Origin of the sequence: uncultured Aggregatibacter sp. (assembly GCF_938046485.1) — a bacterium.
Classification (GTDB): domain Bacteria; phylum Pseudomonadota; class Gammaproteobacteria; order Enterobacterales; family Pasteurellaceae; genus Aggregatibacter.
In genome coordinates this window covers 1-57,671 of record NZ_CALIWN010000047.1, presented here as the reverse complement: position 1 = coordinate 57,671, position 57,671 = coordinate 1, and the positions used below count along the sequence as shown (strand labels likewise).

Below are 57,671 nucleotides of genomic sequence, written 5' to 3'. Positions count from 1 at the left end.
CGCCGTAAGTTAGGCATTCGCCAAACGGCAAAAATTCCACGCAGTTTACGCTACGCCATCTTAGTGATGATTTTAGCCGGTAGTGCCGTCAGTGGCTTATTATTATGGGAATGGGTCAACCCCGTTGCCGCCTTAGGAAGAGCCTTAATTTATGGCTTTGGCGCAACAGTGTGGTTAATCCTCGTTGTCTTCTTCTTTGATTTGTTCATTGTTGAACACGGATGGTGTGGACACCTCTGCCCAATCGGGGCAACTTATGGCGTTATCGGTGCAAAAAGCTTGCTTCGGGTCAAAGTCATTGACCGCGCAAGATGTGATAATTGCATGGACTGCTACAACGTTTGCCCGGAACCGCAAGTGTTACGCTCACCATTACACGGAAAAAATAGCGAAAGCCTCCTTGTGCTTTCACAAGATTGTATCAGTTGCGGACGTTGTATTGACGTTTGTCCTGAAAAAGTATTTACCTTTAGCCATAGGTTTAATAACGACATTCCTGTCGTCACATTAAACCAATAAAAATAAAAAAATTTCCATCATTCGGGGGAGTGATTAAAAATGACTAGAAAAAACCTCTTTACTTTTGGTAGTGCTGTATTGACGGCATTGTTTGCAACATCCGTCATGGCAGACCAAGCCAACACAGGTGCCGGCGACTTTTTCAATAATTCACCGGAGAGTGTCAAACCGGCATTCCACGATGCACCAAAACAAAGCGAATTGCCGGCATTAAACTATGTCAACCAACCACCAATGGTACCGCATAGTGTAAAAAACTACCAAATCACAAAAAATGTTAACCAATGCTTAAACTGCCACAGCGTTGAAGCGTCTCGCGTTACCGGTGCAACACGCATCAGCCCGACACACTTTGCTGATCGCGATGGTAATATCGGCTCTAGCGCATCTCCACGCCGTTATTTCTGTTTGCAATGTCACGTATCTCAATCGGATGTTGAGCCAATCGTGCCAAACGAATTCAAACCAATGAAAGGTTACGGACAATAAGAGGTGACTATGTCAGACAAAAAAAGCAACATCCTCAAGAGATTCTGGCATTGGTTTAGATCGCCTAGCCGTATCGCAGTAGGAACTATCATTGTATTGTCATTTATCGGCGGTATTCTATCTTGGGTAGGATTCAACTATGGTTTAGCACAAACAAACACGGAAGAATTCTGCGCAAGTTGCCACACCAATGATGCCTATCCGGAATATTTGCACAGTGTACACTATCAAACCCGTACCGGTGTGGGCGCAAGCTGTCCGGACTGCCACGTTCCGCATGAATTTGGCCCGAAAATGTGGCGAAAAGTGGTGGCAGCAAAAGAAGTGTATGCCCATTACATGGGCTTAACCGATACCCTTGAGAAATTTAATGCCCGTCGTCCGCACATGGCAGAAAATGAATGGGCACGGATGAAAGGCAACGATTCACAAGAATGTCGCAACTGCCACAAAATGGATCGTATGGACTTCTCCCAACAAAAAACCGTGGCACAAAAAATGCATAAATTTGCTCAAGAAAATGGCAAAACCTGTATTGATTGCCATAAAGGTATCGCGCATAACTTACCGGATATGAGCAAAGTGGCACCGGGCTGGTTACAAGGCGCAGAGGCCAAACCGGAAGCGTCAAAAGACAAAAAATAAATCGGTTAACTGAAAACATTACGTTTTCTTACCGCACTTTAAAAACAAATAGGCACCTTGAAGGTGCCTATTTTGATCCCACGTAAATTAATTTACCTCATCGCATGCAACCTGTTACACGAAATCGTAAATACCCGAAAGAATTAAATAACGTTCCATGCGTGATTCGGTCGTGCATTAAGATGTACGTTACAAGGCAATCAATAAATTACACATCGGGGTTAATTATTCGTGCAACAAGTTGCACGCTACGCACGAAATTGTGAATACCTGAAAGGGTTAAATAACGTTTCGTGTATGATTTGGTCGTGCATCAAGATGAACGCGACAATATGGAATCACGCTCCTGTAGCGTGCAACTTGTTGCACGAAATGAATAACGCTCTTGACTGTTAATAATACGTTGTCTTAAAAAATACGTCCAAAAATCACCGCGCTTTCTTTGTCTATCGTATGTTTCTTTGGGGAGAGTGGTGGGTTGAGATTGCCTTAATAGCACAAGCCGCTATTCCACAGACAAAAAAAGCAAGGTCATTAACCTTGCTTTAGTAATTTGGTGGAGATAATCGGGATCGAACCGACGACCTCTTGAATGCCATTCAAGCGCTCTCCCAACTGAGCTATATCCCCATAAGTGGCGGCTATGATAAATTCCGCCACTTAGTCTGTCAATATTAAATTTTTAATTCATTGCCATCAGATTAAATCTTAAGCATTTTGCCCGTGAATAAAATCAATAGCACGTTGAATTCGGCTTAATACGCGCTCACGTCCGATTCCGACTAAGGTCACATCCATAGACGGCGATTGTCCTGCACCGGTCACAGCGACGCGCAGAGGCATTCCCACTTTACCCATACCAACCTCTAATTCGGCAGCGGTTTGTTCAATGGCTTCGTGCGTAGAATGCAAATCCCAAGTGGAAAGTGCGGTCAGTTTTTCTTTTACTTTTTCAAGGGCTTCTACCGCGCCTGCTTTGAAGTGTTTTTTCACCGCGGCTTCATCGAAAGCGTCAAACTCTTCAAAGAAATAACGGCTGGCAATCGCCATTTCACGTAAGGTTTTACAACGATCCGCAAGCATAGTGATGATTTCCGTTAATGCCGGTCCGTTGGAAGTCTCAATACCTAAATCCTGATATTGCCATGCTAAATGTTTCGCGACGTAGTCTGTCGGCAATTCACGAATATAGTGATGATTCAACCACAATAATTTTTCGGTATTAAAGGCACTAGCAGATTTACTTACAGAATGTAAATCAAATAAATCAATCATTTCTTGGCGGGTGAAAATTTCCTGATCGCCGTGTCCCCAGCCCAAACGCACCAAATAGTTAATCAGCGCTTCCGGCAAATAACCTTCATCTCGATATTGCATCACGCTGACGGCGCCGTGACGTTTGGAAAGTTTTTGACCATCGTCCCCGTTAATCATGGAAACGTGCGCATACACCGGAATCGGCGCACTAAGAGCTTTTAAAATGTTAATTTGACGCGGGGTGTTATTAATATGGTCTTCACCGCGCACAACGTGGGTGATGCCCATATCCCAGTCATCTACCACCACGCAGAAGTTATAGGTCGGTGAACCGTCGGTACGACGAATAATCAAGTCATCCAATTCGCTGTTGCTGATTTCAATGCGTCCACGTACCGCATCATCAAATACCACAGCCCCCTCTGTTGGGTTCTTAAAACGCACCACGTGCGGTTCATCGGCAGAATGTTCGGCGTGTTCATGCAAACAATGGCGGTCATAACGCGGTTTTTCTTTATTTTGTTCTTGTGTATGACGTAATGTTTCCAAACGTTCTTTGGTACAGTAACAACGGTATGCCAAGCCCTGTTCAATCATTTGATCGATAACTTGGTTATAACGATCAAAGCGCTTAGTTTGATAGTATGGACCGTGCTCCCAAGCTAAATCTAACCATTCCATTGCTTCTAAAATCGCCTGTGTAGCTTCCGGTGTGGAACGCTCTAAATCGGTATCTTCAATACGTAACACAAATTCACCGTGATTGTGTTTGGCGTATAACCAGGAATAAAGTGCGGTACGCGCGCCGCCAACGTGTAAATAACCGGTTGGGCTTGGCGCAAAACGGGTGCGCACTTTCACGTTGGGATCCAAATCAAATAATGCTTCTAATTTCATGTTATAACCTTTTTTATGTGCAAATAATTGTGCGGTATTGTACTACGAGTTGTTTGGATTCTTAAGGAAAAATCACGAATTATGCCTATTTTTGAAACAACTGACGGATTTTTGGTAAAAATCTGTTGACTGAAATCATTGAGCAATTATAATGCACGCTCACAACATTGAGGGCGATTAGCTCAGTTGGGAGAGCACCTCCCTTACAAGGAGGGGGTCACTGGTTCGAGACCGGTATCGCCCACCACTTCATTTCCTCACTTCATGCTTTTTTAGTCTTACCGAGTGTTTTATTCTTTCAAGATAAAGTGATAAAGTAGCACATATTTTTAACGGGATAATGGATCCATTTATAGTGCAAAAAACAATAAAAAATCAGACCGCACTTTTTATTTCAAACGGCTTATTACGTTTCATCGGGAACCTCATCAAAACGGTCAGTTACCCTTTCCATCTATTTTTCCCCAAAAAACGCTTTACGATTCCTGAATTCAGCCAAGCCAAACGTCAATCTAGCAAATCAAGCCATATTAATCGCGTGATTTGGCAAACCAACTACAGCAATAAAGTGACTTTACCAATTTACTGTAACTATTTGATTAATCGATTATTTTCGCTAAGTTACAATTATCGCTATGTCAGCACTGAAGCCCGTAGCGACTATATTGAGAAATATGCCGATCCGCGTACTTTTGCGGCGTATAACCGACTGACAGATGGCGCTGCACAAGCAGATTTTTGGCGTATCTTTGTTCTGTATCAAGAGGGCGGTATCTATATCGATATTGACGGACATCTTGTTGGTTGTTTGGACACAATGATTGATTCGAAAGACGGGGAAGTTCTTATCACCCGTCACGGGCGTTACACCAACTTTTTCTTAGCCAGCCGCAAAGGCAACCCATTTTTAAAGGAAACGTTGGATATTATTGTGGACAACATCGAACATCGTCGCGTTGACGGTGGCGTATTTGTGCTGACCGGCCCGGAAACCTTAAACAAAGCCTTAGAAAACAAAGAGGTAAATACGCGCCGCGATAAATTTACTTGTGTCCAAGGGACGTTTTCTAACGAGTATTTTCAATATATAGATAAAAAACGCGGCAAGTGGACCCACGCTAAAAACGAAGATTTATTAAAATAACAATCAATCACACCAAAAGTGCGGTCAAAAAAAGCCAATTTTTTGTTGATCGCCTTTTTTGTTTCTGTGCTATATTTTTTAACCAATTTCACCAATTACAAATCAGAGGATTCTATGGCACTTTGGGGTGGACGCTTTACGCAGGCGGCGGACAAGCGTTTTAAACATTTTAACGATTCATTACGCTTTGACTATCGTCTTGCCGAGCAAGATATTGAGGGCTCCATCGGCTGGTCGAAAGCCTTGGTTTCCGTCAATATTTTAACCGTACAAGAACAACAACAATTAGAACAGGCACTGAACGAATTATTGATCGAAGTGCGGTCAAATCCGCAAGCGATTTTGCAAGATGATGCGGAAGACATTCACAGTTGGGTGGAAAGTAAACTGATCGACAAAGTGGGCAATTTGGGTAAAAAACTGCACACTGGTCGCAGCCGTAACGACCAAGTGGCACTCGACATCAAAATGTGGTGTAAAGAACGGGTGGCGGAATTGCAACATTCCCTTCGCGAATTACAACGCAAATTGGTGTTCACCGCAGAAAATAACCAAGATGCCGTGATGCCGGGCTACACGCACCTGCAACGCGCTCAACCGATCACTTTTGCTCATTGGTGTATGGCCTATGTGGAAATGTTGGATCGCGATTATTCTCGTTTAGCTGATGCTTACCGCCGCATGAACAGCTGCCCGCTAGGCAGTGGTGCCCTTGCCGGCACAGCGTATCCTATCGATCGCGAACAGCTTGCCAAAGATTTAGATTTCGCATTTGCAACCCGTAACAGCTTAGACAGCGTATCCGATCGCGATCATATCGTCGAACTACTTTCTGCCGCCTCGCTGAGCATGGTGCATTTATCTCGTTTCGCCGAAGATATGATTATTTTCAACAGCGGCGAATCTAACTTTGTGGAACTCTCCGATCGCGTGACGTCCGGCTCCTCCCTCATGCCACAGAAGAAAAACCCCGATGCTTGCGAATTGATTCGCGGCAAAGCAGGACGTGTTATCGGTGCGTTAAATGGGATGTTAATGACCTTAAAAGGTTTACCGTTGGCGTATAACAAAGATATGCAGGAAGACAAAGAAGGCATTTTCGATGCATTGGACACTTGGCAAGATTGCTTAGACATGGCGTCATTAGTGTTAGACGACATCAAAGTGAACGTGGAACGCACCCGTGAATCTGCCCTGAAAGGCTACTCCAACGCCACTGAATTAGCCGATTATTTGGTTGCCAAAGGCGTACCGTTCCGCGATTCTCACCATATTGTGGGCGAAACCGTGGTCTATGCCATCAAACAACACAAAGCCTTAGAAGACCTGACGATTCCTGAATTTCGTCAATTCTGTGAAAAAGTGTCAGACGATGTGTACGACATTCTTTCTTTACAATCTTGCTTAGACAAACGCGCCGCCAAAGGTGGAGTATCACCGTTGCGTATCGCAGAAGCCATTGCAGAAGCAAAAGCAAGATTGGCATAAAACTATTCACTTTTAAAAGTGCGGTGTTTTTTCGCAATATTTACGGCTCATGAGATCGCCTAGGTCAATAGCCTAAGATTAGCGTATAATGACCGCACTTTTTTATTCTAACAAGGATTCCGTATGTTGCCGCTATCCCAAGCACTTGAACAAATGTTAAATCAACTTCCTTCTCCGACTGACACGGAGACGTTGCCGATACATCAAGCCAGTCAACGAATTTGTGCTGAAAATGTCATTTCTCCGATTAATGTGCCTTCTTTCGATAACTCTGCGATGGACGGTTATGCCGTGCGTTTGGCAGATTTACAACAATCCATGACACTCTCTGTTGCCGGAAAAGCCTTTGCCGGTGCGCCTTTTGAGGGAGAATGGACGGCACAAAGTGCGGTCAGAATCATGACCGGCGCGATGATTCCACAAGGCGCTGATGCGGTAGTGATGCAAGAAGAGGTTCAAGTGAACGATGATGGCACGGTGACGTTTACCAGCCTGCCTAAATCGGGTCAAAACATTCGCCGTATTGGCGAAGATGTGAAACGGGGTGATGTGGTATTACAACAAGGCGCATTACTCAATGCCGTTTCTTTGCCTTTGCTCGCCTCTCTCGGCATCGAAAAAATTAAGGTTTTTCCACGCTTAAAAGTGGCGGTGCTTTCGACCGGTGATGAATTGGTTCCGGTCGGACAACCGTTACAAGCCGGTCAAATTTATGATACGAACCGTTTCACTGTAAAACTGTTGTTAGAGAAACTCAATTGCGACGTATTGGATTTCGGTATTTTACCGGACAACGAGGCACAATTTGAAAAAGCCTTTTTGGAAGCCCAACAACAAGCGGATTTGGTGATCACCAGTGGCGGTGTGTCTGTGGGGGAAGCGGATTTCACCAAACATATTTTAGAAAAAGTCGGCAAAATCAATTTCTGGAAAATCGCCATTAAACCGGGTAAACCGTTTGCTTTTGGAAAATTAGAAAAAGCCTGGTTCTGCGGCTTACCGGGCAATCCGGTGTCAGCTTTGGTCACTTTCTATCAATTAGTACAACCGGCAATCGCCAAACTGAGCGGTTATAGCCAATGGAAAGCACCAATGCGTTTACCGGCGATTGCAGCAACCAATCTGAAAAAAGCACCAGGACGCTTGGATTTCCAACGAGGTTTCTACCAACTCAATACACAAGGCCAAATTGAAGTGCAGCCGGTAGGCTTCCAGGGCTCGCATTTGTTTAGTTCCTTTGTGAAAAGCAACTGTTTTATCGTGTTGGAACAAGAGCGTGGCAACGTTGTAGCAGGCGAAACTGTCACCATCGAACCATTTAACGATTTATTACGCTAATACATTGAGTTTGTTATGGAATTAACTCATCAAGAAGAATTGCGCTACAACCGTCAAATCGTGTTGAAAGACATTGATTTTGACGGACAAGAAACGTTAAAAAGTAGCAAAATGCTGATTGTTGGTCTCGGCGGATTAGGTTGTGCTGCCGGCCAATATTTGGCCGTTGCCGGTGTGGGTCATTTGACCTTACTGGATTTCGACACCGTGGATTTATCTAATTTACAGCGCCAAGTCTTACATGATGACAGTCGCCTTGGGATGCCCAAAGTGGAATCGGCGAAACTCTCCCTGCAACGTTTAAATCCACATATTGAGGTTAATGCAATCCATCAATTATTGGATGAACAGCAACTTCACGACTTGGTTGGTAAATTTGATGTGGTGTTGGATTGTACCGATAACGTCACCACTCGCAATCAATTAGACACGGCTTGCGCCGCCCACAAAATTCCGCTGGTTTCCGGCGCAGCTATTCGTATGGAAGGACAGGTTTCTGTTTTCACTTATGAAGACAATACGCCGACCTATCATACACTCAGCCGTTTATTCGGCGACAATGCTTTAAGTTGCGTAGAAGCCGGTGTGTTGGCACCGATTGTCGGTTTGGTTGGTTCTATTCAAGCCTTAGAAGCCATCAAAGTGCGGTTAAAAATCGGCACGAATTTGTGTGGCAGGTTATTGTTGATTGATGGAATGACCATGTCGGTAAGAGAAATGAAATTGCCGAATAGCAGTATGTAAAACAATGACGGCACGCATTTTCCGTTGCGTGTCGCCATGAAATTGTTTAAATGTTCAATTACGCTTCATCTAAAAAACACCTTTAAAATCCACCGCACTTTTCCCTCTCCATCTCAATCATAAACAATCGCTCCATAAAAATACGTTATGTTATTTTAAAAGACGGCTTCCAAACGTAAAAATGCACCGATATGATGGCGGCGATCCTGGTTTTTATCATTGTAGTAATTCAGTTCAGGCTGAATAAAAAACCACTGACGCAAAATCGGCTGACGCCAAGTAATAAAGGGACCGTATTGGTTAAGATGAAATTGTTTATTATCGATATCACCACCAATAAAAATGCCATAATTCAGACGCTTATAGTTGCTGAAATCGTGCTGACGATAAAAACTGTTTCCCCAAGAATTTTTTTCATCTACATCATGTTCGGACTGCAAATACAGATGATTTGCAATCAGGGTGTTAGCCGAATCCCGATACTTGTTTTCAAAGTTCGTCCGCAAATAATGCTTACTATTGGTTCCGTAGCGATAAATTTGCTCCAATCGCGTAGAGAAACGCTCTGTAATAAGCCATTCTTTTCCTGCTCTAAAGCGTAAATAAATATCGCTACCGGAACGAATACCCAAATCAAGATCGGTATCAATGCCTAATTTTTTAATGGAGTCAGACCAACGTAAACCCACAGAGGCATTATCTTCGCGAGTTTGACGTCGATCATAATGTTTATTTTTATTTAATGGTTGGTTATAAACCTTACCCATGTGGTTTTTGTCTCGTGATTCATTATCTAAATCTTCATCACCAAAGACCAAACTCAAGTGTTTTTTCAACGTTGGTAGGCGAATCCTCCCACGGACGCGTGGTTTCATAGAAAAGTGATCATAATGATTCCATTGGCTATCCAACATGATACGCAAACCGGCACTTGCCGGCTGATTGGGATCAGGCTCCCCCATCCATTTATCCATCGTATGCGCCCACCTACGCAGGGTGGCTCGTATTTCTTGGTGTTGTTCATCTACCCATGTTTTTTCCTGTTCTTCCGCCCAAACACCGAAGGATGGTAGCAAACCGATAAAAACGGTTGCCCCCAACAAAAAAGATTTTTTCACATATAACTCCTTGGCTTATGCCAATGCCGTATTCGTCGCATTTTATTAGATTTAACCGATCTATGATAGCGTTAATCGCAAGGCTTTTGATGCTATAGTGGAAAAGTATTTTCTTTAGACGTACAGCGACCTCGAGCAACAAGTTGCACGTTACGGGGCGTTATTTAATGGTAGCGTGCATCTTGATGCACGAATAATTTCCCATCGCGCATAATTCCAATTCGTGCAACAAGTTGCACGTTACGGGTGCGATATTTAATGGTAGCGTGCATCTTGATGCACGAATAATTTCCCATCGCGCATAATTCCAATTCGTGCAACAAGTTGCACGTTACGGGTGCGATATTTAATGGTAGCGTGCATCTTGATGCACGAATAATTTGCCACCGCGCATAATTCCAATTCGTGCAACAAGTTGCACGCTACGGGGCGTTATTTAATGGTAGCGTTCATCTTGATGCACGAATGACTTCCCACCGAGCGTTATTCTAGTTCGTGCAACAAATTGCACGCTACGGGGCGTTATTTAATTCTGTAGCGTGCATCTTGATGCACGAATGATTTCCCATCGAGCGTCATTCCAGTTCGTGCAACAAGTTGCACGCTACGGAGAGATTTCCACACCGAACGTGATTCCAGTTAGTGCACCTCGGTGCACGAATTGGAGCTTCATAGGCCGTCATTTTGCTTCATTTCAATCTTTTCAACGCTTCTCGTACGCTCAACGGTGCCATTTTTTCCCTATGTTGTTGTACGAAATTTTTCACCCAATCCGGATTGGTTTTTCCGTATTCACGCAATGCCCAACCGATAGCTTTGTTAATGAAAAATTCTGACTGACCAAAATTATTTTGGATGATTTCGCTAAGTAACGCTTTATCTGTTTGTTGCTTCAGTGATAATTGGCAATTAATAGCGACTCTCCGCAACCAGATATTGTCGCGTTGGCTCCAACGAATTAACTGCGGTCGGATTTCTGGGAAGTTTAAATAGATGTTTCCGACCACTTTGTCTAAGGCATCCGTGCTGTCCCACCAAGATTTTCGGGTAATCAGCAATTCAATGTGAGGTAAATCTTGCGGTGTCAGTTGTTTGCTTACTACATTCAAATAATCCATCGCAATATATTGCATTTCGTGATAGGGATTGGTCCAACAATCTTCCACAAAATCCCAATCTGGCGCTTGTGATATTGCTGCCCCTTTAAATAACGGTTTACAAAGTTTACGGCGCAACGGTGTAGGAATACCAAGAAAATCAAACTGATTTTTCATATACGCTGCCATTTCGATAGCTTTGCCAGAATTTGCAGCATTTTGTAACAGGGTTAGAATCGCTTGTATTTTTGGCATATTCACTTTCTGTTTGGGATTATTTAAAAGTGCGGTCAGTTTTGACCGCATTTTTTAATTAAACAACATGAGCGCCCAGGTTATCGCGACAATAACCAGTGCAACAAACACGGCGGCAGAGCCTTGATCTTTGGCACGACCGGAAAGTTCGTGACGTTCTGTGCCAATGCGATCCACTACGGCTTCGATAGCACTATTGAGCAGTTCTACCACTAAGACTAACAATACGCTGCCAATCATCAGCGCTTTTTCAATGGCATCATCACCGAGCCATAATGCCAAGGGAATCATGAAAAGGCAGCAAAAAAGCTCGTGGCGAAAAGCCGTTTCATATTTGACCGCACTTTTTAAGCCTTGCATGGAATATTGAGTGGATTTGATTAAGTGGGTTAGCCCCGTCGTTTTGTCCATTAGGTTTTCCTTTATTTATTGTTATTAGAGGCGTTTAGCTTCAATGACATCATCCAGTTTTTCTAAACGGGACAGAATCTTACTCAACATTTCCACGTTGTTGAGTTCAATTTGCATGTCGATGTTTGCCACTTGGCGCTTCGTATCCGTACGGGAAGACACACCGAGTACGCTGATTTTGTCGTTTGCCAGCACGGTGGTGATGTCGCGCAATAAGCCATTGCGATCTGACGCCACAATGCGAATATTGAGATGGAAGCCGTTAGAATAATTATCGCCCCAACGGGATTCCACTACACGTTCCGGGTGAACGCTTTGCAGTTCGAGGAATTGCTCGCAATCACAACGGTGAATGGAAATGCCACGCCCCATGGTGATGTAACCCACAATGCTGTCGCCCGGAATCGGTTGGCAGCAGCGAGCAATATGGTGCATCAAGTTACCAACGCCTTCGACGATAACGCAGTCTTTGCGTTCGGTTTTTTGTTGGGCGTTGGCCGCACTTTTGGTGCTGACGTGGCGCAAGATTTCTTCATCCACTTCCTGCGCGGAGATTTTGATGAATTTGTTTTGCAGGAAGTTGATTAACGGCCCGATACGAATATCACCGCCGCCAATGCCTGCGTATAAATCATCAAGATTTTTTAGGTTGTAACGCGGCAAGGCTTGCTGTTCAACTTGTTTTAAGCTGATGCCCAAGCGGTTAATTTCGCTTTCCAACAATTCTTTGCCGGCCGGAATATTTTTATCACGATCCAGCTTTTTGAACCACGCATGAATTTTCGCACGGGCTTTTGCCGTGTGGGTAAAGCCGAGGTTCGGATTCAGCCAGTCACGACTTGGGTTCGGGTTTTTCTGGGTAATGATATCTACCTGATCGCCCATTTGGAGCTGATAGGTGAACGGCACAATGCGTCCGCCCACTTTGGCACCGATACAACGATGGCCGATTTCACTGTGAATAGCGTAGGCAAAATCGAGTGGCGTTGAGCCTGTTGGCAAATCCACCACTTCGCCTTTCGGCGTAAAGACATAGACGCGATCATCGAACACTTGGCTACGTAATTCTGCCATAACTTCGCCGGAGTCGGTAATATCGTCTTGCCACGCCAAGAGTTTGCGTAGCCAAGCGATTTTTTCTTCGTAACCGGAACGGCCGGCGCTGGCGCCTTCTTTGTATTTCCAGTGTGCCGCGACACCAAGTTCGGCATCATCGTGCATTTGTTGGGTACGAATTTGTACTTCGATCGGTTTGCCGCCTTTACCCAACACCACGGTGTGAATAGATTGGTAGCCGTTCGGTTTCGGGTTGGCGACATAATCGTCGAATTCTTTTGGCAGATGTTTGAAATGAGTGTGTACAATGCCAAGTGCGGTGTAACAATCTTGCAATTTTTGCACGACAATACGCACCGCACGGACGTCATATAAATCACTGAACTCTAAGTGCTTTTTCTGCATTTTTCGCCAAATGCTGTAAATGTGTTTCGGGCGACCATAGACTTCCACTTGGGGAATATTTTCTTGTAAATAACCGGAAAGTTCGGAGACAAAATCAGCGATGTATTGTTCGCGGTCAAGACGGCGTTCTTTTAATAATTTGGCGATGGCGCGATATTGTTCCGGGTGTAAATAACGGAAACAGTAATCTTCCAGTTCCCATTTGAGCTGTCCGATGCCTAAACGGTTGGCAAGCGGGGCGTAAATATTGGCACATTCTTTCGCGGCGAGGACGCGTTCTTCTTCCGTATAATTTTTTTCGGCATCACGCAAAAAGGCGATACGCTCTGCCAATTTGATAATCACACAGCGGAAATCATCTACCATGGCGAGCAACATTCGGCGCACATTATCCACCTGCAAGCTGCTGGCAGAATGGGTGATGTTGAGTTGGCGGATATTGTCCATTTCGATAACACCGCGTACCAGTTTGCTGATATTCGCGCCGAAATCTTCTTCAATTTGGGCTAAATCCACCAGTTGATCGCGTACGATAGGGAAGAGCATGGCGGTGAACAAGCTATCGGCATCCATGTTTAAGCTGTTGAGGATTTCCACCATTTCCACGCCGAACGTCAGCAAATGGGCTTTTTCCTGCTGATGCTCGGCACGCAAGGTCATTTTCTGTTGCGAATAATGCCATGCCGTCATTAAGTTGGCTTTGACATTTTCTGCGACATTTAAGTTAGCGCACCATTTTTCAATCTCAAAATCTTTAGGATTTAATAAATGAGATCCTCTCACAGCGACCATAATGAATCCTTATCTTTTTCGAAATAAACTTATCGACTCTAAATGACCGGTTTGCGGGAACATATCGATCATGGCGACTTTATCCAATTGATAGCCTGCGTCACGCAAGATTTCCGTATCTCGCACGAGTGTTGCAGGATTGCAAGAAACATACAGAATGCTTTCAGCCTGTAACTGACAGAGTGCATTTAAAGCAAATGCCGCCCCTGTGCGTGGTGGATCGAGCAAAATTTTATTGAAGGGTTGCTGCGCCCACGGTTGACTGATAAAGGGTTTATCCAAATCGCTCCGGTAAAATTGGACATTATGACAACCGTTTCGTTCGGCATTGGCGCGGGCTTTTTCCACCATCGCAGAAACACCTTCAATTCCTACCGCACTTTTTACTTTGCGACTTAGCGGTAAGGTGAAGTTGCCCATACCACAGAACAAATCTAACACATGATCTTGTTGGTTAAGCTCCAACCAGTCTAACGCTGTTGCGATCATTTGACGGTTTAATTGTGCATTAATTTGAATGAAATCGCGAATATCAAATTGCAACGTGATGTCATCGTCTAAACGGTAATAGGGCTGTTCCCCATACCAATGTTCAATGCTGTCATGTTCTTGTACAAATAACATGAGTTGCTGTTGTTCGGCAAACCGTAATAATAAAGTACGGTCGGTTTCACCGATATTTTTTATATGGCGTAATAACATGGCGATGCCATTGTCTGCCGCAACAAGTTCAATATGCCCCAGTTGTTGTGGTGTTGTCCATTGCTCGAAAAGTGCGGTCAGTTTGGGCAATAAATCATTCAGCGGCTGTTCCAGCACCAAGCAATGTTCAATCGGAATAATTTGCTGTGAATTTTTACGCCGTAAGCCGATATTCAGTTTATGATTTTTGCTATCAAACAATACGCTTAAACGTACCCGACGGCGATAATGCCAATGCTCGCCTTGCAATAACGGCATGAAATGAATAGGCGCCGGCTGTAAACGGGACAGGCGTTGAACCAATGCGGTTTGCTTGGTAGAACGTTGTAATTCAATAGGAATGTGTTGATTTTGGCATCCCCCGCATTGTTCAAAATAAACGCATGGCGGTGTTTGGCGCTGAGGACTTGGGCGTAAAATACGCTGCGCTACGCCTTGACCGTATTGGCGTTTTTCTTCCAATATGCGAACTTCTACGCTTTCTTGCGGCAACGCGTTTTCAATAAACCAGGTTTTGCCGTTGATTTTAGCCACGCCTAAGCCTTGATAATCCAAATCAAGAATGTGTGCGGTGAAATTTTCGGTCTTTTTCTTTGGTTTGGTGTCGCTGTAAAGTAATGCCATGTTATTTTGAATATAAGCTGTGTTGGGTAAATAATTCTCGGCTTTTCAAGGGCTTGTCGCCTAAATACGGTTTTAATGCAATGCGCGTGAAGCGTTTGGCTGCCGATAATACAGAGGGTTCGTCAAATTGGGTTTGTTCAAACGCCAATAATTCCCGCCCGTAAAAGGTTAAATTATCTTTGATTAAGGAAGCAATAAAGCCTTTTTCTTCGCGGTAACGATAAGTCATGTCCGCTTCCACGGCTTTGCCGGAGCCGGCACAATGAGTGAAATCAATGCCATAACCTAAGGTACGCAAGAGTTGAAATTCAAAGGTGCGTAGCGCAGGTTCTACATTGGTTTGTGATACGGCTAATTGCGTTAAACATTGCAAATAGTGTTGGAACAATTGCGGATAGGCCGTTTCCGGTTCCAATACGCGGCAAATGAGTTCGTTTAAATAAAATCCGCTGTATAAGGCAACATTTTGTAAAGGTAAGGCAATGGCGGCAGGTTCTGCTTTGGTCAGGATTTTCAGATCACCGCGACCGCTCCAACGTAGCAGTAACGGCGTAAAGGGTTGTAGCACGCCTTTTAGCATGGAGCGCTTTGCCCGTGCGCCTTTTGCCAATACGCTGATACGCCCGAAATCTTCGGTCAGTAAATCTACCAATAAGCTGGTTTCGCTGTAAGATTTGCGATGTAGTACAAAACCGCGTTGCCAATTTTCGATGATGTCGCCCTTTCGTCGATAAAAAACCAATGTTTATTTTAGCAGATTTCCCACCGCACTTTGTGGGATTTTGTAGGTGATTTTAGAAGAAAAGGAAATGGGATGACGGCATGACTGACACAAAACGCCGAAATATCACTCAAGCCAAGATCGTAGCCCATTTTTCACAAGCCACGATCGCCAGCCTTGCTATGCCTTAAAGCAATATTCCGTCCATTGATAATACTCACTGTCGGCTTTTACAATACCGCCGTAATTTTGCCATTCTGGATGGTTTGGCGTGTCCGGAAGACATTGCGTTTCCAACGCAACACCGCTGTAATCCGCGTATTGCGTGCCATGTCGAGTAGGTGTGCCGCCGAGGAAATTACCGGTATAAACCTGTAATGCTGCTTGTGAAGTTAGCACTTCCAAATGCAAATCATCATTTGGTGAACTCAGCAAAACACAAGGTTTTTGCCAGGCTTTGTTGACGATAAAAGAATGATCGTAGCCTTTGGTGGCAAGCTGTTCGCCTTGTAGAAAATCCTGTTGAATCGGCTTGGCAACGCGAAAATCAAAACTGGTGCCGACAACGTGTTTTAACGGCGAATTTGGAATCCCTTCGCTATTTACCTGCAAATAGAAATCTGCATTCAGGCGCAAGCGGTGATGACGAACATCTGTCCCCTGCTCAGCGTTTTCTAAATTGAAATAAGCATGGTTAGTTAAATTCAATGCCGTATCCTGATCGCTTTTCCCGGCATACTCAATTATGACCGAATTCTCTTCCGTTAAGGTGTAAGTTACCGTCACATCCACATTGCCGGGAAAACCTTGATCGCCGTCGGCAGAATGCAAAGAAAAACACACGAAATTTTCACCGCACTTTTCTAATGCCCAACGGCGTTTATCAAAACCGTTTACACCACCGTGAAGTTGATGCGTTCCTTGGTTGGCGGTTAAGGCCACAATTTTATCATTAAGCGTAAATTGGGCATTGGCAATACGGTTAGCATAGCGTCCGACACTCGCGCCTAAATAGGCTTGCTGAATTGGATAAGCTTCCAACTTGCAACCCAGCAACACTTCTCGCAATTCACCGTTGACCGGCACGCTGCAAGATATCCAAGTTGCGCCCCAATCGGTAAATTGCACACGCATTCCTTGCGTATTTTGCAACGTGAAAAGCTGAAACGGCAAACCGTCCGGCGCAGTGCCTTGGGCGTGTTGTTCTAGCATACACGCACTCCTTGTGAAGCCGTGCAAACATAGAAGTCTTCTTTCAAGCCCGTTTGTTTTTCGTAATTGTCTGCCACGATTTTGCGTACGGCGTCTACTTTATCATGTGGCGCAAGGGCAACGATGCAACCACCGAATCCCCCTCCGGTCATGCGTGCCCCGCCCTGTTTGCCGATGACCAACTGTGCCAATTCTACTAAATAGTCAATCTGTGGCACGGTGATTTCAAAATCGTCGCGCATGGAATCATGCGACTGCCCCATTAATTCGCCAAGACGGGTTAAGTCATTATGTTTCAAGGCGTCTACCGCATCTAACACCCGTTGATTTTCCGTGACCACATGGCGGGCGCGTTTTGCGACCAGCGGATCAAGTGCGGTCAATTCTGCTTCTTTTTCTTTAAATTGTGCCACAGACACATCACGCAGGGCTTTCACGCCGAAAAACGTCGCTGCACGTTCACATTGCTGACGGCGGGTGTTGTATTCGCCGGTAACCAAATCATGCGGCACGTTAGAATTCACGATAATCACCGCCACATCCTGCGGCACAGGCGTTGGTTGGGTTTCAAGACTACGACAGTCAATCATCAATAAATGATCTTGTTGTCCGAGCGCAGAAATCAGCTGATCCATATTGCCACAGTTGGCACCAACAAATTTGTTTTCTGCTTTTTGCCCGATAAGCGCAATGTCTGTATGGCTTAAAGGTAAATCGCCTAGCTGCTGACAGAATTTTCCCGTTGCCACTTCTAACGCAGCAGAAGAACTTAAGCCGGAAGAATGCGGCACATTACCGGAAATCACCAAATCCGCGCCTTGTTTAAAATCAGGGCAACGTTCTTGAATGAACTTCACCACGCCACGCACATAATTTGCCCATTTTTGTTCACTTTGGGGGATTTCTTTATCTAGTGAAAACTCATCTGACAAATCCAAATCAGCAGCATACACATTCCAAACATGATCGTTGCGTTTCGCGCCGGCAATCGCCGTACCATAGTTAATCGCACATGGCATCACAAAGCCGTCGTTGTAATCGGTATGTTCGCCGATGATATTGACTCGACCCGGCGCATACACGGTCAATTCAGGTTGTTTGTTATATTTTGGGGTGAAAATGTGTTGGGATTTTTGGATTGGGGTCATGTTTGTGTCCTTTATCTTCAAGTATTGCTCAATCAGCTCCCCTCTTTTGTAAAGAGGGGCGGGGGGAGATTTAATTGCGATATTTAAATTTCATATGAGATTGGTGTACCTTCTGCCAAATCTCCCCTACCGCCAAATCTCCCCTAACCCCTCTTTGCTAAAGAGGGGAATTGGGCGCATTATTTCAGTTTATAGTGAATTTCACTCAACGCACGCAGTCTTTCTGCTGCCTGTTCTGCCGTTAAATCGCGTTGGCTTTCGCCGAGCATTTCGTAGCCCACCATAAACTTGCGCACGGTAGCGGAACGTAAAAGTGGTGGATAGAAATGAGCATGTAGTTGCCAATGTTCATTTTCTTCGCCATTAAATGGTGCAGCGTGGAAACCCATGGAATACGGGAAAGAGGTTTCAAATAAGTTGTCGTATTTGGTCGTGAGTTTTTTCAATATCACCGCCAAATCTTTCGCTTGTGCGTCACTTAATTCCGTTAAGCGTTTAACCTGTGCTTTTGGCAATAACAACGTTTCAAACGGCCAAACCGCCCAATACGGCACCACGGCAACCCAATGTTCTGTCTCCACAACGATACGTTCTTTGCGGGCCAGTTCTTGTTGGACATAATCCACCAACAGCACAGAACCCTGTTTTTCATAATATTGACGTTGTGCTTTATCTTCTCTCGCCACTTCATTCGGTAAAAAGCTGTTTGCCCAAATTTGTCCGTGCGGATGCGGGTTAGAACAGCCCATTGCTGCGCCTTTATTTTCAAAGATTTGTACCCATTGGTATTTTTGTCCGAGTTCACGGAGTTGTTCTTGCCAGACTTTAATGACTTCTTCGATCTCAAGTGCGGTCAATAATGGCAACGTTTTACTATGGTCGGGTGAAAAACAAATGACGCGACTTTCCCCGCGCGCTTGTGAACTTTGGAATAACGGATTGTCGTTATTTTGCGGTGCCGGTGTGTCTTCTAACAGCGCGGAGAAGTCATTTTTAAACACATAAGGTTTGTGATAATCGGGATTGAGTTCGCCGGTAATGCGTTTATTACGTGGGCAAAGGTAACAATTTGGATCATGACTTGGCTTTTGTTCTTCATTGACTTTCTCTTGTTGTCCTTGCCATGGACGTTTAGCGCGATGAGGAGAAACTAAAACCCATTGGTCGGTTAACGGATTATATCTGCGGTGCGGATGATCGGTAGGTTCAAAAACAGTTGTCATAATGTACCTCTGTTCGGTTGTATTTAATTTATGAAAACGATTACAAAAATATGGCATAAAATAGCATATTTAACAAATTAAACTGTTAGCAAGATCACAAAAATGAATTTCTATTTATTTCAGCTATAAAGCTGATGAGAAAAACTGTGACATACACGACACTTTTAAAAGTAAGCGTTTCCAAAAAGTCTTTTTTCCGATTATGATTCCTTCGGTTTTAGTCACATATAATGAAGGGATATCTATGGTTACTATTCGAGATGTTGCTAAACAGGCTGGCGTTTCTGTCGCGACAGTATCTAGGGTGTTAAATAATCACCCTTGTGCGAAAGAACACACCCGTGCCGCTGTATTGAACGCCATTGAACAATTAGGCTACCGTCCGAATGCCAATGCGCAGGCTTTGGCTTCGCAAAGTTCCGATACATTAGGCGTTGTAGTGACCGATGTAACGGACGCTTTTTTTGCAATTTTAGTGAAAGCGGTTGATCACGTTGCCATGGAGCATGGCAAAAATATTTTGATCGGCATGGGATACCATCAGGCGGAAAAAGAAAAAGAAGCCATTGATACCCTACTGCGTAAACGTTGTAATTGTTTGGTCGTGCATTCCAAAGCGTTAGATGATCAAACTTTAGCGGATTATTTAGAAAGTGTGCCGGGCATGGTGATTATCAACCGTTGTATTAAAGGTTATGAATCCCGCTGTGTCGGATTGGATAACCAAAAAGGCACTTATATTGCTACCAATACGCTGATTAACGCAGGACATCGCCATATCGGTTATATCGGCTCAAACCATAGAATTAACGACGAAGCTGAGCGTAAACAAGGTTATTTGAATGCGCTTACAGAACAGGGTATCCCCATTGTTGAGAACGCCATCGTACATAGCACACCGGATTTCGAGGGCGGTGAAGAAGCCATGATTAACCTATTGAGTTATAACGATAATTTAACAGCCGTTGTTGCCTATAATGATTCCATGGCAGCAGGTGCGTTATCCGTACTCAATGAAAACAATATCAAAGTGCCGAAACAGTTCTCTATTATCGGTTTTGACGATATGCCAATTGCCCGTTATTTGGTGCCTAAACTTACAACGATTCGTTATCCTATTGATCTTATGGCAAATTATGCCGCCAAACTGGCACTAAGTTTGGTTGATAAAACCCTTTCCTTACCCATTAATCCGCAATTTAATCCGACACTAGTCAGACGCTTTTCGGTGGAAAACGTCCACCCAAAGGAGGAAAAACATTAAAATTGCATTATTTTTGAGCGAGAGATGTAATCGTTTTCATAAATGTGAATATGATCACATTCTTTCTGCAAAAAACAAGGTATCCTTACCGCCAATTACCCGAGTAGCGATTGCAGTGTAAAAAGGTAAGATTTTGATAATAATGCTTTAATGAATTATCACTGAAAGAAAACCCTCTTTATTCTTTATATGAACAATTAATGGAGAACATGCATTATGAAAAAAACAGTATTAAGTGCAGTTGCTTTAGCAGTAGCTTTCGGTGCCGGCATCAGCGCAGCACAAGCAGAAACCCGTATCGGTGTGACAATCTATAAATATGACGACAACTTTATGTCTTTGATGCGTAAAGAAATCCAAAAAGACGCAGATCAATTAAAAGACGTGAAATTATTAATGAATGACTCTCAAAACGCACAGTCTATTCAAAACGACCAAGTTGACGTATTACTTTCAAAAGGCGTAAAAGCGTTAGCCATCAACTTAGTTGACCCATCTGCGGCACCAACCATCATCGGTAAAGCCAAACCGGACAATATTCCTGTTGTGTTCTTCAATAAAGACCCGGGTGCAAAAGCAATCGCTTCTTATGATAACGCTTACTTTGTAGGTACCGATCCGAAAGAATCCGGTATTATCCAAGGTGACTTAATTGCAAAACAATGGAAAGCAATGCCGGCATTAGACTTAAACAAAGACGGTAAAATCCAATATGTTTTATTAAAAGGCGAACCGGGTCACCCAGATGCTGAAGCACGTACCAAATATGTGATTGAACAATTAAATGCACAAGGTATCCAAACTGAACAACTCTTCATTGATACCGGTATGTGGGACGCAGCCTTAGCGAAAGATAAAGTCGATGCATGGTTATCCAGCTCTAAAGCAAATGACATCGAAGTGATCATTTCTAACAATGACGGTATGGCATTAGGTGCATTAGAAGCAACCAAAGCACACGGTAAAAAATTACCAATCTTCGGTGTTGACGCCCTACCTGAAGCATTACAACTGATCAAAAAAGGTGAACTTGCAGGTACTGTGTTAAATGACGGTGTAAACCAAGGTAAAGCGGTTGTTGAATTATCTAATAACTTGGCAAACGGCAAACCGGCGACCGAAGGCACTAAATGGGAACTTAAAGATCGTGTTGTACGCGTTCCTTATGTTGGTGTAGATAAAGATAACTTATCAGAATTCTTAAAATAAATTTGTTTTATTAATGTAAGGGGAAGCGTAGGACAACACTTATGTCCCTTCCCCTTTATTTATGAGGTTGGATATGACAGAGCAAATTCAAAGTCAAAGCGGAAGCCAAAATGGCGAAGTCCTGCTTACCATGACTAATGTCAGCAAGTCCTTTCCGGGCGTAAAAGCCTTAGATCACGCAAACTTAAGCGTCCGTTCGCATTCTGTACACGCATTGATGGGGGAAAACGGTGCGGGTAAATCCACGTTGTTAAAATGCTTGTTCGGCATTTACGCTAAAGACGAAGGTGAAATCTTGTTTTTAGGCAAACCCGTGAATTTTAAAACCTCAAAAGAAGCCTTAGAAAACGGCATTTCCATGGTGCACCAAGAACTTAACCTTGTGCGTCAAACCAGCGTAATGGATAACCTGTGGCTAGGTCGTTACCCACTTAAAGGGCCTTTTGTGGATCACGCGAAAATGTACCGTGATACCAAAGCGATTTTTGATGAATTGGACATTGATGTTGATCCAAAAGAAAAAGTCGCCAAACTTTCTGTTTCACAAATGCAGATGATCGAAATTGCGAAAGCGTTTTCTTACAACGCTAAAATCGTGATTATGGATGAACCCACATCCTCACTTTCTGAAAAAGAAGTAGAACATCTGTTTAAAATCATTCAAAAATTAAAAGATCGCGGTTGCGGCATTATTTACATTTCTCACAAAATGGACGAAATCTTCAAAATTTGTGATGAAATCACTATTTTACGCGATGGCAAATGGATTAATACTATCCCGGTGAAAGGCACAACCATGGATCAAATCGTGTCCATGATGGTAGGCCGTGAACTCACCCAACGTTTCCCGGAAAAAACTAACGTTCCAAAAGAAATTACCTTAGAAGTGGAAAATCTGACGGCATTAAACCAACCTTCTATTCAAGATGTATCTTTCAATTTGCGTAAAGGGGAAATTTTAGGGATTGCCGGCCTTGTCGGTGCGAAACGTACGGATATCGTGGAAGCCATTTTTGGTGTGCGTGAACTGAAAAGCGGCACCATTAAACTCAACGGAAAAATAGTAAAAAATCACACCGCACTTGAGGCAATCAATAATGGTTTTGCGCTCGTGACCGAAGAGCGTCGTTCAACAGGGATTTACTCTAACTTAAGCATTGAGTTCAACTCGTTGATTTCCAACATGAAATCTTATTTAACCCCTTGGAAACTACTCAGTAATAAGAAGATGAGCAGTGACACACAATGGGTTATTGATTCCATGAATGTCAAAACACCATCGCACAAAACAACGATTGGCTCGCTTTCCGGTGGTAACCAACAAAAAGTCATTATCGGTCGTTGGTTATTAACCCAACCGGAGATTCTGATGTTGGACGAACCGACCCGCGGGATCGATATCGGTGCAAAATTTGAAATTTACCAATTAATTCAGGAACTGGCGAAAAAGGATAAAGGTATCATCATGATCTCTTCCGAAATGCCTGAACTCCTTGGGGTAACCGACCGTATTCTCGTCATGAGTAACGGTAAGGTTGCCGGTATCGTTGAAACGGCAAAAACCTCTCAAGAAGAAATTTTGCAACTTGCCGCAAAATATTTATAAATAACAAAGGAACAAATTATGAGTGCCTTAGAAAAAAATAAATCATTCGATTTCCTAAAACAAAATGCGATTTATTTTGTGTTGTTGATTTTACTTGGCATCATCATCGCACAAGATCCGACATTTCTTAACTTGGTTAACTTCAGTAACATTCTGACCCAGTCCTCCGTGCGTTTAATCATCGCGCTTGGGGTTGCCGGCTTATTGGTGACACAAGGTACCGACTTGTCCGCCGGTCGTCAGGTTGGTCTCGCCGCGGTAATCTCCGCGACCATGTTGCAATCCATGGAAAACATGAACCGTGTTTTCCCTGACCTCGGTGAAATTCCAATTCCGGTAGTTATCCTTGCTGTTTGTGCTGTGGGTGCAGTCATCGGTTTAGTCAATGGTTTGGTGATCGCTTACTTAAACGTAACGCCGTTCATCGCCACCATGGGTACCATGATTATCGTTTACGGTTTCAACTCCCTTTATTACGATGCTGTAGGCGGTTCCCCTATCGCCGGTTTCAGCGAAAACTTCTCTGTTTTTGCTCAAGGCTTCATCCGTCTAGGTTCGTTTAAGCTCTCTTATATCACCATTTATGCGGCCATTTGTGCTTTCGGTGTGTGGGTGATGTGGAACAAAACACGCTTCGGTAAAAATATCTTTGCGATCGGTGGTAACCCTGAAGCGGCAAAAGTTTCCGGTGTAAACGTGGCTCGTAACCTTGTTGTCATCTATATGATTGCCGGTATGTTCTATGCATTCGGTGGTATGTTAGAGGCTGGTCGTATCGGTTCTGCAACCAATAACCTCGGTTTCATGTATGAATTGGATGCTATCGCAGCCTGCGTGGTAGGCGGTGTGTCTTTCGCCGGTGGTGTGGGTACGGTTATCGGTGTGATTACCGGGGTTATTATCTTCACCGTGATTAACTATGGTTTGACTTATATCGGTGTGAACCCTTACTGGCAATATATCATCAAAGGTAGCATCATCATCCTCGCAGTAGCTATCGACTCCTTGAAATACGCGAAGAAAAAATAATCTTCCGATTCATGAAACATTGAAAAACGCCATAAAAAACGACCGCACTTTATATGTTATGGTTCGATGGCATAAAAAGAAACCCGATGTGATATTGGGTTTCTTTTTTATCAGTTAATCTTTTACCAGCCCTAAATTGCCGATTTTAATCCCTAAATACCCCAATGCTACCGGAGAGATTTGCTCGCTTAAATAAATGAATAATTCATCCAAATCGGTGAAGTCTTTTTTGATTTTAATTTGGTCTTCCACTTTGCGGGTAAAGGTATAGTTTGTTTCATTGCCGTTGATGTGTGCTTCTAAGGTCACATAAATGGTTTCAAAAAAGTGGCTTTTCGCGCCTTCTTCGCCCGGATCGCTGATTCTGACGTTCCATGTGTTGTTAAATAAAATTTCTGTTTTCACTGTCATAATAACCTCATTCATATCAATACATTACATAAACTTTACGAATAGAAAAAAGCCCGATAATAAAATCTCTTATCATAGAAATCTTATTATCGGGCTTTTCGTAATAACGATTCGTGTGTTTCGCTTGACGTTGATAGCTGCCTTTGCCTTTCTTATTTCGTTCAACGAGTTGGCGAAAGAGTTTATCGTGTAATAACGCTTGAATCGCATTCTCTTTAATCACACCGCGCTGATGCTGATAGGTCATCGTTCCTTGCGAATTTTGGGGCGGTGTCTGCAAGGCATGTTTTTGTTTTGCCATGATTTTTCCTCTTGTGAATAAAAATAGAATGTGTTTTTTTAAGGGCTAAAAAACGGCACACATTATAGCGGATTCCGCTGAAATGAAAAGTCATTGCACGGAAAGCAAAACGTGAAAACCCGATTTTTATTGGCATTTCACTGTCGCCTTTTTGTACAAAAAAAGGTAGAATTAGCCCCTTTTTTATTACCCTCGATAGACTTTTTGAGAAAATTTATGAGTTCTACCCCAAACATCGGCTTTGTCAGCCTTGGCTGTCCGAAAAATTTAGTGGATTCAGAACGTATTCTGACGGAATTACGTTCCAACGGTTATAACATTATTCCAAGCTATGAAAACGCCGATTTAGTGATCGTGAATACTTGCGGCTTTATTGACAGCGCCGTACAAGAATCTTTGGAAGCTATTGGCGAAGCCTTGGAAGAAAACGGCAAAGTGATTGTGACCGGCTGCCTTGGTGCGAAAGAAGATCAAATTCGCCAAGTTCATCCGAAAGTGTTGGAAATCAGCGGTCCGCACAGTTATGAAACCGTGATGAACCAGGTGCAAAAATATGTACCGAAACCGGCCTATAATCCGTATGAAAGCCTGCTGCCGGCGCAAGGTGTGAAACTTACACCAAAACATTACGCCTATTTAAAAATTTCCGAAGGCTGCGACCATCGTTGCACGTTCTGTATTATCCCATCCATGCGTGGCGATTTAGATAGCCGTCCGATTACTCAAGTTTTGGATGAAGCCAAACGTTTAGTGGATGCCGGCGTAAAAGAGCTGTTAATCGTGTCCCAAGACACCTCCGCTTACGCCTTAGATCAAACCAAAGAAAACCAAAATAAAACCGTCTTCTGGAACGGTATGCCGATTAAAAACAATTTAATCAGCTTGTGTCGCCAATTAGGCAATTTGGGCATTTGGGTTCGCTTGCACTATGTTTATCCGTATCCACATGTGGACGAATTGATTCCACTGATGGCGGAAGGCAAGCTGTTGCCTTATTTGGACATTCCGTTGCAACACGCCAGCCCGAAAATTCTGAAAGCCATGAAAAGACCCGGCAAAATCGACCGCACTTTAGAGCGCATTAAAGCTTGGCGTGAAATTTGCCCGGAATTAACCTTGCGCTCCACCTTTATCGTTGGTTTCCCGGGGGAAACGGAAGAGGATTTCCAAATGCTGTTGGATTTCTTGAAAGAGGCACAGCTAGATCGCGTAGGCTGTTTCAAATTCAGTCCGGTAGAAGGTGCGCCAGCGACAGAGATGCCGGATCAAGTACCGGAAGACGTGAAAGAAGAACGTTATCATCGTTTCATGCAACTCCAACAAGCCATTTCCGCGGCTCGCTTACAACAAAAAATCGGCAAAACGTTGAAAGTCATTGTGGATGAAATCAACGAAGAAGGCGTTATTGGTCGTTCCATGGCAGATGCGCCGGAAATTGATGGCTTGGTGTATGTGAACAATCAAAGCCAAAGTGCGGTCAATATTGGTGACGTTATTTCTGTGCAGATTACGGATGCCGATGAATACGATTTATGGGGAACTTGTTAATCCCTTCAACAAAAATCCTCGCCATGAGGATTTTTTTATGACTTTTGAGAGAGAAAAAAATGCAACCAATCAAAATCCTTTTCGTCTGTTTAGGCAATATTTGTCGTTCTCCGATGGCAGAATACGTCATGCGGGAAAAAATCAAACAAGCTCATTTACAGCACAAAATCCTGACTGCCAGCGCCGGCACTTCCGGTTGGCACGATGGCGAAGGCATGCACTGCGGCACTGCCGACATACTGGATCAACATAAAATCGCGTCGAATGATTTTGTCAGCCGTAAAGTGCGGTCAAAAGATTGGGCAGATTTTGATTATCTGATTGCCATGGATAATGAGAATCTACGGGATTTGGAAACGCTATTTGGACATCATCCGGAAAAACTGTTTCAAATCACCGCACTTTGCCCAGATTTAGGCATCGATCACATTCCGGATCCGTGGTTTACCAAAAATTTCAATCAAACCTATGAATTATTAGATGCGTGTTGCGATGCGTTGTTAGATAAAATTAAGCAAGAACACAGACTGTAATAGGCATTATACGTTATACACTTATTTTGTGATCTCTCGCACATTTATTTTCAGTGAGATTTGCTACTATAATCCTAGCATAACAGTCGTTATGTCGAATCAAAACTTGATATGAGGTATTTCCACTATGTTTCCTGAATTTAGAGATCTAATTACTAAACTTAAAACTGAAGATGCACATTTTGCCAATTTGTTTGATAAACATAATGAGCTCGATCAACGTATTAAAAACATCGAATCCAATATTGAATTGGGCACGCACAATGAAGTGGAATTGTTGAAGAAGGAAAAATTACGCTTAAAAGATGCCATGTACGAAGTGTTGAAAAAGGCTGACGCCAAATAAGTTAATGGCAGAGAATGCACGTGTAAAGTGCGGTCAAAAACTCAGCAATTTATCGCTGATTGCGGCACGATGAGGCTCATTATGCCAACGTGTCTTAAGTAAGATTTAAGCGCCACGGCACGGAATCTAATGTAGAAACGTGCATGATGGCGCTTAATCATTGTAAGAAAGACAAGCACTGAGGTTGTTAGCATTACGTTAAGTGATCATATCGCAGCTCACTTCAACAGAAATAAAAAGGACTGATTTCGATGTAATATCGTTGTCAGTCCTTAATTTTATTGCCTCGTTTTTCGTGGGTGGATTCAATTCTTAATTATTTTCCACCGCACTTTTGGTGTCTCGTCGTTGGCTTATTTAATTACACCACATGCCATACGTGCACCGCCACCACCAAGTGGAGCAGGGTGGTCAGAGTGGTTGTCGCCGCCTACATGGATCATGATGGAATGACCACGAACGTCATCAAGGTGTTTGATACGTGGTGCAAGAACAGGGTTAGTCGCTGTGCCGTCATGTAATACGGTTAATGCCGGTAGATCCCCTAAATGGGCGTCATCTTGCCATGGATAGCCATGTTGTTTTGTGCCTTTAGGATCCCAGTGACCGCCAGCGCCTAAGCCCGCGGTGAGTTTTCCTTCTTTTTCTTTGGGTTCACAACTTGGATTTTCATGAATATGGAAACCATGCAATCCTTCGCTTAATCCTTGTAAATTCGGGGTAAATACTAAACCGTAATTGGATTCAGTAATGGTAACGGTCCCCACATCTTTATTACCGTTAACCGGGTCAAGTTGTTGTACTTTTACTTCAATAGAAGCACCGGCAGGCGCCATGTGATCGTGTTTGTGTTCATGGGCGTTCGCCATGCTTGCAGCACAGATTGCGCTGATGCTTACAGCTAAGAGAGTTTTAAATTTCATTTGTTTACTCCTTTTATGTTAAAAATCTCTTATATTCTAACTAAAATAAGGCATAAATCGAGCATTTTTAGAATGTTATTGACTATCAACGACATTTGAATTTTTTATCTTTTTTCTTTAATCGAAATGAGATTTATTTATAATAGGCGTCATTGCTATTTTATTTAGGAGAAATCAGATGGCTAAAGAAGAAGTCGGTCATAATTTTTTGGCACGTTTAGGTAAAACCCGTTTGCGCCCGGGCGGTCGTAAAGCTACCGATTGGTTGATTGCAAGCGGTGATTTTAATAAAGATAAAAAAGTCCTCGAAGTGGCCTGTAATATGTGTACCACCGCCATTGGCTTGGCAAAACAATATGGTTGTCAGATTGAAGGTGTTGATTTAGATGAAAACGCCTTGGAAAAAGCTAGAGCCAATATTGCTGCAAATAATTTACAGGATAAAATCCATGTGCAGCGCGCCAATGCCATGAAATTGCCTTTTGAAGACAATACCTTTGATATTGTGATTAATGAGGCGATGCTTACCATGCTGCCTGTTGAGGCCAAAATGAAGGCGGTTGCTGAATATTTTCGCGTATTGAAACCGGGTGGCTTTTTGCTGACTCATGATGTGATGTTAGTGGGGGATGACCATAAAACCATTTTGGAAAATATGCGCAATGCCATCAATGTGACGGTCACGCCATTAACCAAAGACGGTTGGAAACAGGTGTTTTTAGACAGTGGTTTTCGTAATATCGAAACCTTTTCCGGTGAGATGACACTGTTGTCGCCAAAAGGCATGATCTATGACGAAGGCGTGTTAGGTACACTGAAAATCATTAAAAATGCCATGAAAGCGGAAAATCGTGAGCAGTTTAAGAAAATGTTTAGCACGTTTAATGACCCTGAGCATAAATTACATTTTATTGCGGTTTGTAGTCAGAAGTGATTTACTTTCTTGAGATTAGCCTCCCAAACTGGAGGCTAATTTCTTTTATAATGATTCAATTTTGCCTGATTCGATCTTAAAAGTGCGGTGCTTTTTCGGTTGCATTTCTTTGAGCTGGTTTTGTGTAATGGCGGTGACAAAAACTTGGGAGCCACTGTTTTGTAAGCGTTCAGCAAGAAGACTGCGTTTAGTTTGATCCAGTTCTGAGGCAAAGTCATCAATCAGGAAAATACAGTGGCGTTGTTTTTGTTGCATCAAATGTTCACCTTGAGCTAAACGCAGTGCGCACATTAATAATTTCAACTGACCGCGTGATAAAATATCTTCCACCGGCAATCCGTTAGCTTTAAAGCGAAAATCGGCTTTTTGTGGACCGGAAACCGTATAGCCTAATGCACGATCCCGTTCGAAATTACGCGCCAATAATTCTGCGTAGTTTTGTTCTTTTTCCCACCCTTGATGAAAGCTCACGCTAATGTCTAGTTCCGGCAGGAATAAACGGCAAGTTTGTTCAATTTCCGGTTGCAAAGCTTGGGCATATTCGGCCCTGAGCAGACTTACCTGCTCGGCAAGTTTGACTAATTCCACGTCCCAAATTTTCATTTGTTGATAACCGGAAACTTGCTGTAAGGCGGCATTTCGTTGTTTGAGTAAACGGCTTAAACTCGCCCACAGGTTATAAAAACTCACGTGATGATGAAATAAGCCCCAATCAAGAAAGGCGCGACGATAGCTTGGGCCGCCGTTGAGCAAATTTAAACCTTCCGGCGTGATGATTTGCATAGGGAGCAAGTGTGCGAGGTCGGAAATTTTATTGCCGTCTTCGCCATTGATTTTTACGAGCGTATTGCCTTGGCGTAGTTTTTGCAAGCCTACCGACCATTGATGTTGCTGTTCTTGAATTTGCCCGAAGAGGGTAAAGTGCGGCTGATCGTAAGAAATAATCCGATTACTGACCGCACTTTTAAAAGAGCGTCCGTGACCTAAATAGAAAATGGCTTCCAGCAAGCTGGTTTTGCCACTACCGTTATTGCCAACCAAAAAGTTAAAGCCGTGATCCAATTCCAGATCCACGGCTTGTAAATTACGAAAATTTTCAACGGTTAAACGTGAAATTGCCATAGATTATAAGCGCATCGGCATAATCACATATTCTGCGCTAGCATCTTCACAATCTTCAATTAAGCAGCTGGAAGAAGCATCGGTTAAGCGCATACGCACTTGATTGCATTTCAACGCATTCAACACATCAAGAATATAGCTGACGTTAAAGCCCACTTCCATTTCTTCGCCACTGTAAGAGACATCGATAATTTCTTCTGCCACTTCTTGTTCCGGGTTGGTGGCGGTGATTTTCAGTTGGTTTTCACTGAGTTGTAAACGTACGCTACGGAAACGTTCGTTAGATAAAATTGCCGCGCGTACAAAGGCTTGTTTTAAGATTTCCCAACCGGCCTCAACGATGCGGGTTGCATTGCGTGGCAACACACGACGATAATCAGGGAAACGACCGTCAATGAGTTTTGATGTGAATGTAATATTGTTTAATTGAATGCGCAGGTTATTGGTACCGATTTGCAAACGCGCCGGTTGATCGCTTGGTTCCAACAAACGTGCCAGTTCTAACACGCCTTTACGCGGTAAAATCACCGAATGGGTTTGTAAATCTTGTTCTAATGGAATAGTACAAACCGCCAAACGGTGCCCATCGGTTGCAACGGTGCGTAATAAATTACCTTCCGTTTCAAATTTCATGCCATTTAAGAAATAGCGCGCGTCTTGATTTGCCATGGAAAATTGGGTGGCTTCAATCAAACGGCGTAGCGTCGCTTGCTCAAGAGTGAAATCGACTTCTGATTGCCAATCCGTGAGATTCGGATAATCTTCCGCGGGTAACGTGGATAAATTAAACTTACTGCGATCAGAACGCACAATGGTGCGATCTTCTTCAAATGTGACGGTAATTTCCGCATTCTCCGGCAAACTACGGCAAATATCTAAGAATTTCTTTGCCGGCATGGTGAATTTGCCATCTTGTTCGGCATGAAGCAATGGTGTTTTGGTGGAAAGCTCCACTTCTAAATCCGTGCCGGTAATGGTTAATTGATGATTCTCAATGTGTAATAAGACGTTATTTAACACGGGAATATTCGGGCGACTATTTAATACGCCACACACTTGTTGCAATGGCTTCAATAAATTTTCGCGGGAAATAATAAATTGCATTTGGTGACTCCTATACGGATAAAATTCGAATTAAATTAGCCCAATCTTCTTGGATATCCAGCTCGGATTCCCGTAATTCAACGACTTTACGACATGCGTGTAATACCGTCGTGTGATCGCGATCCCCGAAAGACTTACCGATTTCCGGCAGGCTGCGGTTGGTCAATTCTTTTGCTAACGCCATTGCCACTTGGCGCGGACGAGCCACTGAGCGGGAGCGGTTTTTTGATTTTAAATCGGAGACTTTAATGCGGTAGTATTCCGCCACCACTTTTTGAATATTGTCAACCGTGACTAACTTATCTTGCAGTGCCAACATATCTTTCAGGGTTTCACGCACAAAATCGATAGTAATCGGTTCACCTTTAAATTCCTGCATGGCTTTCACTCGATTTAAGGCGCCTTCCAATTCTCGCACATTGGTGCGTAATTTTTGACCGATGAAAAACGCCACATCGTGGGGTAAATTCACGTTATTTTCTTCCGCTTTTTTCATCAAAATGGCAACACGGGTTTCAAGATCTGGTGGTTCAATGGCGGTTGTCAGTCCCCAGCCAAAACGAGATTTTAGGCGTTCTTCAATTTTTTCAATTTCCCGCGGATAACGATCTGAAGTCAAAATGATTTGGCGACCACGTTCAAATAAGGTATTGAAAATATGGAAGAATTCCTCTTGGGTTTTTTCTTTATCGCTGAAAAATTGAATGTCATCCACTAACAACGCATCTAAAGAGCGGTAGAATTTTTTAAATTCTTCCATTTTGTTGTCACGAATATACGCCACAACCTGTTGCACAAAACGCTCGGAGTGAATATATACCACGCGCGCCTCCGGATTATTGGCGATAATGCCGTTGCCGATGGCGTGCAACAAGTGGGTTTTACCTAAGCCAGTACCACCGTATAAGAAAAGTGGATTTGCGGTTTGTTCGCCGGGATTATCTGCCACTTTTTGTGCCACAGCACGTGCCAGTTGGTTAGATTTCCCCTCAACGAAGTTATCAAACACCAATTTAGTGTTTAAGTTGGAATTGTAAGGCGTTTTACTGGTGTTTTTTTCTTCCGAAAAACCGACCGCACTTTGTTTTTTCGTAGGTTTCTCTACTTTTGGTGCAGTGGGTTTAATGCCTTCAATAACAGATACATTGAGATTGGGGTTTGCGCTGGCTTGACGGGCAACATCTAGAATTAATGGCAGGTAATTATCGATCACCCATTTTTGCACAAAGGCATTTGACGCATAAAGCAAAAGGCTCTCAGCCGTTGCCTCTGCTTGCAACGGATAAAGCCAAATTTTGAAATCGTCTGCAGGAATTTTATCTTGAATTTGTAACAAACAGCTTTGCCAAAGTGCATCAGACCGGTTTTCCACTTTATGTATCCCTAATTAATAGTAATTGATGATTTTCATAGGTGTTTAACCAACCGGCGATATGTTTGTTTTTATGTAGCCTAGGCAACCGAACATCCTAAAACGCGGATCTTCGGCTGAAAGTGCGGTTGGAAAGGGAATTATTCTACAATAAAGGGAGAAAAAGATCTTCAACCCACGATCAAAAAAAGCAAAAAAGGTTGCTTGCCATTTTTAGCCAAAACCGTATAATCGCCTCGCTTTTAAATGCTGTGAGTGATGGAAAAATGAACGGGTTGCCGTGTTTTGCCCTAATCTCATTTGACGAACGATGAATTTATGATTACAATTCCGTTCCTTATTTTTTGATAATCTTTGTTTATTTAAACGTTTCCCAACGTTTAAAGTAGAAACAGTTACTGAAACTCTTTGACTTAGGTACATTATAATGAAACGCACATTTCAACCTTCTGTATTAAAACGTAACCGTACTCACGGTTTTCGTGCTCGTATGGCAACTAAAAATGGCCGTCAAGTTTTAGCTCGTCGTCGTGCTAAAGGTCGTAAAAGTTTATCTGCCTAATCGCATATTAATGTGGTTAAGCTAAACTTTCCTAGGGAGTTACGTTTGTTAACTCCCGAACATTTTAAATACGTCTTCCAACAGCCGTTTCGCGCTAGTTCACCTGAAATCACCATTCTTGCTCGCCAAAATCACCTTGAGCACCCACGCTTAGGTTTAACTGTGGCAAAAAAACACCTCAAACGTGCCCATGATCGTAATCGTATTAAGCGTTTATGCCGTGAATCCTTTCGTTTGAGCCAACACCGTTTACCGTCTTATGATTTTGTTGTTGTCGCTAAACAAGGAATTGGTCGTTTAGACAACCGCACTTTATGGCAAATACTGGATAAATTATGGCAACGACACATTCGTTTGGCGCAAAAATCCTGATCGGATTCATTCGGTTCTATCAAGTTGTTATCAGCCCATTAATCGGCCCTCGTTGCCGTTTTACTCCGACTTGTTCCTCCTATGGCATTGAGGCGTTAAAAAACCATGGCATGGTAAAAGGAGGTTGGCTTACGATAAAACGTATATTAAAATGTCATCCCTTACACGCGGGTGGATACGATCCTGTTCCACCAAAGATCAATAATAACAAAACAGAGAATAAATAATGGATTCAAGACGAAGCCTGCTAGTCATCGCACTACTCTTTATGTCTTTTGTTGTTTATCAGCAATGGCAACTTGATTATCACACGCCAAAACCAACGGTTACCGAGCAAGTAAAAAATGCCGTTTCTGATGTTCCCTCTTCAGCAAATTTAAATGCCGTTGCAGCAACAAACGAAACCTCAACCAACGGTCGTATTATCACCTTAGAAAATGATGTATTCCGCTTGCAAATCAATACAGCTGGTGGTGATGTTATCCGTTCAGAATTATTAAAATACGATGCCGAATTGAATTCTAATACGCCATTCGTATTATTACAAAATACACCGGAACACCAGTATGTTGCGCAAAGTGGGTTAATTGGTAAAGACGGCATTGATACCAAAGCTGAACGTGCCTTATACCAAGTGGAAGGCGATACCTTTAAATTGGCAGAAGGACAAAATGAATTGGTGGTTCCTTTTACCTATGAGCGTAACGGGGTAACCTATCGCAAAATTTTTGTGTTGAAACGTGGCGAATATGCGGTTGCGGTTAATTATGAAATTAATAACCAAAGTGATGCGGCAATTGAAGTTGAACCTTATGCTCAATTAAAGCATCGTTTAGTGGACAGTTCCGATAGCATAGCAATGCCGACCTACACGGGTGGTGCTTATTCTTCTTCTGAAACTAACTACAAAAAATACAGTTTCAGCGATATGGAAAATGCCGATCTCTCTATTCAAACAAAAGCTGGTTGGGTTGCGGTATTACAGCATTACTTTGTTTCTGCTTGGATCCCAAATCAAGATGTAGATAACCAGCTTTATACCCGAACGGATAAAGCTAATAATGTCGGCTCAATTGGTTATCGTAGTCCGGCGGTAGTGATTCAACCACATAGCTCTGAAACCTTAACCAGCAAATTATGGACAGGTCCAAAATTACAAAATGAAATGGCAAAAGTGGCCGATCATTTAGATTTAACCGTGGACTATGGTTGGGCATGGTTCATTGCAAAACCGCTTTTCTGGTTACTTACGTTTATTCAGCAATTAGTCCATAACTGGGGCGTTGCCATTATCTGTATTACATTAATCGTGAAAGCCATTTTATATCCGCTTACGAAAGCGCAATACACGTCTATGGCCAAAATGCGTATGTTACAACCGAAATTGCAAGAAATGCGCGAACGTTTCGGTGATGATCGTCAACGCATGAGCGAAGAAATGATGAAATTGTATCGCGACGAAAAAGTGAATCCATTAGGCGGTTGCTTCCCGTTATTGTTACAAATGCCGATTTTCATCGCTTTATACTGGACGTTCATGGAAGCGGTTGAACTACGCCATGCGCCATTCTTTGGCTGGATTCAAGACTTGTCTGCACAAGATCCGTATTACATCCTACCAATCTTAATGGGCGCATCCATGTTCTTGTTGCAAAAAATGTCGCCGACACCGGCTGCCGACCCGATGCAACAAAAGATCATGAATTTTATGCCGTTAATGTTCATGGCATTCTTCCTTTGGTTCCCGGCTGGCTTAGTACTTTACTGGTTAGTATCTAACCTCATCACGATTATCCAACAACAGCTGATTTATCGTGGTTTAGAGAAAAAAGGGTTACATACCCGTCATAAAAAATAAACCTTACGCTTTCAATGAAAGTGAGTAACATCGGGACTGGTTTCTAAGAAACCAGTCCTCTTTTTATCTTACTTCCCAAAAGAACGACACAGAATCGGAGATAACACATGGCAAAACGCAAACAAGATGATTTTGAATGGCAAAATGAAGAACAAGAAGAGATTATTTGGGTTAGTAAAAGTGAAATAAAACGTGATGCCGAAGCATTAAAAAAACTCGGTGAAAAATTGGTTGAGTTAACCCCGGCAAAATTAGACAAAATTCCACTTGATGATAACTTACAAGAGGCGGTTTTTCTTGCTCAGCGCCTGCAAAAAGAAGCACGTCGTCGCCAGTTACAATATATTGGTAAATTATTGCGAAATACAGACGTTGAACCTATTCAAGAGGCACTTGATAAGATTGAAAATAAACACTTACAACAGCAGATAGTCCTACACAAACTAGAATTGTTGCGTGATGAACTCATCGAACAAGGCGACACGGCATTAACCCGCCTACTTAATGACTATCCACAAGCCGACCGACAACAATTACGCAATCTTATTCGTTCAGCCAAAAAAGAAAGAGAGCAAAATAAACCTGCCAAAGCATATCGTGAACTTTTTCAATGTTTAAAGGAGATCTTTCTTACGGAGTCGCTTTAGTAGGCGGTGATAAGGCTTTGAAAGCGTGAATGTGGAGTTTAATACAGTCAAATGGTTTTTGGATTGGTTATGACCACAATAAACTATTGAATAAATAAAAAGCCCTTGTCACAGGGACAAGGGCTACGATCAAAATCAGTTAAAAACTAACCCATACCGTATTTTTTTAATTTTTTACGCAAAGTGCCACGGTTAATACCGAGCATAGTTGCAGCACGAGTTTGATTGCCGCGAGTATATTGCATAATCATATCTAACATTGGGTGTTCGACTTCTGCCAGTACCAATTCATACAGATCATTCACATCTTGACCGTCCAATTGGGATAAATAATTTCTTAACGCTTGTTTTACAGAGTCGCGCAATGGTTTGTTAGTGACTTGAGATTGAGAATTCAGCACTGAAACAGTTAATGCTTCTGCCGGATTACGTTGTTCTAGCATTTTTCTATCCATTAATTAAATCAAATTAAACTAAAAAATCGCTCTAATGCGGACAATTGTGCCGAAGCAGAGGTGAGCGCATTAAAATCTTGTTTAAAAACAGAATCGGGTTGAATGTCCTGTAAATACCAAGCAATATGCTTGCGTGCAATTCGGTAGCCTTTTTCTTCTCCGTAAAAGCGATGCAATTCCCGGATATGCTGTAAAATTACACGACATTTTTCTTCTAAGCTTGGCGCCTGAATAATCGAATCATGTTCCACTAGCCCAACCACGGATTGAAATAACCAAGGTCGGCCTAATGCGCCACGTCCGATCATAATGCCATCAGCACCCGTGTCATCGAGTACCGCTTTGGCTTTTTGGGCAGAAGTAATATCACCGTTAGCAATCACCGGAATCGTGACTTGCTGCTTCACCAATCGAATATGTTCATATTCTGCCTCGCCTTCAAATTTGCAGGCGCGGGTACGGCCATGAATGGTTAACGCTTGAATGCCACTTTGTTCCGCGATTTTGGCGATTTCTACACAATTTCGATTTTCCAAATCCCAACCTGTGCGAATTTTTAAGGTTACCGGAACCTCAACAGACTTCACCACAGACTCAAGAATTTGTCGAACAAGTTGGGGATATTGTAAAAGTGCGGAGCCCGCCATTTTACGATTCACCTTCTTTGCCGGACAGCCCATATTAATATCAATAATTTGAGCGCCGTATTCCACATTCAATTGAGCGGCTTGTGCCATTTCATCGGGATCGGAACCCGCAATTTGTACGGCATTTATACCGGCGTCTTGGTGATGAGCCAGACGCAATTTCGATTTTTCGGTATGCCACACCTGCGGGTTGGTTGACATCATTTCTGAGAAGGTCAAACCTGCGCCGTATGTAGCACAAATTCGACGAAAAGGTTGATCAGTAATGCCGGCCATGGGCGCCAATAAAATGCGATTTTTTAATTGATAATGACCAATCCGCATTATGACTCCCAAATTTCCAACGACTTGACCAAGCTCGGTTGCCAACCGACAAGGTGCGCTATCATACGCACTTTTCGAACGTTTGCAAAGGGTAATTTTTATACAAAATAGATTTTTTTGAGCATCCGGTGAAATTGGCAATCAGGCGAGGAGAAATGAAGGCAAAATAAGTCATGGTAAATTCAAAAATCCGCCGAAAAAGTTGTTTTAAAAGGGGCGGAAATCGGTGAAAAATCGGCGTGGTCAGATGCTCGTTATTATGAGCGTTTAGAAGATGTCGAGCACATCCAAAGTGCGGTCGTTTTTCTCATTGTTTTCGCAAAATAAAGGGCCTGATAATATTCAGACCCAAAAGTGATTGTTCAGGAAGTATTAACGCATGGTCACGAATTCTTCCGAACCGGTCGGGTGGATGGCAACGGTGTTGTCAAAATCCGCTTTTGTCGCGCCCATTTTAATCGCCACGGCAAAACCTTGGATCATTTCGTCCACGCCAAAACCGATACCATGTAAGCCTACGATTTTTTCCTCTTTACCCACGCATACCAATTTCATGCGGCAAGCTTGGCGATGTTGGGTAACTGCCGTGTACATAGAGGTAAAGGAAGATTTATACACTTTCACATTTTCCGCACCATATTGTTCAATGGCTTGTGGTTCGGTTAATCCCACAGTGCCAATTGGCGGATGACTGAACACCACGGACGGCACTAAATTATAGTCTAAATGTTCGTTCGGTTTATTGTTAAACAGGCGTTCGGATAAACGACGTCCGGCTGCAACCGCCACCGGCGTGAGTTCAATGCCGCCTTCAATAATATCGCCTACCGCATAAATGCCCGGCACATTGGTGTTTTGGTATTTATCCACCTTGATAAAACCACGCTCATTCGCTTCTACGCCGGCGGCGTGTAAATTAATTTTATCGGTCGTCGGCTCACGTCCAATCGCCCAAATCAAGCAATCTACGGTTTGCGCACGACCATCTTCGAGGTGAAGCGTCACCGAGCCATCTGCATTTTTTACCACCTCTTTTGGAATGGCATGAGTGTGCAGCGTAATGCCGTCTTGTTGCATGGATTCCACTAAGGTTTCCACCATCATTGGATCAAAATTACGCAATGGCGCGTGTTTACGCACAAATAAATGGGTTTCCACACCAAGGCTGTTCAAGACGCCTGCCAACTCCACGGCAATATAACCTGCGCCAACAACCGCTATGCGTTTAGGCAGCTCGGTTAACGCAAAAACGCCATTAGAATCAATACCGTATTCTGCGCCTTTTATTGCTGGAATACTTGGACGTCCGCCGGTAGCAATCAAGATATGATCTGCTGTTACCTGTTCGGTCGAGCCATCGGCAAAAGTCACTTCAAGGGTATTTTTATTGACAAATTTGGCAAAACCGCGAATCACATCCACGTTATTTTTTGCCAACACGTTATCGTATGAGGTATGAATACGGGAAATATAGGCTTGACGGCTTTCCACTAGCTTGGCGAAATCAAATTTTTTGACGTCCACATCAAAACCGTAATCCGGTGCATAATGATGGATGGCTTCCGCAATTTGTGCGCCGTAGAACATTACTTTTTTCGGCACGCAACCCACGTTAACACAGGTTCCGCCTAAATGTTTTGCTTCAATAATGGCACATTTTTTGCCATAACTTGCCGCACGGTTAATAGAACCGATACCGCCGCTGCCACCACCGATGGCAATATAGTCATAATGTTTTGTCATAGTCTGTCCTTAATAAATAAAATTACGCCATATTCTCTAATAAACCGCGTTTTTCATGCAAACTGAATAAATGAATCAGTCTAATCGGTATTATCTCTGTCAACGGAATTATTCCGGAGTAATCCAATTCACCGACCAACTGCCGGTACCTTGCGGCACAAGTGCGGTGGTTAAATACGGCAAAATAGATTTCATCTGTTGTTCCAACGTCCATGGCGGATTCACCACAATCATGCCACTCGCCGTCATGCCACGTTGATCAGAATCCGGACGCACCGCCAATTCGATTTGCAAAATCTTACGAATCCCCGTGGCTTCTAAGCCTTTTACAATACGTTTGGTTTGTTGACGTAACACCACCGGATACCAAATGGCATACACACCGGTTGCAAAACGTTTGTAACCTTCTTCAATGGCTTTCACCACCAAATCATAGTCTTCTTTCAGTTCATAAGGTGGGTCAATTAGCACCAAGCCACGACGCTCTTTGGGCGGCAATGTGGCTTTGACTTGCTGAAAGCCATCGCCAATTTTCACCGTCACATTTTCAAATTCTTTGAAATTATTGCGTAACAAAGGAAACTCGCTTGGGTGCAATTCCATCAGCAGCGCACGATCCTGTGGGCGTAATAAATTCGCAGCCAACAAAGGAGAACCTGCGTAATAACGCAATTCTTTGCCGCCATAGTTGAGTTTTTTAATCAGTGCCACATAGCGCGCCACTTCCGGCGGTAAATCTTCTCGTCCCCACAAACGACCGATGCCGTCCATATATTCAGCCGTTTTCTCCGCTTCTGTACTAAATAAACGATAACGCCCTGCGCCTGCATGGGTATCTAAATAATAAAAACCTTTTTCTTTTTGCTGTAGGCTTTCAACAATCAACATTAATACGATATGTTTCAACACATCCGCATGGTTGCCGGCATGAAAACTATGGCGATAACTTAGCATAAATCCTACTTATAACCGTTTCAAAAAACGTTGTAAAAAAACACCGCACTTTTGTGCAGAAAAAAGAAGCCCAACAGCTGTCGGGCCTCCTATAATACACTAGAATAATTCTTCCGGTTGACCACCGGCAGGATTGTTTAATAATTCACTTGGTACATAATAGCCACGCTCTTCAACATAAACACGGGTTGGTTCGGTGCCTTTAATAAAATATTCCACACGCCCACCATTAGCTAGCAAACCAGAACGCACATCAATGCGTTTTTCCACAATATTTGCCGGTGTCGGTAAATTACGCTCAGGTATATCTTTCAAAATAGCCTTCATATAACTTATCCATGCCGGCATCGCACTTTTCGCACCGGCTTCGCCACGGCCTAAATTAAATTTATTGTCATCGAAACCAATATACACAGCCGTGGTTAAGTTCGCGCCAAACCCAGCATACCATGCGACCTTGGAGTTATTGGTCGTTCCGGTTTTACCGCCAATGTCTTTACGTTTAATGTCGTTTGCCATACGCCAACTGGTGCCTTTCCAACCCAATCCTTGTTCACCATAGATGGCGGTATTTAATGCGCTGCGAATTAAGAAGGCTAATTCACCGCTAATAACCCGTGGGGCATATTGTGTGGCGGATGAGCTTGTTTTCGCGTCTGCCATAAAATTCAAATTCTCTTCTTTTATCGCATCAGCACGCGGTTGTAATTCCGGAATATCCGGCACATTTTCCCCTTGCTCGATTTCTTCTTCTCCGTTGGTCGCCTCATCACTGCGTTTTAAATTATCCGCAACCGTCAAATCCGTATTTTTAAAGCCATCTAGCTTTTCTGTTTCACCATAAATAACCGGCACATTATCACAAGTTGGGCAAGCTAATTTCGGATTCGCCACAAAAATTTCCTTGCCGGTGTTATCTAAGATTTTATTGATAATATAAGGATCGATTAAATAACCGCCATTATCGAACACCGCATAACCGCGCGCCATTTCGAGTGGCGTAAAGGAGGCCGCACCTAATGCAAGCGCTTCACTGGCAAAATATTGATCCCGCTTGAAACCGAAACGTTGTAAGAAATCCGCCACGAAATCAACGCCGGTCATTTGCATGGCACGGATCGCAATCATGTTTTTAGATTGGCCTAATCCCACGCGTAAACGTAACGGGCCATCATAACGATCCGGTGAGTTTTTTGGTCGCCATTCTTTTTGACCCGGTTTTTTCAATACAATCGGTGTATCTTGCAACACGCTGGATAGGGTTAAGCCTTTTTCTAAAGCCGCTGCATAAATAAACGGTTTAATGGAAGAACCTACTTGCACCAAAGACTGTGTTGCACGGTTAAATTTACTTTGTTCAAAACTAAAACCGCCCACAATGGCTTCAATGGCACCGTTGTCACTGTTTAATGACACTAACGCGGAGTTAGCTTGCGGAATCTGGCCTAAGACCCATTCACCTTTGTCATTTTTACGAATCCAAATTTGATCCCCGGTTTTTACTGGATTGGCTTGTCCGGTCCAACGCATGGCACTACTCGGCAATGTCATCTTTTCCTCAGATGCTAACAGCAATTCTGCGCCGGATTTGGAAACGCTGATGACGGCGGCGGGAATAAACGGTTCAGAATTCGGTAATTTTTTCAAGAAGCCAATAATGGTGTCGTTATCCCAAGGGGTTTCGCCTTTTTTCCACAATGGCGCACCGCCACGGTAGCCATGACGCATATCATAAGCGATTAAATTATCACGCACGGCTTTTTGTGCGGCTTCTTGGTCGTTAGAAAGCACGGTGGTATAGACTTGATAACCTTTGGTGTAGGCATTTTCTTCACCAAAGCGTTTTACCATTTCCTGACGCACCATTTCTGTCACATAATCCGCTCGAAAATCTAATTTCGCACCATGATAGCTGGCGACAATGGGCTCTTTTAGGGCAGCATCGTATTCTTGTTGTGTGATGTATTTTTGATCCAACATACGCCACAACACAACATTGCGACGTTCCAGAGCACGTTTTGGTGAGGAAAGCGGATTCATTGTGGAAGGAGCTTTTGGCAAACCGGCAATGACAGCCATTTCAGATAAGGTTAATTGATTTAATTCCTTACCAAAATAGGTTTTTGCCGCGGCCGCAACGCCGTAAGAACGGTAGCCGAGATAAATTTTATTGAGATACAGCTCTAAAATTTCTTGTTTGTTTAACGCATTTTCAATTTCAATCGCCAAAATCGCTTCTTTGGCTTTACGCGTGAAGGTTTTTTCTGATGTTAAAAAGAAGTTTCGCGCTAATTGTTGTGTAATGGTACTTGCTCCTTGAGAGGTGCCACCTTTATTGATCGTCACCATTAATGCTCGCGCGATCCCGATCGGATCCAACCCATGATGTTCATAAAAACGGCTATCTTCTGTTGCCAATACGGCTTGAATTAATTTTTCAGGAATATTTTCCAATTTTACCGGAATACGACGTTGTTCACCGACTTCACCAATTAACTTACCGTCTGAGGTGTAAATTTGCATCGGCTGTTGCAGCTCCACCGTTTTCAAACTTTCTACATCGGGTAACTCTGACTTGAACTGGACATAGACTATGCCGACAGCAATACAGCCCAGAATAAATAAGGTTAACAAGGTGCTTAATATTAATTTTGCGATCCGCATCGAAAATTTCTCGCTTACTTAAAGGGGGTTAAGAAAATTAAAATAAAGTTAGCCAATAAGTATAAAGACTACGCGCCTAAAGAAAAAGCGAAAACTGTTGGAAATCGAGGGAATCAGGATAAATTTATGTTCATAAAACGTACACCTTCAATTCAAGTCGGCCTCTGGTTGCGTCATCACGCTATTGATGTGGTTTGGTTCGATAAGGACAATCGTCCGCATAGTGAGTGTTTGGAAAAATTAGATTTACTGGAACTTCCCGCCACCCTTAATCGCCGACTTGCTATGCCTGCACGCAGAAAATCGCCTTATAAATTTATTACCGCCATCATGCCGCATCATATCTGGCAAAAAACACTGATTTTGCCGCACAATCTCACCCCGCTGGAATGTGAGCAACAATGTCATTTTACACTTTCCAACGAGTTGCCGTTGCCGCTTGAGGAGATTTGGTATGACTATGCCGCCACTCCATTAAAACAGGGTTTCCGTTTGGAAATCTTCGCGATTCGCCAACAAATTGCAACGGATTACTTACAGCAATTTATGCCGCTACAGATTGAGGTGTTAGACAACATGGCGAAAGCCTTGTTACGTGGCGCAGAATATGTGTTAGGCAAGCCCTTGCCGGCAGCGGCCATTTTCTTATATCAAGATGAACAAGGCGGATTAGCCGTACAATCCAAACTGCAACAAAATCAAACCTTATTCCAAACAGAGACAAATTTGACCGCACTTTTTGAGCAATATTGCCATCGTTATGACGAAAAACCGGAAGCCGTTTTTTACTTGCAAACGGAAGACACTGAAACGGCAGTGCCGGATCATTGGCATTGTCTCTCAACGGAATTGCCGCTTATCGCCCTTGGTAATGCGTTATGGCAACAAGAAACGTACGCCAAATCCACCGCACTTTTTGATGCACCGATAGGTTAAGGAAAGGTGATGAAAAAAGACATTAATCTGTTGCCGTGGCGATTACAGCAACGTCGCCGACAAGCCAAAGCCTTGGTGACGAAATGCGTGGCAGGTGCGGTGCTTTGTACGGCGATTAGCTTAGGGTTATACCGTGCTGCCGAACAGTACGCAAAACAGGCGGAAAAATTACAACATGAATACGTTGCATTGCAACGTGAGCTACAACTTACACAACAACACATTCAGCAGATCAGACATCATCAACGTCATGACCAAGAGACCCAAGCAATCACCAAAGAAACGGTTTTTTTATTGCTAAATCAATTAGCTGAGTTACCACTTACACAAGGAGAGCTATCCGCGTTGGCGTTTTCGGAGCATCATTTAACGCTTACCGGCCAAAGTGTTAGCCAAGAGGAGTTCGATCGCCTTAACCATTTTCTGACCGAGCAAGCGTTATTTAGCGAAGTGAAACTCACGGAATTTAAACCGCAAGCGCAAGAAATGCGGTTTCAGTTTGATCTCAAGTTGCAGGTAACCCCATGAAATGGATAGATAAAATGGCGACGACACCTCTGTTAACGCATTGGTATCAGCTTGCTGCTTGGCAACAGACGACCTTGTTATGTGCGCTGGGTGTTGCCTCACTTTCTTTGCCGGCACAACATTATTGGCAGCAATGGACACAATTAGCACAACTGACAGAACAACAGGAAATGCAACAGGCGACACTAGCACATCAACAAAAAATTTTGGCAGCACTAAAAGAAAAAGCCGATAAGCATTTACTTACACCGAAATTAGCCGGCAAACTTTCGGCAGTTAATCAGCAAATTCAACAGCTTGCTCAATCATTACACATTGAACATAGCCAGTGGGACTTTCATCAAACAGCGTTGTTAACACTGCACGTTCAAGGCTATTTTGATGAGTTAAGTGCATTTTTGACCGCACTTTTAACAGAAAATGCGGGGTTGGCGTTAGTAGAATGGCAGGTGCAAAAACGTACTGAATCGAATAATGACAGTGTCCTTTTCAGCGAACTGTTATTCCAATTCAATCCTGAGGAAAAATAATGGTAAGACAAATGTTATGGTTATTCATCAGCGTGATGATCAGCCATGCCGGTTGGGCGAATGATCCTTTTGATAAAAACCGCCGTCAGGGAATGACGCAAGCTACATCGGAAAAACAAAACAGCACGCCAAATTCAACCTGCCACACTGCGTCTTCAACCATTTTCCCGCAAACGGCATTTGAGCAGATTCAAGTCATCGGCGTACTACAATATAAAACCGATTGGCAAGTCATCTTGCTTGCCGACAATCAAGTCAGCTTTGCCCATCCCGGTGATTTGATTGCTGCCGAGCATATTCAAATTACCAAAATCGACAAACAACACATTGATTTTTTACGTTGGGACAATAGTGCGAACTGTGAGAAAACCACCCCTTTTCAAGTGAAATTTTAAGGAAGATTGATGAAATTAGTGCTTTCCCGCTGCCTAAAGTGCGGTCTGTTTTTTTTGTATTTTTTGAGCTTGATGATGAGCTTTTCCGTGTATGCGGAACAAACTCAAGTGTTTTCGATTCGATTGAAGCAAGCACCTTTAGTGCCGACGTTGCAACAGCTGGCATTAGCACAAAACGTCAATTTAATTATTGACGATGAATTGCAAGGCACACTTTCACTTCAACTGGATAACGTGGATTTGGATCAGCTCTTTCGGTCTGTTGCCAAAATCAAGCAGTTGGATTTGTGGCAAGAAAATGGTATTTATTATTTAAGTAAACTTGAGACCGAGGCCAAATTTGCCACCCAAATGGAAACGCCTTTTACGTTGCCTGCCGAGATGACGGAACAACCCACGCAACTCACCACCGCCACCATTAAATTGCATTTTGCGAAGGCCTCGGAAGTGATGAAATCGCTCACTGGCGGTAGTGGTTCGCTCCTTTCTCCCAACGGCAGTTTAAGTTTTGACGAGCGTAGTAATTTATTGTTAATTCAAGATGAACCGAAAGCCATTGCGAATTTAAAAAAGCTCATTAAAGAATTAGATAAGCCCATTGAACAAATCGCCATTGAAGCCCGAATTGTGACTATTAACGGTGAAAGCCTAAAAGAATTGGGGGTTCGTTGGGGAATTTTTAATCCAACAGAAAATGCACATCACCTCAGTGGAAGTCTGGCTGGTAACGGCTTTGACAATATCACTCACCAATTAAACGTTAACTTGCCGACGGCGACCACGCCGGTCGGTTCTGTTGCGCTGCAAGTGGCGAAAATCAATGGGCGACTTTTAGACTTAGAATTGACCGCACTTGAACGGGAAAACAATGTGGAGATTATCGCCAGTCCCCGTTTACTCACCACTAACAAAAAAAGCGCCAGCATTAAGCAAGGGACGGAATTGCCTTACATTATGGTGAATGAAAAAAGTGGGACACAAAGCGTAGAATTTCGCGAAGCCGTATTAGGCTTAGAAGTGACACCGCATATTTCACAGGATAAACAAATTTTGTTGGATTTAGTCGTCAGTCAAAATGCGCCGGGTGGACGTGTTTCATACGGCCTGGGTGAAGTGGTTTCCATTGATAAACAAGAAATTAATACACAAGTTTTCGCCAAGGACGGCGAAACCATCGTGTTAGGCGGTGTTTTTCATGATACCATCACCAAAGGCGTGGACAAAGTGCCTTTGTTGGGGGATATTCCGGGCATTAAACGCTTATTTAGCAAAGAAAGTGAACGCCATCAAAAACGTGAGCTGGTGATTTTTGTCACACCGCATATTTTACGCCAAGGGGCATTTCCGGAAAGTCTAAAAAAATCATCGCAGGTAACGCCTCAGAATAAACGCAACGAACCGGCAAAAAAACGATAAATTCACTATGAACCTGTCATTTACATGGCGGTAAACGAAATAAATCGCTTGTTTAGGTTGAAAAGAATAGGGATTTATTGAGATAATCTTGGGCAATTTTGGGGTGATCTTTTCCACTTATTCAAAACTTTCACACGACCACATGAATCATTACTTGCGGTCGTTTCTTATTTTCTAAAAGATCACATTTTTCCGATGACATAAATTTAAGATGAATAACAATGGCAGAAAAACGTAATATTTTCCTCGTGGGGCCTATGGGGGCAGGTAAAAGCACCATCGGTCGCCAACTTGCACAACTACTTAACATGGATTTTGTCGATACCGACGCAGAAATTGAAGAACGCGCCGGTGCCGACATCGGTTGGATTTTTGATGTCGAGGGCGAAGAAGGATTCCGTAAAAGAGAAGAACGCCTTATTAATGAATTAACACAACGTCAAGGCATTGTATTATCGACCGGTGGTGGTGCAGTGTTATCAAAAGACAACCGCAATCATCTTTCCGCACGCGGTATCGTAGTTTATTTGGAAACTACCGTAGAGAAACAATATCAACGCACCCAACGAGATAAAAAACGTCCGCTATTGCAAGATGTTGACGATCCGCGCCAAGTGTTGGAAGACTTAGCTAAAGTTCGCAATCCGCTTTATGAAGAAGTGGCGGACATCACCTTGCCGACTGACGAACAAAGCGCCAAAGTCATGGCGACACAAATTATCGACCTGATTGACAACTACAACGGTTAATACAAACGGTTAAATACTTCAAAGGCAAAGTAAATGTTGTGTGTAAATGTTGAATTAAAAGAAAGAAGCTACCCGATTTATATCGGCGCCGGATTACTCACGAATACCGATTGCTATCCGCTGAAATCCGGCAATAAAGTCATGATCGTGACCAATCCAACTGTTGCACAACATTATCTTTCCACCGTGACGAACACCTTAGAAAAAATCGGTTGTCTTGTTGAGCACGTGTTATTGCCGGATGGCGAACAATACAAGACACTGGATTCTTTGAACCTGATTTTCACCGCACTTTTAAAAGCCAACCACGGACGCGATACCACGATCGTAGCATTAGGCGGCGGTGTCATCGGTGACGTGGCAGGCTATGCCGCAGCAAGCTATCAACGTGGCGTACGTTTTATTCAAATTCCGACGACGTTATTAGCCCAAGTGGATTCTTCCGTGGGTGGCAAAACGGCGGTAAACCATGAATTAGGCAAAAATATGATCGGCGCGTTTTATCAACCGAGTGCCGTCATTGTCGATACGCTCACCCTAAACACCTTACCAAAACGCGAAGTGAATGCAGGCCTAGCCGAAGTCATCAAATATGGGGCGATTTTAGATTTCCCCTTTTTCCAATGGTTAGAACAACACATCGATGACTTAGTCGCCCTTGACCAAAACGCATTACAACAATGTATCGCCCGTTGTTGCCAATTAAAAGCGGATATTGTGGCGCGCGATGAAACGGAAAAAGGCGATCGTGCGCTGTTAAATCTTGGCCACACCTTCGGTCACGCCATCGAGGCCCATTTAGGTTACGGCAACTGGTTACACGGCGAAGCGGTATCCGCCGGCTGTATGATGGCCGCTGCGTTATCAGAAAAATTAGGCGATTTAACACCACATGATGTCGCAAGGTTAGAAAAACTTTTAGTGCGCGCCAATTTGCCAACGGTTTCACCGGATGGCATGACCGCACAAGATTACTTGCCGCTAATGATGCGTGATAAAAAAGTGCTCAATGGCAAATTGCGTTTGGTGCTCCTCAAAGCGCTTGGGCAGGCTTATGTGGCGACGGATGTCCCACAAGAACAGGTGATTGAAGCCATCAATCGTTGTACGCAAGTTGACTAACCCCATGCCTAAACCCGCTAAATCTGCAACAAAAACCAAAAGCCGCCCTTTTCTCAAATGGGCGGGCGGTAAATATCGCCTCACAGACGAAATCAACCGTTTATTACCCAAACGTAAACAATGTTTGGTCGAACCGTTTGTCGGCGCCGGTGCAGTATTTCTCAACAGCCATTTCGAACGCTACATTCTGGCAGACATCAACCCTGATTTAATCCACCTATTCAACATCGTCAAACAGGACGTAGAAGGCTACATCCAAGCGTGCAAACCGGTTTTCTTTCACCCCGATGCGAATACGGAAAGTTACTACTACACCAAGCGTAAAGAATTTAATCAAAGTACCGATGTATTCCAACGCGCCGTGTTATTTCTGTATTTAAATCGTTTTGGCTTTAACGGCTTGTGTCGCTACAACGCCAAAAATGAATTTAATGTGCCTTTCGGCGCTTACAAAACTCATTATTTCCCGGAAGAAGAACTCCGTTTTTTTGCCGCTAAAGCACAAAGTGCGGTCTTTATTTGCGCCGATTTTCAACAAACCTTCCAAATGGCGGATGAAGACTGCGTCATTTACTGCGACCCACCCTATGCTCCCATTTCACAAAACAGCAATTTCACCAATTATTCCGGCAATGAATTTTCCATCGCCCACCAGCGCGATCTTGCCAATCTAGCCAAAGACACTATAAAACAACGCAACATCCAAGTAGTGATTTCCAACCACGACACGGCATTCACCCGAGAAATCTACCAAGGCGCGAAAATCCGCCGTTTAAAAGTTCAACGCTCCATCAGCCAAGCACCGCATAAACGCGTCAAAGTAAGAGAGTTGATTGCGGTCTTTAACGCCTAAAAAATAACTTAAAAACTTACCGCACTTTTACAAATCAAACACATCCGCATCGCGCAATACGTGAATATTACCCTTGCGACGTAAGAAACCACAGCGGTCGAAATATTCCACTAGTTGCACGGTCATTTTGCGGCCGAATTGTAACGCATCACGCAATTCGTTTACCGATATGCCCTCTTTCCCGGCGACAAGCTGTTTGATTAAGCGAGCGGTGGCATAAATGTTCTCGGTCAGGAAGAAACGGTCTTTTACCACAGCGGTGAGATAGCCCAATTTACCGGCTTTGTAGAGGAAGTTGCGCATAGCGCTTTCTTCCTGTCCTAATAAGCCCGCAAGATCGCGAACCCACAACGCTTGTCCGTTATGTTGCTCAAATTGTTCAAGAACTTGCTGCCATAATGCGCGTTCTTGTTCATTAAATTGAATTTTATGATCAGCGGTGTGTAGCCAGCCACGGGTTTGTTGTAGCTGATTTTCAGCTAATAATTCATCAATAAAATGATAAATCAGTTTTTCCGGCTGGTTCAGTGCAGCAATGCGATATAAACGAGCTTTACCTAAGCCGAGTTGGTCGGGATGTTGTTCGTGATATTGCGCAAGTGCGGTCAATAATTTTGACGTTTGTTGCGTGCGATACTCGGCATTAAAGCACCAGCTTTGGAAGCGAATATCACCGTTTTTTTCAAGAATGTCATTCAGTTGCGTCTCTGTCAGTTGTTCAATCCACATCAACTGCTCGGCTTCCACCGCATGATTTTGAAGATAAAGTGCGGTGCGTTTTTCGGCTGTTTCTGCTTGAATCAGTTGGCGTAAATAATTGAAACGGGCTTCTGTGCGCTTATGGCGTTTCGGTGAATGGATTTCAATTACTTTTGCGCCACCAAGTACGGCGGTAGAGTTGCTGTTGCGCAAGATAATTTTGTCGCCGTGCGCCAAAAACAACGGTTGCTCTAAAATCAGTTCTGCCAGCGTGTGTTGCTGAGGCGCGAGTTTGGGTTGTTGCAATAACGTCAACTTACCTGTGGTGTGTGAGGCAGCGTGATAAATATGCACCGGTTGGCTTTCGTTCAGTGGAATTTGGTTTTCTAGCCAAACGGTGACGCGATCTGTCGCCTTGGCAGGCGGTTGGGAGAACAACCAATCGCCGCGTTCAATTAACGTGCGGTCGAAATCCAAGTTAATATTTAATGCCAGGCGTTGCCCCGCCAAGCCTTCCGTGCTTTGTTCGTTTTGTGCGTGGATATTTTTCACCCGCACTTTTTGCCCATTGCTTAAATACAATTCGTCGTCAATGGCCACTTTGCCCGCAAATGCGGTGCCTGTCACCACGGTGCCGGCACCTTTAATGGTAAAAATACGGTCGATGGCATAACGGAACGGTTTTTGGGTGTCCGATAATTCCGGCAACTGCGCCAAATAATCGCGTAATGTTTCAATACCCTGACCGGAGGTGGCAGAGGTCACGAAGAATTTACTGTTTGCCAAGATGGCATATTGTTGGCGTAGCTGTTGTTCTAATGCGTCAATTTGTTGCGCATCGGCACGGTCGGCTTTGGTGATCACCACCATAATTTCCTGCAATTTTAACAAGCTCAAAATGTTTAAGTGCTCGATGGTTTGCGCTTGCACGCCTTCGTCTGCGGCAACGATAAGCATGGCGTAATGAATGCCCCCCAAACCTGCCAACATATTGGCAAGAAAACGTTCGTGCCCCGGTACGTCGATAAAGCCGAGGATTTGGTCTTTTAACGGCAAATAGGCGTAGCCCAAATCAATGGTCATGCCGCGTTTTTTTTCTTCCGGTAAATGCGCCGTATGCGTGCCGGTGAGGGCTTGTAATAGTGCGGTTTTGCCGTGGTCAACGTGTCCGGATGTGACAATAATCATAGCGCCTCCAAGGTGTTGAGCAAGCGTTCGAGATTGGCCAAACTGCGTAAATCCAACCAAATTTTATCCCGTTCAATGCGCCCGATAACCGGTTGCGGTAGCGCTAATAAACGGGCGAAAAGTGCGGTGGTTTTTGTCGGCATTTTTTCTGTTGCCGGCGCAATGGTTACCGCGACTGACGGAATCCGTGCCAGCGGCTGAGAACCACTACCAACCTGCGCTTCGCTTGGTTCGATCGCAACAACGTAATCTGCATTTAAACGATTTTCCAACCGCTCTTTCAGTTGTTCCGCTTGTGCTTGTAATTGGGCTACAGGCTGAGTGAGCAGATGAAGTGCGGTTAGTTTTTCGGTAATTTTTTCCGGTTGCAAATATAAACGCAAAGTGGCTTCCAGCCCAGCGAGGGTGACTTTGTCGCAACGCAACACGCGTTTGAGCGGATGGGCTTGTAGCTGTTGAATCAATGCTTTTTTACCCACGATAATCCCCGCTTGTGGCCCGCCAAGCAGTTTGTCGCCGGAGAAGGAAATCAAATCCAGACCCTGTTGTAATTTTTCTTGCACCGTCGGTTCTTCCGGCAAGTCAAATTGTTTCAAATCAATTAACGCGCCGCTGCCTAAATCCGTGATGACCGGAATGCCAAATTCTTTGCCTAATTCTGCCAGTTCTTGTTCATCAACAGAATGAGTAAAACCGCAAATTTGGTAGTTACTGCTGTGAACTTTCATTAAAAAGGCGGTATTTTCATTAATTGCGTTGCGATAATCTTTTAAATGTGTGCGGTTGGTGGTGCCCACTTCCACCAGTTTGCAACCTGCCTGCGCCATGATGTCGGGAATGCGGAAAGCGCCGCCGATTTCAATCAATTCACCCCGGGAGATGATCACTTCTTTCCCCTGCGCGAAAGTCGCCAACATCAGTAATACCGCCGCTGCGTTGTTGTTCACCACACAGGCCGCCTCTGCGCCCGTGAGTTGTTGCAGTAAATCGCTGATGTAGTTATCCCGATGGCTCCGCTCGCCAGCCGCTAAATCATATTCCAACGCCACATTGCCCTGCATAGCATCTAGTGCCGCTTGTTGTGCCGCCGGTGACCACAACGCGCGCCCGAGATTGGTGTGCAACACCGTGCCGGTTAAATTATGTACGCTTTTTATGTTCACTTGTTGTTGTAACAATAATTGTTGGCGGATGTACTGAAAGGTGGCATCGCTTGTTTGCAAAAAGTGCGGTAGGTTTTCATGGCGTTTTATGTGTTCGCGTGCTTGTTGTAACAAGTCTCGGCAAACATTGACGGTGGCACTATGACCAAATTCTGCGATGAATTGCTCACCTTGCGGGGTTTTGAGTAATTTATCGACGGCAGGAAGCGCTTGATAAAGGGCTGACATGATGATTCCTTTTTCTGGGGTTAAATTGGCATTTTTAGCGGGGATTATAAGGTGTGAAACCTGATTTCTTCTTTGCTTTTGCGTGCGCATTAGATACACTAACGCCAATTTTTTTCTCGTATTTTTAAATTCTTGGAATTATAGGTAATTCAATGCGTACAAGTAAATATTTATTATCCACCTTAAAAGAAACCCCGGCAGAAGCGGCGATTGTTAGCCATCAATTCATGTTGCGCGCGGGCATGATTCGTCCTCTTGCTTCAGGCCTTTATAACTGGATGCCAACCGGTTGGCGCGTGCTACAAAAAGTGGAAAACATCATTCGTGAAGAAATGAATAAAAGCGGTGCTATCGAGATCAAAATGCCCGTTGTACAACCGGCAGAATTATGGCAAGAGTCCGGTCGTTGGGATCAGTATGGCCCGGAATTATTGCGTTTCACTGACCGTGGCGAACGGAGTTTTGTGATCGGCCCAACCAATGAAGAAGCGATTACCGATTTAATGCGTCGTGAAGTGACTTCTTACCGTCAACTTCCCCTAAATTTATATCATATTCAAACCAAGTTCCGTGACGAAGTACGCCCACGTTTCGGTGTGATGCGTAGCCGCGAATTTATCATGAAAGATGCTTATTCTTTCCACATGGACAAAGAAAGTTTGCAACAAACCTATGATGTGATGTATCAAACTTACAGCAACATTTTCACCCGTTTAGGGTTGGATTTCCGTGCCGTGCAAGCAGACACCGGTTCTATCGGTGGTAGTGCGTCTCATGAATTCCAAGTGTTGGCGAACAGCGGTGAAGATGATGTGATTTTCTCTACGGAATCTGATTATGCGGCAAACATCGAACTTGCTGAAGCCGTGGCTGTAGGCGAGCGTGCTGCACCAACTAAAGCGATGGAATTGGTGGATACACCGAATGCGAAAACCATTGCAGAGCTTGTGGCTCAATTTAACCAACCGATTGAGAAAACCGTTAAGACCTTGATTGTAAAAGGTGCAAGCGAAGAACAGCCGTTAGTAGCATTAATTATTCGTGGCGATCACGAATTAAACGAAGTCAAAGCGGAAAAGCTGGCAGAAGTGGCCTCCCCATTTGAATTTGCTGATGAAGCCGCTATTAAAGCGAAAATTGGCGCAGGTGTCGGCTCCCTTGGGCCGGTCAACTTAAATATTCCGGTGATCATTGACCGCAGCGTGGCAATCATGTCCGATTTCAGTGCAGGTGCCAATATTGACGGGAAACACTATTTTAATATTAACTGGGAGCGTGATGTGGCGCTGCCGAAAGTGGCGGATATTCGTAACGTGGTGGAAGGTGACCCAAGTCCGGATGGCAAAGGTACCTTATTAATTAAACGCGGTATTGAAGTCGGCCATATATTCCAATTAGGTGACAAATATTCCAACGCGATGAATGCGACAGTGCAAGGTGAAGACGGTCGTCCTACGGTCGTTACCATGGGCTGCTATGGTATTGGTGTGACGCGTGTTGTGGCAGCCGCGATTGAACAACATCATGATGAACGCGGTATTATTTGGCCGAGCGATGCGATGGCGCCGTTTACGGTGGCGATTGTGCCGATGAATATGCATAAATCAGAAAGCGTGCAAGCATTCGCTGAGGATTTATACCGCACTTTATTGGCACAAGGCGTGGAAGTGATTTTTGATGACCGTAAAGAACGCCCGGGCGTGATGTTTGCCGATATGGAGCTTATCGGTGTGCCGCACATGGTCGTTATCGGTGAGAAAAATTTAGCGAACGGCGAAATCGAATACAAAAATCGTCGTAGCGGTGAGAAACAAATGATTGCGAAAGAGCAATTATTAGACTTCTTAAAAAGCCAAATTAAGGCATAACCATAAAATAAAGCGGCTATGATAAATAACCGCACTTTTTATCATCCACCGCACTTTTGTGATGAAAGTGCGGTGATTTTTTATGGCAAATTTCGTGAAGAATTATAAATAGAATTTTTCAACCACTTTTAGGTTGTCGTCTAATTTATACACTAATGGCTGACCGGTTGGGATTTCTAAATCCATGATATCCGCATCGGAAATGCCTTCAATGTGTTTTGCCAGTGCGCGCAAAGAGTTACCGTGCGCCACCACTAAAACGCGTTTGCCGCTTAATAATGCTGGTGCGATTTGGTCTTCCCAGAACGGAAGTACGCGTTCTAGAGTCACTTTCAAGTTTTCACCATTCGGAATAACATCAGCCGGTAGGTTTGCGTAGCGACGATCATTGTGGGCAGAATTTGGATCTTTCGGATCTAATAATGGTGGCAATGTGTCGTAAGAACGGCGCCAAATGTGAACTTGCTCATCACCGTATTTTTCCGCAGTGGCTTTTTTGTCTAAGCCTTGTAGCTCACCGTAGTGGCGTTCGTTTAAACGCCAGTTTTTCACTTGTGGAATCCATAATTGGTGAGATTCTTCTAACACGATATTACAGGTTTTGATTGCACGAGTTAAAACAGACGTGAAAGCAATATCGAATTCAAAATTGGCATCCAACAATTTTTTGCCTGCTGCTTTGGCTTCCTCTACGCCACGTTCGGTTAAATTCACATCACGCCAACCGGTAAATAAGTTTTTTGCATTCCATTCACTAAAACCGTGACGAATAAACACTAATTCCATGATAGATCTCCTAAGATTAATTAAAAAAGCTTCCTCAGTTATAGCAAAAAAAGCCTTTCTGATAAAGAAAAAATGCCTTTATTTTCTGCCATGTTGTTTGGGGTTGGCGAAGACCTTGATCGTCTTTGGGGGAATTTATGAAATAGATCAAAATGTTGTAATTAATCGGAAATAAACGTTTTACTTTCAGTATTTTTTAGATAGTCTAACGGGTATTTTAATGTTTGATTTTCTAGAAGGAAGACATGATGACAACACTTTTCGAGATAGCACAAAATTGGTTAAACCAAGATCCGGATGCAGAAACGCACGCAGAATTAACCGCACTTTTAAGCGCGGCAAAAGGTGGTGATGCAAAAGCCGAAGCTGAACTGGCAGCCCGTTTTGACGGACGTTTACAATTCGGTACCGCCGGTTTACGCGGTCGCCTGCAAGCCGGTTCCATGGGGATGAATCGTGTGTTGGTGGCACAAGCCGCCGGCGGATTGGCTGAGTATTTAAAAGGATATGATCATCAGCCTTCCATCGTGATTGGCTATGACGGCCGTAAAAACTCCGATGTATTTGCACGCGATACTGCTGAAATCATGGCGGGCGCCGGCATTAAAGCCTATTTATTACCACGCAAATTACCAACCCCGGTGTTGGCTTATGCTATTCAATATTTTGACACCACCGCAGGCGTCATGGTGACAGCCAGCCACAACCCACCGGAAGATAACGGCTATAAAGTTTATTTAGGCAAAGCCAACGGCGGCGGACAAATCGTTTCTCCGGCAGACAAAGACATTGCGGCGTTAATTGATAACGTCGCGGCAGGCAGTGTGAACGATTTACCACGCAGCCAAGATTACGTCGTGTTAGATGACACTGTGGTGGATGCTTACATTGCAAAAACCGCTGCGCTTGCGAAAGAACCGCAAACCGACATTAACTACGTTTATACTGCCATGCACGGCGTAGGATATGAAGTGTTGAGCAAAACATTAGCTAAAGCCGGCTTGCCACAACCGCACATCGTTGCTGAACAAGTCTGGCCGGACGGTACTTTCCCAACCGTGAACTTCCCTAACCCGGAAGAAAAAGGCGCGTTAGATTTAGCGATTCAAGTGGCAAAAACACACAATGCCGAATTTATCATCGCCAATGACCCGGATGCTGACCGTTTAGCGGTGGCAGTGCCGGATGCTGAAGGCAACTGGAAACCATTGCACGGCAACGTGGTGGGCTGCTTCTTAGGTTGGTATTTGGCGAAACAATATCAAGCTCAAGGTAAAAAAGGCGTATTGGCTTGTTCCCTCGTGTCCTCACCTGCCTTAGCAGAGATTGCGAAACGTTATGGTTTTGAATCCCAAGAAACCCTTACCGGTTTCAAATATATCGGTAAAGTTCAAGGCTTGTTATTCGGTTTTGAAGAAGCGTTGGGTTATTTGGTGGATCCGGACAAAGTACGTGATAAAGACGGTATTTCAGCCGCTATCGTATTCTTGGATTTAGTGCGTAGCTTGAAGAAACAAGGTAAAACCTTGGCAGATTATGCAGAGGAATTCACCAAAGAATTTGGTGCTTATGTGAGCGGACAAATTTCTATTCGTGTGAGCGATTTGTCTGAAATCGGCAAATTAATGACCGCACTTCGCAACAACCCGCCAAGCCAAATCGGTGGTTTCAATGTGGCACAATTTATCGACCACACCAAAACCGACCGTCAAAGCGACATTTTGGTCTTCGTCTTGGAAAACGGTAGCCGTCTTATTGCACGTCCGTCCGGTACTGAACCGAAAATCAAATTCTATCTTGATGCACGTGGTACAGATCCGAAAAATGCCGATCATGTGTTGGCGGAATTTGATGCGGCTGTTCGCGCGATTTTACGTCAAGAAGCGTATGGTAAGCAGGATTGCTAATTAAGCTCGACAGTTGAAATAAAAAACGGTAGGTCAATGTGCCTACCGTTTTTGTTGTCAATTCAGTGATTATTTTTGTGAATAACCTTC

General features: G+C 43.7%; 54 protein-coding genes and 2 tRNA genes (1 of these 56 running past the window's edge). 31 read left to right on the top strand and 25 right to left on the bottom strand.

Translation table 11 applies throughout. From position 1 onward, the window contains the following. The 3 genes in view from napH to Q0203_RS06460 are tightly spaced (at most 39 nt apart) and all read left to right on the top strand, a layout consistent with a single transcriptional unit that may run on beyond the window. Nucleotides 1–519, top strand: the 3' portion of a protein-coding gene (gene napH / locus Q0203_RS06470) for a quinol dehydrogenase ferredoxin subunit NapH (protein ID WP_021616333.1). The gene continues 363 nt to the left of window position 1, outside the view; the window shows 519 of its 882 coding nt (coding positions 364–882); the start codon falls outside the window, past its left edge; the stop codon is at nt 517–519. A gap of 39 nt (nt 520–558) precedes the next feature. Beyond that, a complete protein-coding gene (locus Q0203_RS06465) occupies nt 559–1,008 on the top strand; it encodes a nitrate reductase cytochrome c-type subunit (protein ID WP_296025645.1) in 450 nt (149 codons plus the stop codon). 9 nt (nt 1,009–1,017) lie between these two features. Then, nucleotides 1,018–1,653: a NapC/NirT family cytochrome c gene (locus tag Q0203_RS06460; protein ID WP_021616331.1), complete on the top strand. Its 636-nt coding sequence runs from the start codon at nt 1,018–1,020 to the stop codon at nt 1,651–1,653. A 554-nt stretch (nt 1,654–2,207) separates the two neighbouring features. On the opposite strand, the gene Q0203_RS06455 is transcribed toward Q0203_RS06460, so the two are convergent. Next, nucleotides 2,208–2,283: transfer RNA gene (locus tag Q0203_RS06455), tRNA-Ala, on the bottom strand. Between the two features lie 78 nt (nt 2,284–2,361). Next, entirely contained in the window at nt 2,362–3,807 is a 1,446-nt protein-coding gene (gene gltX, locus Q0203_RS06450; RefSeq protein ID WP_297930552.1) for a glutamate--tRNA ligase, read from the bottom strand. Nucleotides 3,808–3,978: 171 nt separating this feature from the next. On the opposite strand from gltX, the gene Q0203_RS06445 reads away from it, so the two are divergent. From Q0203_RS06445 to moeB, 5 genes are all read left to right on the top strand, one after another. Then, a tRNA-Val gene (locus Q0203_RS06445) sits at nt 3,979–4,054 on the top strand. Nucleotides 4,055–4,162: 108 nt separating this feature from the next. Next, the gene (locus tag Q0203_RS06440; protein WP_297930549.1) at nt 4,163–4,951 is read left to right on the top strand and encodes a glycosyltransferase; all 789 of its coding nucleotides are present in this window, start codon (nt 4,163–4,165) and stop codon (nt 4,949–4,951) included. 114 nt (nt 4,952–5,065) lie between these two features. Further along, nucleotides 5,066–6,439 (top strand): argininosuccinate lyase, encoded by a 1,374-nt coding sequence (gene argH / locus Q0203_RS06435; RefSeq protein WP_297930546.1) that lies wholly within the window; start codon nt 5,066–5,068, stop codon nt 6,437–6,439. A gap of 123 nt (nt 6,440–6,562) precedes the next feature. Further along, nucleotides 6,563–7,777, top strand: a complete 1,215-nt coding sequence (gene moeA, locus Q0203_RS06430) for a molybdopterin molybdotransferase MoeA (protein ID WP_297930543.1) — start codon at nt 6,563–6,565, stop codon at nt 7,775–7,777. 15 nt (nt 7,778–7,792) lie between these two features. Then, a complete protein-coding gene (gene moeB / locus Q0203_RS06425) occupies nt 7,793–8,521 on the top strand; it encodes a molybdopterin-synthase adenylyltransferase MoeB (RefSeq protein WP_297930540.1) in 729 nt (242 codons plus the stop codon). 155 nt (nt 8,522–8,676) lie between these two features. On the opposite strand, the gene Q0203_RS06420 is transcribed toward moeB, so the two are convergent. From Q0203_RS06420 to galT, 9 genes are all read right to left on the bottom strand, one after another. Next, nucleotides 8,677–9,624 carry a hypothetical protein gene (locus Q0203_RS06420; protein WP_297930566.1) on the bottom strand — a complete coding sequence of 316 codons (948 nt, stop codon included), beginning with the start codon at nt 9,622–9,624 and terminating at the stop codon, nt 8,677–8,679. A 704-nt stretch (nt 9,625–10,328) separates the two neighbouring features. After that, on the bottom strand, nt 10,329–10,991 hold the full coding sequence (locus Q0203_RS06415; RefSeq protein ID WP_297930536.1) for a DNA alkylation repair protein: 663 nt from the start codon (nt 10,989–10,991) through the stop codon (nt 10,329–10,331). Between the two features lie 54 nt (nt 10,992–11,045). After that, complete coding sequence (locus Q0203_RS06410; RefSeq protein WP_297930533.1) at nt 11,046–11,402, bottom strand: diacylglycerol kinase; 357 nt, start codon at nt 11,400–11,402, stop codon at nt 11,046–11,048. A gap of 24 nt (nt 11,403–11,426) precedes the next feature. Then, nucleotides 11,427–13,655 carry a GTP diphosphokinase gene (gene relA, locus Q0203_RS06405; protein ID WP_297930530.1) on the bottom strand — a complete coding sequence of 743 codons (2,229 nt, stop codon included), beginning with the start codon at nt 13,653–13,655 and terminating at the stop codon, nt 11,427–11,429. 9 nt (nt 13,656–13,664) lie between these two features. Further along, the gene (rlmD, locus tag Q0203_RS06400) at nt 13,665–14,981 is read right to left on the bottom strand and encodes a 23S rRNA (uracil(1939)-C(5))-methyltransferase RlmD (protein ID WP_297930526.1); all 1,317 of its coding nucleotides are present in this window, start codon (nt 14,979–14,981) and stop codon (nt 13,665–13,667) included. Nucleotide 14,982: 1 nt separating this feature from the next. Further along, on the bottom strand, nt 14,983–15,696 hold the full coding sequence (recO, locus tag Q0203_RS06395; protein ID WP_297930563.1) for a DNA repair protein RecO: 714 nt from the start codon (nt 15,694–15,696) through the stop codon (nt 14,983–14,985). Nucleotides 15,697–15,882: 186 nt separating this feature from the next. Beyond that, nucleotides 15,883–16,914, bottom strand: a complete 1,032-nt coding sequence (gene galM / locus Q0203_RS06390; RefSeq protein WP_297930523.1) for a galactose-1-epimerase — start codon at nt 16,912–16,914, stop codon at nt 15,883–15,885. Next, on the bottom strand, nt 16,908–18,062 hold the full coding sequence (gene galK, locus Q0203_RS06385; RefSeq protein ID WP_297930520.1) for a galactokinase: 1,155 nt from the start codon (nt 18,060–18,062) through the stop codon (nt 16,908–16,910). The genes galM and galK overlap by 7 nt, the downstream gene beginning before the upstream one ends. A gap of 179 nt (nt 18,063–18,241) precedes the next feature. Next, nucleotides 18,242–19,285: a galactose-1-phosphate uridylyltransferase gene (gene galT, locus Q0203_RS06380; protein WP_297930517.1), complete on the bottom strand. Its 1,044-nt coding sequence runs from the start codon at nt 19,283–19,285 to the stop codon at nt 18,242–18,244. Nucleotides 19,286–19,529: 244 nt separating this feature from the next. Between galT and Q0203_RS06375 the strand changes: the two genes are divergently transcribed. From Q0203_RS06375 to mglC, 4 genes are all read left to right on the top strand, one after another. Further along, entirely contained in the window at nt 19,530–20,549 is a 1,020-nt protein-coding gene (locus Q0203_RS06375; protein ID WP_297930514.1) for a substrate-binding domain-containing protein, read from the top strand. A 216-nt stretch (nt 20,550–20,765) separates the two neighbouring features. After that, nucleotides 20,766–21,758 (top strand): galactose/glucose ABC transporter substrate-binding protein MglB, encoded by a 993-nt coding sequence (gene mglB / locus Q0203_RS06370; protein WP_021616310.1) that lies wholly within the window; start codon nt 20,766–20,768, stop codon nt 21,756–21,758. An 85-nt stretch (nt 21,759–21,843) separates the two neighbouring features. Continuing rightward, nucleotides 21,844–23,364 carry a galactose/methyl galactoside ABC transporter ATP-binding protein MglA gene (mglA, locus tag Q0203_RS06365; RefSeq protein ID WP_297930560.1) on the top strand — a complete coding sequence of 507 codons (1,521 nt, stop codon included), beginning with the start codon at nt 21,844–21,846 and terminating at the stop codon, nt 23,362–23,364. Nucleotides 23,365–23,382: 18 nt separating this feature from the next. Continuing rightward, nucleotides 23,383–24,393 (top strand): galactose/methyl galactoside ABC transporter permease MglC, encoded by a 1,011-nt coding sequence (gene mglC / locus Q0203_RS06360; RefSeq protein ID WP_290521921.1) that lies wholly within the window; start codon nt 23,383–23,385, stop codon nt 24,391–24,393. Nucleotides 24,394–24,507: 114 nt separating this feature from the next. On the opposite strand, the gene Q0203_RS06355 is transcribed toward mglC, so the two are convergent. Further along, nucleotides 24,508–24,804, bottom strand: a complete 297-nt coding sequence (locus Q0203_RS06355; protein ID WP_297930510.1) for a DUF5377 family protein — start codon at nt 24,802–24,804, stop codon at nt 24,508–24,510. Between the two features lie 16 nt (nt 24,805–24,820). Next, a complete protein-coding gene (locus tag Q0203_RS06350; protein WP_297930507.1) occupies nt 24,821–25,105 on the bottom strand; it encodes a ribosome alternative rescue factor ArfA in 285 nt (94 codons plus the stop codon). 216 nt (nt 25,106–25,321) lie between these two features. On the opposite strand from Q0203_RS06350, the gene rimO reads away from it, so the two are divergent. The 3 genes from rimO (at nt 25,322) to Q0203_RS06335 (ending at nt 27,532) form a co-directional block, all read left to right on the top strand. Beyond that, nucleotides 25,322–26,653 carry a 30S ribosomal protein S12 methylthiotransferase RimO gene (gene rimO / locus Q0203_RS06345; RefSeq protein WP_297930503.1) on the top strand — a complete coding sequence of 444 codons (1,332 nt, stop codon included), beginning with the start codon at nt 25,322–25,324 and terminating at the stop codon, nt 26,651–26,653. A gap of 59 nt (nt 26,654–26,712) precedes the next feature. Further along, nucleotides 26,713–27,186, top strand: a complete 474-nt coding sequence (locus tag Q0203_RS06340) for a low molecular weight protein-tyrosine-phosphatase (protein WP_297930500.1) — start codon at nt 26,713–26,715, stop codon at nt 27,184–27,186. A gap of 127 nt (nt 27,187–27,313) precedes the next feature. Next, nucleotides 27,314–27,532, top strand: a complete 219-nt coding sequence (locus Q0203_RS06335; protein ID WP_021616303.1) for a YdcH family protein — start codon at nt 27,314–27,316, stop codon at nt 27,530–27,532. Nucleotides 27,533–27,885: 353 nt separating this feature from the next. Here the strand turns inward: Q0203_RS06335 and sodC are convergent, their stop codons facing one another. Next, entirely contained in the window at nt 27,886–28,455 is a 570-nt protein-coding gene (sodC, locus tag Q0203_RS06330) for a superoxide dismutase [Cu-Zn] SodC (protein ID WP_297930497.1), read from the bottom strand. Nucleotides 28,456–28,633: 178 nt separating this feature from the next. Between sodC and Q0203_RS06325 the strand changes: the two genes are divergently transcribed. Next, nucleotides 28,634–29,389, top strand: a complete 756-nt coding sequence (locus Q0203_RS06325; protein ID WP_297930494.1) for a class I SAM-dependent methyltransferase — start codon at nt 28,634–28,636, stop codon at nt 29,387–29,389. Nucleotides 29,390–29,434: 45 nt separating this feature from the next. Here the strand turns inward: Q0203_RS06325 and recF are convergent, their stop codons facing one another. From recF to dnaA, 3 genes are read right to left on the bottom strand one after another with little or no spacing between them, the layout of a single operon-like run. Continuing rightward, a complete protein-coding gene (gene recF, locus Q0203_RS06320; RefSeq protein WP_297930491.1) occupies nt 29,435–30,511 on the bottom strand; it encodes a DNA replication/repair protein RecF in 1,077 nt (358 codons plus the stop codon). 3 nt (nt 30,512–30,514) lie between these two features. Further along, nucleotides 30,515–31,615, bottom strand: coding sequence for a DNA polymerase III subunit beta (gene dnaN / locus Q0203_RS06315; RefSeq protein WP_297930488.1), 1,101 nt, complete (start codon nt 31,613–31,615; stop codon nt 30,515–30,517). Nucleotides 31,616–31,625: 10 nt separating this feature from the next. Then, nucleotides 31,626–32,987 carry a chromosomal replication initiator protein DnaA gene (dnaA, locus tag Q0203_RS06310; protein ID WP_297930485.1) on the bottom strand — a complete coding sequence of 454 codons (1,362 nt, stop codon included), beginning with the start codon at nt 32,985–32,987 and terminating at the stop codon, nt 31,626–31,628. A gap of 427 nt (nt 32,988–33,414) precedes the next feature. Here dnaA and rpmH point away from each other — a divergent pair, with 427 nt between their 5' ends. The 5 genes from rpmH (at nt 33,415) to yjgA (ending at nt 36,426) form a co-directional block, all read left to right on the top strand. Next, the gene (rpmH, locus tag Q0203_RS06305; RefSeq protein WP_007241546.1) at nt 33,415–33,549 is read left to right on the top strand and encodes a 50S ribosomal protein L34; all 135 of its coding nucleotides are present in this window, start codon (nt 33,415–33,417) and stop codon (nt 33,547–33,549) included. Nucleotides 33,550–33,561: 12 nt separating this feature from the next. Continuing rightward, on the top strand, nt 33,562–33,921 hold the full coding sequence (gene rnpA / locus Q0203_RS06300) for a ribonuclease P protein component (RefSeq protein WP_209363443.1): 360 nt from the start codon (nt 33,562–33,564) through the stop codon (nt 33,919–33,921). Then, nucleotides 33,885–34,148: a membrane protein insertion efficiency factor YidD gene (gene yidD / locus Q0203_RS06295; RefSeq protein WP_297930482.1), complete on the top strand. Its 264-nt coding sequence runs from the start codon at nt 33,885–33,887 to the stop codon at nt 34,146–34,148. The genes rnpA and yidD overlap by 37 nt, the downstream gene beginning before the upstream one ends. After that, nucleotides 34,148–35,779, top strand: coding sequence for a membrane protein insertase YidC (gene yidC / locus Q0203_RS06290; protein WP_297930480.1), 1,632 nt, complete (start codon nt 34,148–34,150; stop codon nt 35,777–35,779). Before yidD ends, yidC begins: the two co-directional genes overlap by 1 nt. 107 nt (nt 35,780–35,886) lie before the next feature. After that, complete coding sequence (yjgA, locus tag Q0203_RS06285; protein WP_297930478.1) at nt 35,887–36,426, top strand: ribosome biogenesis factor YjgA; 540 nt, start codon at nt 35,887–35,889, stop codon at nt 36,424–36,426. Between the two features lie 146 nt (nt 36,427–36,572). On the opposite strand, the gene fis is transcribed toward yjgA, so the two are convergent. The 5 genes from fis to Q0203_RS06260 all read right to left on the bottom strand — a co-directional run bounded on the left by fis (nt 36,573) and on the right by Q0203_RS06260 (nt 43,213). After that, nucleotides 36,573–36,869, bottom strand: coding sequence for a DNA-binding transcriptional regulator Fis (fis, locus tag Q0203_RS06280; protein WP_011608721.1), 297 nt, complete (start codon nt 36,867–36,869; stop codon nt 36,573–36,575). Between the two features lie 20 nt (nt 36,870–36,889). After that, nucleotides 36,890–37,852, bottom strand: coding sequence for a tRNA dihydrouridine synthase DusB (dusB, locus tag Q0203_RS06275; protein ID WP_297930476.1), 963 nt, complete (start codon nt 37,850–37,852; stop codon nt 36,890–36,892). A 372-nt stretch (nt 37,853–38,224) separates the two neighbouring features. Then, nucleotides 38,225–39,595, bottom strand: coding sequence for a glutathione-disulfide reductase (gene gorA, locus Q0203_RS06270; RefSeq protein ID WP_297930473.1), 1,371 nt, complete (start codon nt 39,593–39,595; stop codon nt 38,225–38,227). 108 nt (nt 39,596–39,703) lie between these two features. After that, nucleotides 39,704–40,549 carry a 23S rRNA (adenine(2030)-N(6))-methyltransferase RlmJ gene (locus tag Q0203_RS06265; RefSeq protein WP_297930470.1) on the bottom strand — a complete coding sequence of 282 codons (846 nt, stop codon included), beginning with the start codon at nt 40,547–40,549 and terminating at the stop codon, nt 39,704–39,706. Nucleotides 40,550–40,648: 99 nt separating this feature from the next. Next, nucleotides 40,649–43,213, bottom strand: a complete 2,565-nt coding sequence (locus tag Q0203_RS06260) for a penicillin-binding protein 1A (protein ID WP_297930467.1) — start codon at nt 43,211–43,213, stop codon at nt 40,649–40,651. Between the two features lie 126 nt (nt 43,214–43,339). Here Q0203_RS06260 and Q0203_RS06255 point away from each other — a divergent pair, with 126 nt between their 5' ends. The 8 genes from Q0203_RS06255 (at nt 43,340) to Q0203_RS06220 (ending at nt 49,742) form a co-directional block, all read left to right on the top strand. Then, nucleotides 43,340–44,149 carry a competence protein ComA gene (locus Q0203_RS06255; protein ID WP_297930464.1) on the top strand — a complete coding sequence of 270 codons (810 nt, stop codon included), beginning with the start codon at nt 43,340–43,342 and terminating at the stop codon, nt 44,147–44,149. 9 nt (nt 44,150–44,158) lie between these two features. Then, nucleotides 44,159–44,677: a competence protein ComB gene (locus Q0203_RS06250; RefSeq protein WP_297930461.1), complete on the top strand. Its 519-nt coding sequence runs from the start codon at nt 44,159–44,161 to the stop codon at nt 44,675–44,677. After that, a complete protein-coding gene (locus Q0203_RS06245) occupies nt 44,674–45,207 on the top strand; it encodes a competence protein (protein WP_297930458.1) in 534 nt (177 codons plus the stop codon). The genes Q0203_RS06250 and Q0203_RS06245 overlap by 4 nt, the downstream gene beginning before the upstream one ends. Beyond that, on the top strand, nt 45,207–45,602 hold the full coding sequence (locus Q0203_RS06240; protein ID WP_297930455.1) for a competence protein ComD: 396 nt from the start codon (nt 45,207–45,209) through the stop codon (nt 45,600–45,602). The genes Q0203_RS06245 and Q0203_RS06240 overlap by 1 nt, the downstream gene beginning before the upstream one ends. A gap of 9 nt (nt 45,603–45,611) precedes the next feature. Further along, the gene (gene pilQ / locus Q0203_RS06235; protein WP_297930452.1) at nt 45,612–47,018 is read left to right on the top strand and encodes a type IV pilus secretin PilQ; all 1,407 of its coding nucleotides are present in this window, start codon (nt 45,612–45,614) and stop codon (nt 47,016–47,018) included. 221 nt (nt 47,019–47,239) lie between these two features. Further along, nucleotides 47,240–47,767: a shikimate kinase AroK gene (gene aroK / locus Q0203_RS06230; protein WP_005715891.1), complete on the top strand. Its 528-nt coding sequence runs from the start codon at nt 47,240–47,242 to the stop codon at nt 47,765–47,767. A gap of 33 nt (nt 47,768–47,800) precedes the next feature. Continuing rightward, a complete protein-coding gene (gene aroB / locus Q0203_RS06225) occupies nt 47,801–48,889 on the top strand; it encodes a 3-dehydroquinate synthase (RefSeq protein WP_297930449.1) in 1,089 nt (362 codons plus the stop codon). Nucleotides 48,890–48,893: 4 nt separating this feature from the next. Then, the gene (locus Q0203_RS06220) at nt 48,894–49,742 is read left to right on the top strand and encodes a Dam family site-specific DNA-(adenine-N6)-methyltransferase (protein ID WP_297930446.1); all 849 of its coding nucleotides are present in this window, start codon (nt 48,894–48,896) and stop codon (nt 49,740–49,742) included. A gap of 27 nt (nt 49,743–49,769) precedes the next feature. Here the strand turns inward: Q0203_RS06220 and selB are convergent, their stop codons facing one another. Then, nucleotides 49,770–51,629 carry a selenocysteine-specific translation elongation factor gene (selB, locus tag Q0203_RS06215; protein ID WP_297930443.1) on the bottom strand — a complete coding sequence of 620 codons (1,860 nt, stop codon included), beginning with the start codon at nt 51,627–51,629 and terminating at the stop codon, nt 49,770–49,772. Beyond that, nucleotides 51,626–53,020, bottom strand: a complete 1,395-nt coding sequence (gene selA / locus Q0203_RS06210; RefSeq protein ID WP_297930440.1) for an L-seryl-tRNA(Sec) selenium transferase — start codon at nt 53,018–53,020, stop codon at nt 51,626–51,628. The genes selB and selA overlap by 4 nt, the downstream gene beginning before the upstream one ends. Nucleotides 53,021–53,172: 152 nt before the next feature. On the opposite strand from selA, the gene proS reads away from it, so the two are divergent. Then, a complete protein-coding gene (gene proS, locus Q0203_RS06205) occupies nt 53,173–54,888 on the top strand; it encodes a proline--tRNA ligase (protein WP_297930436.1) in 1,716 nt (571 codons plus the stop codon). Nucleotides 54,889–54,990: 102 nt separating this feature from the next. Here the strand turns inward: proS and Q0203_RS06200 are convergent, their stop codons facing one another. Next, nucleotides 54,991–55,674 (bottom strand): 2,3-diphosphoglycerate-dependent phosphoglycerate mutase, encoded by a 684-nt coding sequence (locus Q0203_RS06200; RefSeq protein WP_021616275.1) that lies wholly within the window; start codon nt 55,672–55,674, stop codon nt 54,991–54,993. A gap of 248 nt (nt 55,675–55,922) precedes the next feature. Here Q0203_RS06200 and Q0203_RS06195 point away from each other — a divergent pair, with 248 nt between their 5' ends. Then, on the top strand, nt 55,923–57,581 hold the full coding sequence (locus Q0203_RS06195) for a phospho-sugar mutase (protein WP_297930431.1): 1,659 nt from the start codon (nt 55,923–55,925) through the stop codon (nt 57,579–57,581). Nucleotides 57,582–57,671 lie beyond the last annotated feature (90 nt).

Bases quoted from the DNA above. Each gene is read 5' to 3' on its own strand.
- Q0203_RS06375 (WP_297930514.1), top strand. From the start codon at position 19,530: ATGGTTACTATTCGAGATGTTGCTAAACAGGCTGGCGTTTCTGTCGCG.
- Q0203_RS06415 (WP_297930536.1), bottom strand. From the start codon at position 10,991: ATGCCAAAAATACAAGCGATTCTAACCCTGTTACAAAATGCTGCAAAT.
- rpmH (WP_007241546.1), top strand. From the start codon at position 33,415: ATGAAACGCACATTTCAACCTTCTGTATTAAAACGTAACCGTACTCAC.
- galT (WP_297930517.1), bottom strand. From the start codon at position 19,285: ATGACAACTGTTTTTGAACCTACCGATCATCCGCACCGCAGATATAAT.
- Q0203_RS06465 (WP_296025645.1), top strand. From the start codon at position 559: ATGACTAGAAAAAACCTCTTTACTTTTGGTAGTGCTGTATTGACGGCA.
- yidD (WP_297930482.1), top strand. From the start codon at position 33,885: ATGGCAACGACACATTCGTTTGGCGCAAAAATCCTGATCGGATTCATT.
- Q0203_RS06350 (WP_297930507.1), bottom strand. From the start codon at position 25,105: ATGGCAAAACAAAAACATGCCTTGCAGACACCGCCCCAAAATTCGCAA.
- Q0203_RS06325 (WP_297930494.1), top strand. From the start codon at position 28,634: ATGGCTAAAGAAGAAGTCGGTCATAATTTTTTGGCACGTTTAGGTAAA.
- rlmD (WP_297930526.1), bottom strand. From the start codon at position 14,981: ATGGCATTACTTTACAGCGACACCAAACCAAAGAAAAAGACCGAAAAT.
- pilQ (WP_297930452.1), top strand. From the start codon at position 45,612: ATGAAATTAGTGCTTTCCCGCTGCCTAAAGTGCGGTCTGTTTTTTTTG.
- moeA (WP_297930543.1), top strand. From the start codon at position 6,563: ATGTTGCCGCTATCCCAAGCACTTGAACAAATGTTAAATCAACTTCCT.
- dusB (WP_297930476.1), bottom strand. From the start codon at position 37,852: ATGCGGATTGGTCATTATCAATTAAAAAATCGCATTTTATTGGCGCCC.
- Q0203_RS06255 (WP_297930464.1), top strand. From the start codon at position 43,340: ATGTTCATAAAACGTACACCTTCAATTCAAGTCGGCCTCTGGTTGCGT.
- recF (WP_297930491.1), bottom strand. From the start codon at position 30,511: ATGGCAATTTCACGTTTAACCGTTGAAAATTTTCGTAATTTACAAGCC.
- aroK (WP_005715891.1), top strand. From the start codon at position 47,240: ATGGCAGAAAAACGTAATATTTTCCTCGTGGGGCCTATGGGGGCAGGT.
- Q0203_RS06460 (WP_021616331.1), top strand. From the start codon at position 1,018: ATGTCAGACAAAAAAAGCAACATCCTCAAGAGATTCTGGCATTGGTTT.
- relA (WP_297930530.1), bottom strand. From the start codon at position 13,655: ATGGTCGCTGTGAGAGGATCTCATTTATTAAATCCTAAAGATTTTGAG.
- Q0203_RS06260 (WP_297930467.1), bottom strand. From the start codon at position 43,213: ATGCGGATCGCAAAATTAATATTAAGCACCTTGTTAACCTTATTTATT.
- Q0203_RS06340 (WP_297930500.1), top strand. From the start codon at position 26,713: ATGCAACCAATCAAAATCCTTTTCGTCTGTTTAGGCAATATTTGTCGT.
- Q0203_RS06200 (WP_021616275.1), bottom strand. From the start codon at position 55,674: ATGGAATTAGTGTTTATTCGTCACGGTTTTAGTGAATGGAATGCAAAA.
- yjgA (WP_297930478.1), top strand. From the start codon at position 35,887: ATGGCAAAACGCAAACAAGATGATTTTGAATGGCAAAATGAAGAACAA.
- argH (WP_297930546.1), top strand. From the start codon at position 5,066: ATGGCACTTTGGGGTGGACGCTTTACGCAGGCGGCGGACAAGCGTTTT.
- sodC (WP_297930497.1), bottom strand. From the start codon at position 28,455: ATGAAATTTAAAACTCTCTTAGCTGTAAGCATCAGCGCAATCTGTGCT.
- fis (WP_011608721.1), bottom strand. From the start codon at position 36,869: ATGCTAGAACAACGTAATCCGGCAGAAGCATTAACTGTTTCAGTGCTG.
- Q0203_RS06220 (WP_297930446.1), top strand. From the start codon at position 48,894: ATGCCTAAACCCGCTAAATCTGCAACAAAAACCAAAAGCCGCCCTTTT.
- selB (WP_297930443.1), bottom strand. From the start codon at position 51,629: ATGATTATTGTCACATCCGGACACGTTGACCACGGCAAAACCGCACTA.
- selA (WP_297930440.1), bottom strand. From the start codon at position 53,020: ATGTCAGCCCTTTATCAAGCGCTTCCTGCCGTCGATAAATTACTCAAA.
- yidC (WP_297930480.1), top strand. From the start codon at position 34,148: ATGGATTCAAGACGAAGCCTGCTAGTCATCGCACTACTCTTTATGTCT.
- gltX (WP_297930552.1), bottom strand. From the start codon at position 3,807: ATGAAATTAGAAGCATTATTTGATTTGGATCCCAACGTGAAAGTGCGC.
- galM (WP_297930523.1), bottom strand. From the start codon at position 16,914: ATGCTAGAACAACACGCCCAAGGCACTGCGCCGGACGGTTTGCCGTTT.
- galK (WP_297930520.1), bottom strand. From the start codon at position 18,062: ATGACCCCAATCCAAAAATCCCAACACATTTTCACCCCAAAATATAAC.
- Q0203_RS06250 (WP_297930461.1), top strand. From the start codon at position 44,159: ATGAAAAAAGACATTAATCTGTTGCCGTGGCGATTACAGCAACGTCGC.
- dnaN (WP_297930488.1), bottom strand. From the start codon at position 31,615: ATGCAATTTATTATTTCCCGCGAAAATTTATTGAAGCCATTGCAACAA.
- Q0203_RS06265 (WP_297930470.1), bottom strand. From the start codon at position 40,549: ATGCTAAGTTATCGCCATAGTTTTCATGCCGGCAACCATGCGGATGTG.
- mglC (WP_290521921.1), top strand. From the start codon at position 23,383: ATGAGTGCCTTAGAAAAAAATAAATCATTCGATTTCCTAAAACAAAAT.
- Q0203_RS06335 (WP_021616303.1), top strand. From the start codon at position 27,314: ATGTTTCCTGAATTTAGAGATCTAATTACTAAACTTAAAACTGAAGAT.
- aroB (WP_297930449.1), top strand. From the start codon at position 47,801: ATGTTGTGTGTAAATGTTGAATTAAAAGAAAGAAGCTACCCGATTTAT.
- rimO (WP_297930503.1), top strand. From the start codon at position 25,322: ATGAGTTCTACCCCAAACATCGGCTTTGTCAGCCTTGGCTGTCCGAAA.
- Q0203_RS06245 (WP_297930458.1), top strand. From the start codon at position 44,674: ATGAAATGGATAGATAAAATGGCGACGACACCTCTGTTAACGCATTGG.
- gorA (WP_297930473.1), bottom strand. From the start codon at position 39,595: ATGACAAAACATTATGACTATATTGCCATCGGTGGTGGCAGCGGCGGT.
- Q0203_RS06410 (WP_297930533.1), bottom strand. From the start codon at position 11,402: ATGGACAAAACGACGGGGCTAACCCACTTAATCAAATCCACTCAATAT.
- moeB (WP_297930540.1), top strand. From the start codon at position 7,793: ATGGAATTAACTCATCAAGAAGAATTGCGCTACAACCGTCAAATCGTG.
- mglB (WP_021616310.1), top strand. From the start codon at position 20,766: ATGAAAAAAACAGTATTAAGTGCAGTTGCTTTAGCAGTAGCTTTCGGT.
- Q0203_RS06355 (WP_297930510.1), bottom strand. From the start codon at position 24,804: ATGACAGTGAAAACAGAAATTTTATTTAACAACACATGGAACGTCAGA.
- Q0203_RS06195 (WP_297930431.1), top strand. From the start codon at position 55,923: ATGACAACACTTTTCGAGATAGCACAAAATTGGTTAAACCAAGATCCG.
- proS (WP_297930436.1), top strand. From the start codon at position 53,173: ATGCGTACAAGTAAATATTTATTATCCACCTTAAAAGAAACCCCGGCA.
- Q0203_RS06240 (WP_297930455.1), top strand. From the start codon at position 45,207: ATGGTAAGACAAATGTTATGGTTATTCATCAGCGTGATGATCAGCCAT.